We start from the raw sequence: 41,118 nt of genomic DNA, 5'->3' as shown, positions 1-41,118 counted from the left end.
TGGTTGGCGCGTCAACGGACAGTCAATTGGTCTCCGACCCCATCGCGCCGTTCCGAGGACGGACACCCCCCGGCGCGGCCCCGACCCACCACGAAACCGTTGGCACCCGCTCCGGTCCCGTACAACTCCCATACGACCAGGGCGCGACGCCCCTCCTTCCCCGGTCGGATCTTCCTCGCATTCGGCAGGTGATCCGGCAAATCCGCACGTACTGTCGAATGCATGACGCATCTCGACGCGGGTGCCCGGCTCGACGCCACGCGGCCGTCGACGGTCACCTCGCGCGTCACCGGCCTGACCGGTGCTCAGGTCGCCGAACGGGTGGAGCGCGGCCAGGTCAACGACGTGCCGGTGCGCAGCAGCCGGTCCACCGTCGACATCGTCCGCGCGAACGTCTTCACCCGCTTCAACGCGATCATCGGCGTGCTCTGGCTGATCATGCTGGTCGTCGCGCCGATCCAGGACAGCCTGTTCGGCTTCGTGATCCTCGCCAACACCGGCATCGGGATCGTCCAGGAGTGGCGGGCGAAGAAGACCCTCGACTCGCTCGCGCTGATCGGCGAGGTGCGGCCCACCGTCCGCCGGGACGGGGCCTCCGGCCAGGTCAGTACCTCCGAGATCGTCCTCGACGACCTGATCGAGATCGGGCCCGGCGACAAGGTCGTCGTCGACGGCGTCTGTGTCGAGGCCGACGGGCTGGAGATCGACGAGTCGCTGCTCACCGGCGAGGCCGACCCGGTCGTCAAGCACCCCGGCGACCAGGTGATGTCAGGCAGCTTCGTGGTCGCGGGGGCCGGGGCCTTCCAGGCCACCAAGGTCGGACGTGAGGCCTACGCCGCGCAGCTCGCCGAGGAGGCGTCCCGGTTCACTCTCGTCCAGTCCGAGCTGCGCTCGGGTATCTCCACGATCCTGAAGTACATCACCTGGATGATGATCCCGACCGCCATCGGCCTGATCATCAGCCAGCTGTTCGTGAAGGAGAACGCCCTCGACGACTCCGTCGCCCGCACGGTCGGGGGCATCATCCCGATGGTTCCGGAGGGGCTGGTCCTGCTCACCTCCGTCGCCTTCGCCATCGGCGTCATCCGGCTGGGCCGCAAGCAGTGCCTCGTCCAGGAACTGCCCGCGATCGAAGGGCTGGCCCGGGTCGACACAGTGTGCCTCGACAAGACCGGCACCCTCACCGAGGGCGGCATGGACGTCACCGAGCTGCGGCCCCTGCGGGGCACCGACGAGACGTACGTGCGCACCGTGCTCGGCGCGCTCGGCGAGTCGGACCCGCGGCCGAACGCCTCCCTCAAGGCGATCATCGACACCTACCCGGCCGTCGACGGCTGGCGCTGCCTCCAGGCGCTGCCCTTCTCCTCGGCCCGCAAGTACAGCGGCGCCGCGTTCAGCGACGGCGACGGGCAGCACAGCAGATGGCTGCTGGGCGCCCCGGACGTCCTGCTCCCCGACGGCGACCCGGCCCTCGCCGAGACCGAGCGGCTGAACGAGCAGGGCCTGCGCGTACTGCTGCTCGCCCGGGTCGCGCGGGACCTCGACGATCCCGAGGTGAGCAAGGGGGCACGGCCCACCGCCCTGGTGGTCCTGGAGCAGCGGCTGCGCCCGGACGCGGCCGACACGCTGCGCTACTTCGCCGACCAGGACGTCCAGGCGAAGGTCATCTCCGGCGACAACGCGGTGTCGGTCGGCGCGGTCGCCGCCAAGCTGGGGCTGTCCGGCACCACCGTGGACGCGCGCCGGCTGCCCGCCGAGCGGGACGGGATGGCCCTGGCGCTCGACGACGGCACGGTGTTCGGGCGGGTCACCCCGCAGCAGAAGCGGAACATGGTGGGCGCGATGCAGTCCCGCGGGCACACGGTCGCGATGACGGGCGACGGTGTGAACGACGTCCTCGCCCTGAAGGACGCCGACATCGGTGTGGCGATGGGCTCCGGCTCGGAGGCGACCCGGGCGGTGGCGCAGATCGTGCTGCTGAACAACAGTTTCGCGACGCTGCCGTCGGTGGTGGCGGAGGGCCGCCGCGTCATCGGCAACATCACGCGCGTGGCGACGCTGTTCCTGGTGAAGACGGTCTACTCGGTGCTGCTGGCGGTCCTGGTGGTCTGCTCACAGGTCGAGTACCCGTTCCTGCCGCGCCACCTGACCCTGCTGTCGACACTGACCATCGGCGTCCCGGCGTTCTTCCTCGCGCTCGCCCCCAACAAGGAGCGCGCGCAGCCGAACTTCGTCCGGCGGGTCATGCGGTACTCGATCCCGGGCGGGGCGGTGGCCGCGGCGGCGACCTTCGTGACGTATCTGATCGCCCGGGAGCACTACACGGGCGAGGGCGCCCTGGACGCGGAGACGAGCGCCGCGACCCTCACGCTGTTCCTCATCTCGATGTGGGTCCTGGCGATCATCGCCCGGCCCTACACCTGGTGGCGGATCGCGCTGGTCGCCGCCATGGCCGGGGCGTTCCTGCTGGTTCTCGTCGTGCCGGGGCTCCAGGACTTCTTCGCGCTGAAGCTGGTCGGGATGACGATGCCGTGGATCGCGGTCGGCGTCGCGGCGGTGGCGGCGGCCACCCTGGAACTCGTGTGGAGGTGGGTGGACCGCCGCGTTCCCGCTCAGCGCCGGCCGATGGCCGTGAGAACTCCCTGATGAGGCGCGGTTACAGCACGTCGACGAAGTCGCCCGTCGCGTTGACCGCCGGAGTGGTGGTCGTGCCCGCGAAGGAGTAGCGGAAGTAGCCGTCCGTGGAGGCCGTGACGGTGGTGCTCAGGTTGCCCGTCGAGTTCGACTTGATCGTCTTCAGCGTGGTGTAGGTGCTGCTGTCCTTCTTGCGGAACTGCAGCTTCACATACTGGTTGGTGTACCCGGCGTACTTGAGGGTCTCCCAGTTGGCCCGGGACAGCTTGCCGGTGACCGTGATGGTCTTGCCCTTCGTCACCGGCTCGGGCGAGGCGTTGACCGTGAGCTGGGAGGCGCGCTGGAACTTGAAGGAGCCGGCCTTGTCCTTCCAGATGTAGTCGTCGTCGTTGGCGTCGATCCAGGCGCTGACGTACCAGGTGCCGGCGTTGGCGTTGCTGAGGTAGTCCACCTTGGGGTCCACCAGCACGGAAGCGGTGCAGGTCGACGTGGTGGCGCTCACGGCCGTGCAGGTCGGCTTGCCGGTCGTGAAGAAGCCGTAGTCGGGGCCCTCCAGCGAGAACTCCTCGGCGCCCTGGATGCCCGAGTTGTCGGTGGCCGTCACGCTGACCTTGATGGTCTTCGGGCTGGAGATGCCCACGGACACCGCGTTGTCGCCGTCGACGACGACCTTGGTGATCTCGGTGTCGCCGTATCCGCCGTCGGCCTGTGCGGCGGGCACGGCGAGGGCGGACAGGGCCAGTGCGCCGGCGACGGCGGCCACGGTGGCTCGGATGCGCATGCGTTCTCCATGTGGAGCGGGGCCCCGGCGCTCGGTCTGCTCCTGGGGCCCAGGTGATCGTGGAGCCTGTTGACTCGTGTGATCAGATTCCCGAGCCGTGCGTTTGGTTGTACGGGAAGTGAATAATCCGTGCGGAGACTTTCACGAACGGAGGCACGCCGCCCCCGCCGCTCAGTCGAACCACCGGTCCCGCGCCAGCTCCTCCGTCCGCGACGGGTCCTCCAGCAGCGCCGCCACCTCGAACCGCCGCGGCCACTGTCCCGCCGCCCAGGCCAGACCCGCGGCCACGCCCTCCAGGGTGGCGGCGTGCAGGACTCCGTCGTCCGTCAGCCGCCAGTCGATCTCCACGCCGTCCACGACGAGTTCCTCGTGCTCGATGTAGGAGGACGGGGTCAGCCGGCCGAGCAGCACGCGCACCGGCTCGGGTACGTCGTGCTCGGTGCCCTCGGAGGTGACCTCGCCCGTGACGGACTCGCTCAGCCGCCGTACCTGGAACAGTTCGGCCAGCTCGGCGGCCAGGGAGGGGCGGACCGGGAGGAGGGGCACCCCTGAGGTGAAGGGCAGCAGGTCCGGGGAGTCGCATACGACGGCGTCCGCCGCGTCCACGACCTCCACCCGGCCGTCGATGACGGCGCGCAGCTCGTCCGGCAGGGTCACCTGCTCGGGGTCCAGCTCGGCCAAGGCACCGTACAGGGCGTGCAGTTGCGCGTCGGTCACCTCGCGTTCGGTATCGGCGAGGCGGTCGAGGAGTTCGGCGGCTCCGCCGGGCTCGTCGAGCAGCGCGGCCACGGACGTCCGTACGCCCAGCGCCCGCAGCACCTGCTCGTCCTCGAAGCCGGTGGCGTCGGCCTCGTCGTAGAGGCCGCGGAGGAGAGGGTCACCGCCCGCCGAGCGGAGGCCCGCCGGGCGGCGGCCGTCGAGGACCGGGTTCCCGCGCAGCCACCAGGCGGTGTACGGGCGTACCACCTCGTGGGTGCCGTCGTGCAGCAGGATCCGCACCGGCTGGACGATCGCGTCCCGGAGGGGCGGCCGCGACAGCATGGACAGGGCTTGGGGCCACTTGTCCTCGTCGACCAGGTCCAGATCACGGACGGCGACGATCTCGGTCGCCACCGGCGGCACCGGGCTGTCCGGGAAACGATCGAGGATGTCCTCCGACCACACGTCGACCGCGTCCAGCAGGCCCGGGTCGTCGGGTTCGGCGAAGTCGCCCTCGCGGGGCTCCAGTTCGTCGGGGTCGAGCACGACGTCGGTGGCCCGGACGAGCGCGAAGTTCACCAGCACGCCGCAGGCGGCCAGCGGCTGCTCGCCCCACTTGCCGGCCAGCTCGGCGTCCACCGCGGCGAGTTCGCCCTCGCGCATGACCTGGGCGAAAGGCCCGCCGGGGAAGACGAGTTCGCAGGCCGGGGCCGGTTCGCCGTCCTCGTCGGGGAGGGCGAGCGCACCGAGCCAGGGCTCGTCACCGGGCTCCAGGCCGGCGTCCCGCACCAGCGCGAGCACGGTGTCGGCGAGCTCGTCGGCGTCGAGGGAGTCCTCCTCCCAGCTCATGCCGCCCTCGTCGTCGAGGGACGCGGCCACGGCGGCCCGCACCTGCGGGGTGGTGAGGACGGCGCGCGGGGTCGCGGGCAGGGCGCCCAGCTTCTCCAGGATCGGGTGCGCGGCGTCCTGGTGGGCGACCTTCAGACCGAGGCGGGCCAGCACCTCCGGGTCGATCCGGGCGGCCTCAGGGCTGGGCAGCAGCACCTGCCGGGGACCGATCGTCGTACGGCCGTCCGCGAGCGGAACCGGCAGACCCGACAGCCGGTCCGGGTCCACCCCGGCGAGGCTGTCGTAGAGCCGCCGCCACCAGCCGGGCTGCTTCTCCAGGCCGGCCAGCCGGTCGATCGCGTCGGTCAGCGGGACCCGGGCGACGCCCAGGGTGCGCAGCTCCGTGCGCCGTTCCAGCCCGGCGGGCAGCAGGGTGGGAAGGACCTCCGCGAGCACCCGCACCGTGTCCGCGCCCGCCCCCTCGACGATCTCGGCGTCGCGGGGCCGCAGCGACCCGGGCAGGTCGTCGCCGTCCTGCTCGCGCGGCTCGGCGGCCGGCGGCAGGAACGAGACGCGGGGCAGCCGTTCCAGGATCGCCTGCCGCAGGGCGCCGTCCAGCTCGCCCTTGCCGAGCGGGCCGGGCACGAGGTCGATGAGCCCGGCGGTCACCGGACGCCAGTCGCCGAGGAGTGCGGCGTAGGTGTCGGCCGCGCGCTGCACGAGGAAGTCGGTCAGCGGGCCCGGGGCGGCGTGCCGGCGGGTGGAGTCCAGCGGGAACGAGGCGATGAGCAGGGCCGGGACGCCGAGGGGCTCGTCGCTGGGGGTCGGGGCGTGCACGACGGCGCTGGTGCGGGGCCGGGCCGGGCTGCCGTCGGCGTCGACGGGCACGGCCCAGGTGACCGACCAGTGGGGCCGCAGCCGCTCCTCGACGGGCCGGCCCTCGAGCAGGTCGGGGGTGAGAGGTCCGTGCGCGGCGGCGGTGCGCCAGTGGGTGACGCCGCCCTCGGAGTCGTCGATGACGGTGAAGGCGCCGTCGGTGCGGCGGGAGAGCGTCCTGGGGCTCTCGCCGTTGATCTCCACGACGACCTCTTCGAGGCCCGGGAGGGTGAGCAGCAGGGCGTCGTCGACGGCCCGCAGCAGGCGTTCGGCCAGGTCGGCGGCGGGGGTGTCGCGCAGGGGGAGGATGACCGCGGTGTCGTACGGGGCGGGGGCGGAGCCCTCGGCGGCGAACGGCAGCCGCAGCAGCGGCACGTGCCCGTCGCGCCGCCGGATCTCGTCCCCGAGCCCGGGGCTGTGCCGGGCGGTGTCGGCGGCCCATTCGCGGGCCTCGGCGAGGGACCAGCGGACCCCGCCGTGCCGGCCGACCACGGCGGGCTCGTCGGTGACGGCCAGGACGGCGGCGAACCCGACGCCGAAACGCCCGACGGCGCGCTCATGGGTCTCGCGCTTCGCGGAGGCCCGCAGGGTGGACAGCGACTCGACACCGGCCGCGTCCAGCGGCGCCCCGGTGTTCGCGGCGACGAGGACCCCGTCCCGCAGGGTCAGCCGCAACCGCCCCGGCACCCCGGCCCGGGCCGCCGCGTCGGCGGCGTTCTGCGCGAGCTCGACGACGAGCCGGTCCCGGTAACCACCGAGGACCAGATCCTCCTCGGCGTTGGCGTCCTCACGGAACCGGGCGGGGCTGGTGGCCCAGGCGTCGAGGACCCCGCGCCGCAGGCGGGCCGTACCGAACGGGTCGGCTCCCTCGGCGGCGGGCCGCACGAACTTGCTGCTCACGTTCCGGTCCTTTTCCTCGTCGACGTGAGGACGAAGGTACCGCTTGGGGGCCGTGGGACGTGCGCCCGCCCGTGGACGGCCCGGGGCGGGCCCTGGGCCGTGTCCGCAAAGTCCCGCCTGCCCCGCGACGCCTGGCACACTCCCCCAAGCTCTTCGAGCAGGGGGACCCCCACTCGCCGCACCGGACGAAGCCCCAAGCACATCCGGTACGAGGGACTACGCCCGGCACGTCGAGAGCACGCGCCAGACGCCGCTGGGCCCGCCCTCCGGGCGGACGACGGGACTTTGCGGACACGACCTAGGAGTGGCCCAGTTCCTCCGTGTCCTCGTCCGTCGTCGTCGGCACCGAACCCGAGTCCGGAGCCGGGCGCAGCGGGAACGGGTCCACGCGCGTCTCGTCGATCACCGGCGGGGCGGGCTGCGGGGGACGGGGCATGACCGCCGCCTCGGAGTGGCCGCCGCAGCCGTAGGCCAGGGAGACGAGGCGGCCGTCGGCCGGGGAGAACTCGTTGGCGCAGACGCCGAAGGCCTGGCCCAGGGAGCCGCCGACGGGGACGAGGAAGCCGCAGGAGACGCAGGCCGCGGGGGCCGACTGGGCCATGGGCGTCTTGGCGCCGAACGCCTCCTCCCAGCGGTCGGCCGCGGTGTGCAGGCCGTACCTGGAGAGCACCCGGGCCCGGCGCATGCCCAGTTCCTCGGCCACCGCCGCGATCGAGCCGCGCGACGGGGCGACCGGGAGACGGGCCGGCGGGCCGGCGGTGACGTCCGCGTCCTCCGCCTCCACCAGGTCGGCCATCTCGTGCGACACGGCCGAGTTGGGCGCCGGCTCGTCCTCACCGGAGAAGCCCGGCTCCAGCCGGAGATCCTCCGCGTCGGTGGGCAGCAGGTCGCCCGGCCCCATGTCGCCCGGCCGCAGCCGCTCGCTCCACGGCACCCACTCGGGCGCGAGCACCGCGTCCGGGCCGGGCAGCAGCACCGCCTCGTCCACCGTGACGATCTTCGCGCGGGACGCCCGGGCCACGGTCACGGCCCAGCGCCAGCCCCGGTACCCGAGCTCCCGGCACTCGAAGAAGTGCGTGACAACGCGGTCCCCCTCGGAGACCAGCCCCACGTGCTCGCCGACGACACCGGGCGCGGCGGCCTCCTCGGCGGCGCCGCGTGCGAGGTCCACTGCCTCGGCGCACAGACGGTCAGGGGTGCGGCTTCGCGTTGTCGCTGCGCTCACAGGTATCGCTTCTCTCCATACGCCGTCTCTAGCGAGTGCGCCACTCCCAGCGCCAGGGCGGACGGAGCGGACCAGGGGACCGCGTCGACGTCCTTCATCCATTCTGCGGGATGGCTGAGATACGCACGCTACCCTTCCGCCCCACTTCGCGTACACCGACGGTGCCATGACCCGACAACCCGGACAGTCACCCCACAGGCCCTATACAAGCGGTAATGGCACTACCCACCCCGTTCTCGGGGCACTATGACGAGGTGGCAGCGGCGAAGACACCCCCGGGCGCCACCGGGACCGGTGGGTCGAAAGGGGTCAGGGGAAGCGGCGGACTGAGCGGACCGGGCCGGGTGGGCGGCCCCCTCCGCGCGATCGGCCGTGCCCTGCACTTCCCGGTCACCAGAACCGCCCGCGGCATCCGCAAGGCCACCCACGCGCACGGCGCCGGCGAGTCCGGCCTCGGCAAGCTGATCGAACTCCACGGTGTGAACGGCGCCGGCGACGTCATGATCACCGTCGCCCTCGCCTCCACCGTCTTCTTCTCCGTGCCCACCGACGAGGCCCGCGGGCGCGTCGCGCTGTACCTCGCCATCACCATGGCGCCCTTCACCCTCCTCGCGCCGGTGATCGGCCCCCTCCTCGACCGCGTCCCGCACGGCCGCCGCGCCGCGATGGCCGGCGCGATGTTCGCCCGGGCGCTGCTCGCGATCGTCCTGTCCGGCGCGGTCGTCAGCGGCAGCATCGAGCTGTACCCGGCGGCACTCGGCGTCCTCGTCGCGTCGAAGGCGTACGGGGTGGTCAGAAGCGCCGTCGTGCCCCGGCTGCTGCCGCCCGGCTTCTCCCTGGTGAAGGCCAACTCGCGCGTCACCCTCGGCGGGCTCCTCGCCACCGGCATCGCCGCGCCGGTCGGGGCCGGGCTCCAGCAGATCGGGCCGCGCTGGCCGCTCTACGGCGCCTTCGTCCTCTTCGTGGCGGGCACGATCCTGTCGTTCACGCTGCCGCCGAAGGTCGACTCCGCCAAGGGCGAGGACACCGCCCTGCTGGCCGCGGACGAACAGCACCTGCACGGGCCGCACCGCCGGCCCGTCAAACGCCCCGGGCTGCGCACGGTCGGGCCGGCCGTCACCCACGCCCTGGCCGCCAACGCCTCCATCCGCTGCCTCACCGGCTTCCTGATCTTCTTCCTCGCGTTCCTGCTCCGCGAGCACCCGGTCTCCGGTCAGAGCGCGGCCGTTTCCCTGGCGATCGTCGGTGTCTCGGCGGGCGTCGGCAACGCGCTCGGCACGGCGGTCGGGGCGTGGCTCCGCTCCCGGGCGCCGGAGATCATCATCGTGACGGTGGTGGCGTGTGTGGTGGGCGCGGCGATCCTGGCGTCGGTGTTCTTCAGTGCGGTCCTGGTGGCCTGCCTGGCCGCGGTGGCCGGGTTCGCGCAGGCCCTGGCCAAGCTGTCGCTCGACGCGCTGATCCAGCGGGACGTACCCGAGCTGGTCCGCACGTCGGCCTTCGCCCGCTCCGAGACGCTGCTGCAGATGTCCTGGGTGCTGGGAGGGGCCGTCGGCATCGTGATGCCGCTCAACGGCACGGCCGGGCTGGCCGTGGGGGCAGCCATCGTGGGCACGGGCTGGCTGACGACCGTACGGGGGCTGATCGACTCGGCCCGTCGCGGTGGGGCGGCGCGGCCGCGGGTGGCGTAGTGCCCTCCAGTGGATCTCCCGGTGGATCTCCCGGTGGACCTCCCGGTGGATCTCTTGGGGGATCTCCGTGGGAGCCGTACCCCGCGTGGGCGGTCCGACCCGCGTGCCAGATAGCCTTCGCCCATGACCAGGTTGCCCCGCGGCGAAGCCGCTGATGGATTCCGTGCTGTGCGACGCCGCCGCGCCGTCGCCGCCGCCGGCGTCGTATCCGCCGGACTGCTCGTCCTGTCCGCCTGTGACAAGCCCACTCCGGTGGCCACGGTCACCGTGGGCCAGGACTCGGTGAACGCCGAGGCCACCTGTGGCGGCGAGGGCAAGACCCTGAAGTCGGCTGATCTCACGAAGTGCCTGAAGGACAAGGGCATCAACAGCATCTCCGTCGACCCGGACGAGACCGTGCGCTTCGGTGTCGACCCGGAGATCGCCGACGAGGGCTGGACGATCCTGATGAACGGCCAGCCGCTGACCGACTCCAGCACCAAGACGTACCGCACCATTCCGGGCAGCGTGTTCTTCAACGCGCAGTACGGGGCGCAGGGGAACTCGACGCTGGTGTCCATCAAGGAGGGCGAGAAGGACGCGTCCGGGCTCTGGAACTTCAAGCTCGAGAAGGACGCCTGATCGCTGCCGCTGGGCTTGGCCGGGTGCTTGTCGCCACCGCGGTTCCCGTGGAGAGGGGCGCGGTGGCCGGGGCCTTGGGGGCGTTGCCGCCGGGGTCTGATTGCTCGGTGCTCGGCGCTGTAGGCCGTGCCCACCCGTTCCGCCCCAGCGGAACGACTGCCCACGGCAGTGTCGGCATCAGCGGCATCGACGTGATCGTTGCCGGAGTCGGGTCGGCTCTCGCCGCTGCCTCCACCGCCTCGGCCCTCACCGCCGCCGCCCTTCAGGGCACCCCCTACGGCCTCGTCGTCTCCGCCGGGATCGGCGGGGGGTTCCAGCCGGACGCGCCGGTCGGGGCGCTCGTCGTCGCCGATGAGATCGTCGCGGCCGATCTCGGCGCCGAGACCCCGGACGGATTCCTGTCGGTCACCGAGCTCGGGTTCGGGACGGTCAGGCATCAGCCGCCCGAGGAGCTCGTGCGGCAGGTCGCCGCGGCGGCCGGGGCACTGACCGGTGCGGTCCTCACCGTGTCCACGGTCACCGGGACCGCCGAGCGTGCCGCCGTACTCCGCGCACGGCACCCCACCGCGCTCGCCGAGGCCATGGAGGGCTTCGGGGTCGCCGAGGCCGCCGTCGCGCACGGGGTCCCCGTGCTGGAGGTGCGGGCGATCTCCAACCCCGTCGGTCCCCGTGACCGTGCCGCCTGGCGCATCCCCGACGCCCTGGCGGCTCTGACCGAGGGTTTCGGGAAGCTCGTGCCCGTACTGGAGAGTTGGAACAGGCATGACAGTTGAGCAGCTGCAGATCGCGTACTCCCCCTGCCCGAACGACACCTTCGTCTTCGACGCCCTGGCCCACGGCCGCGTCCCCGGCGCTCCCGCGCTGGACGTGACCTTCGCCGACATCGACGTCACCAACGGCATGGCCGAGCGCGGTGAGTACGACGTGCTGAAGGTGTCGTACGCCGTGCTGCCGTACGTCCTGGAGCAGTACGCCCTGCTGCCCTGCGGGGGCGCGCTGGGGCGGGGGTGCGGGCCGCTGGTGCTGACGCGGGAGGCAGAGGGTGGGGGCACCTCCCTGCTCGAGCGCAGCCGAGAGCTTGGGGGACTGAGCGGGCGGACCGTCGCCGTGCCCAGTGAGAAGTCGACCGCCTATCTGCTGTTCCGGCTGTGGGCCGCGGACACCCTGAGCGACGGGGTCGGCGAGATCGTCGTCATGCCGTTCCACGAGATCATGCCGGCCGTGCGGGACGGGAAGGTCGACGCGGGGCTCGTGATCCACGAGGCGCGCTTCACCTACCGGAATTACGGCCTGCACAAGCTCGCCGACATGGGCGAGCACTGGGAGAACACCACCGGGCTGCCGATCCCGCTGGGCGCGATCATCGCCAAACGGTCGCTGGGAGAGCAGGGGCTGCGGCTGCTGGCCGACTCGGTGCGGACGTCCGTGCGTGCCGCCTGGGACGATCCCGAGGCGTCCCGGCCGTACGTCATGGAGCACGCCCAGGAGATGGATCCGGCCGTCGCCGACCAGCACATCGGGCTGTACGTCAACGAGTTCACCGCCGACCTCGGCGAGGACGGCTACGCCGCCGTACGCGGTCTGCTGACCCGCGCGGCGGCCGAGGGGCTGGTGCCGCCCCTCGGTCCGAACGCGCTCGCTTTCCCCTGAGCGGCGGTCACACGTCCAGCTGGTCGGCGACCGCGCGCAGCAGGCCGGCGATCTTCTTGCCGGCCGTCTTCTCGGGGTAGCGGCCCCGCTCCAGCATGGGCGTGATGTTCTCCAGGAGGGTCGTCAGGTCCTGGACGATGGAGGCCAGCTCGTCCGGCTTCTTGCGGGTCGCGGCGGCGACCGAGGGGGTCGGGTCCAGGACCGTCAGGGACAGCGCCTGGTCGCCGCGCTGTCCGGCGACGACACCGAACTCCACCCGCTGGCCCGGCTTGAGCGTCTCGACTCCGGCGGGGAGGACCGAGGAATGGACGAAGACGTCACCGCCGTCGTCGCGGGAGAGAAAGCCGAAGCCCTTCTCACTGTTGAACCACTTGACCTTGCCGGTGGGCACCGTCTGTCCTCGTCCTCGTACTCGTCGGAAAACTGCTTCTGGAAACGGCTCTTGATAGCACTCGGGCGGGCCGTACGGACCCGCCGGTACCAAGGCTAATGCTCTTGCAGCCGGTGACAAGACGTCACCCGGTTGTTCCTTCGCGCTGGGAACTACCCTGGTCGGGTGCGTGACAAAACCCAAACGAATTCCGCCGCTCCCGGTGACCGCCTGGTCCGTGCGGGTGCCATCGTCTTCTTCATCGGTGCCGTGGCCACACTGGTCACGGTCGCCCCGCTGTTCCTCGGGACGACGCCCTTTCCGACGTACATGTTCGGATTGAGCATGCTCATGGCAGTCGGATTCCTGATGGCCGGTGCCGGAGTACTGCGTTCCGTGGCAGCGGGCCGGCGTCAGGCACGTGCGGGCCGGTAGTCCGAAAACCACCCTGGGAATTCGGTCAGGTCCGTGAAAACGACGTCCGCGCCCGCCGCGCGCAGTTCCTCCGGGGGGCAGGGGCCGGTGGCGACCGCGACCGACAGGGCTCCGGCCGTCCGGGCGCCGCGTACGTCTCCGACGTGGTCGCCGACGTAGACGCCCGCGTCGTGCTCGCGCAGCGCCTCCGCCTTCTGCTCGGCCCACAGGTCGCCGATGACCGCGTCGGGCTCGATGCCGAGGTGGGCGAGGTGCAGTTTGGCGTTGGGCTCGTACTTGGCCGTGACGACTATCGCGCGTCCGCCGGCCTCCCGGACCGCCGCGATGGCCTCCCGGGCGCCGGGCAGTGCCGGGGTCGCCGCGATGGCGATGGCGGGGTACATCTCCCGGTACACGTCGGCGACGGTCTCGATCTCCTCGGCCGGGAACCAGTTGATCAGCTCTTCGGCCAGCGGCGGCCCGAGCCGCGTGACCGCGAGGTCGGCGTCGATGTACGTGCCGGTCCGCTCGGAGAGTGCCTGGTAGCAGGCGCGGATGCCGGGGCGGGAGTCGATGAGGGTCATGTCCAGGTCGAAGCCGACGGTGATCGCCATGTGGGTCATTGTGCCCGGGCTGTGCTGCCGGCAGACGTCCTGCCCGGGGGTGGGAGCTGCGCCCGGGGGGTGGGGGCTGAGGACGGGGCGTTGCGCAACCCGGCGGCGCGGGGTGCCTCCCCCAAGTTCTCGGCTTCGCTCGAACAGGGGCCCCCATCGCCCACCCGTGCCGCCCCAGCGGCACGACTGCCCGCAGCTGAGGCACGACTGCCCGCAGCTGCGTACTTACCGCTGACGCTGGGAGCGCCAGACCAGGAACAGGGCCGAGGCCACCGCCGCGCCCCGCACCACCCACGGCCAGGTCTCCGCCACCGCGTCGTTCATGTGGCCCTCGGCGATGGGAGCGCCCCAGCGGCCGTCCGTCCTGCCCCAGAGCCAGACCAGGCCCCCCGCCACGGCGAGGCTCGGCAGGATCACGACCGCCCACTTGGTCTCCGCCTGGGTGAGGCGGCGGGACGCGTACGCGATGAGCCAGCCGAGGATCAGCACGAACCAGTTGCCGAGGACGGCGCCCGCCACGAGGAGGCCCGCGGCGATCAGGAGGAGGGGGTTGCTCCAGCCCCCTGCCGGGAGGCGCGGGAGGCGGCGCCGGGCTTTGGTGGCAGCGGCCTCTTCCGTCACCTCGGCAGCCTCGACCGCCTCGACGACCGGGGCAGGCTCCTTCTCCTTCTCCGTCTTCCGCTGCTGCGGCGCCTTCAGCAGGTCCGGCAGCTCCACGCCGCCCACGAAGCCCGGCACCTCGTCGCCCACGCCGAACGGACTGCTGTCCACCCGCCACCAGTCCGGCTGGACCACACTGTCCCCGAGCTCGTGTCCGGCGGCCAGGTGCGGCGGAGCCGGGCCGTCGGTGGCGGTGGAGCGTGGTTCCCCGGCGGGCCGCTCCGGGCGGGGGCGCGGTACGACGCGCCGTAGCCCCCGGGGACGTTCGGGGTGCTCCTCCGGTTCGCGGGGCTCCCGGTCGCGCTGGACGGGGACGGCTGCCGGGGGGCCCTCCGCCGCACCGCCGGTCCCCGTGCCCGTGCTCGTGCCCGTGCCGTCGGCGGCTGCCGACACGACCTCGTCGGGGCTGCCGAGGCGGGACAGGATGCGGCGGACGGCGGCGGGCGAGTCGACGGTGGCCTTGGCGCGGCGCTTGTCGATCTCGTTGCGCAGGTCCGCGACCAGGCGCATGCGGGTGGCCGACGACAACTGCCGCTGCTGGGCCACGTCGCCGACGCGGCTCAGATACTCGTAAACGACCTGGTCGCTCTCAATCCCCACGAAGTCCCCTCCGGGGCAGGTGCCTTGGCTGACGCCGTCGGACGACGGTACCGCGAGGACGAGCGGGTGGCCCAAACGCCGGCCCCGCCCGGCCGCGGACAGTCGGGGTCGCCTGCTGAGGTGACCCGCTAACGTTGAGCGGATGAGCACCGAGGACAGGCCTCCGGCCCCCCGTTCCCTCGCGGAAGCGCTCCGCGGGCGGGACGACGTGTCGCTGGGCAGGCTCCTGCGCAGCCGGCCGGATCTCATCACGCCCGTGCCGACGGACCTCACGCAGCTCGCGACCCGCGCCGGCACCCGGGCCTCGGTCGTGCGGGCCCTGGAGCGGCTGGACCGGTTCTCGCTCCAGACGGCGGAGGCGCTGGCCGTGGCGGCGGACCCGGCGACGTACGACGAGCTGCTCGGGCTCATGGCCGGGGACGAGGCCGACCCGGCTGTCGTCGCGGCCCTGCCGCACGCCCTGGACACCCTGCGCGAGCAGGCCCTGGTCTGGGGCGGCGACGACCGGCTGCGGCTGGTCCGGACGGCCCGTGAGCTGCTGGCCCCCGCGCCGCAGCACCCCTCGCCGACGGGTCTGGGACCGACGGTCCAGGAGGCCACCGCCGGGATGTCCCCCGGGCGTATCCAGGAGATCGTCACGGCCGCCGGGCTGCCCTCCACCCACGACTCGGTGTCCGCGGTGACCGCCCTCACCGGCCTGTTCACGGACCGGAAGCGCATGGCCGCGCTGCTCTCCGGGGCTCCGGCCGACTCACTGGAGGTGCTGGAGCGGCTGGTGTGGGGGCCGCCGTACGGGCAGGTCACGCCCGACCCGGCGCCCCGGCTGCGGTGGCTGCTGGACCGGGGACTGCTGCTGCCGACGGCGCCCGGGACGGTCGTGCTGCCGCGCGAGGTCGCCCTGCACCTGCGGAAAGGGCTGGCGCACCGGGCGCCCGAGCCGGTGCCGCCGGTGGTCGGGGTGAAAGCCGCTCACAGTCCACAGGTTGTGGACAACACCGCGGCCGGGCAGGCGTACACCGCGCTCGCGACCGTCGAGGAGCTGCTGAAGGACTGGGACGAGGGCGGGCCCGCGGTGCTGCGGGCGGGTGGGCTGAGCGTGCGGGACCTGAAGCGGACCGCCGTCGCCCTGGACGTGTCCGAGCCGGTCGCCGCGTTCTGGGTGGAACTGGCGTACGCGGCGGGTCTGCTCGCCTCGGACGGGGAGGCCGACGAGCGGTACGCGGCGACCCCGGCGTACGACGAGTGGCTGGAGCTGCCGGCCGCCGAGCGCTGGTCGCGGCTGGCCACGGCGTGGCTCGCGGCGACCCGGACGGCCGGTCTGGTGGGCGGGCGGGACGCGAAGGACCGTACGTTGTCGGCGCTCGGGCCGGGCCTGGACCGTTCGGCGGCGCCCGAGGTACGGCACCGGGTGCTGGCGCTGCTGGCCGGGCTGCCTGAGGGCGCGTCGCCGGACGCCGAGTCGGTGCTGGCCCGGCTGCGCTGGGAGCGCCCCCCGCGCGGAGCACAGAGTGAGGACGACCTGCGCACCCGGCTCGCCCGGTGGGCCCTGTCCGAGGCGGAGCTGCTGGGCGTCACGGGCCGGGGCGCGCTGTCGGCGCACGGCCGGGCCCTGGTGGGGGCACCGGCGGCGCCTTCCGGCCCCGAGGAGGAGCCGTCCGGCCCCGGCGACAAACTTCCCGTCCACCACCGCCCCGCCCCGATCACCCCGATCCCCCCGCTCTCCGCCGCCGAGCAGGCCGTCGCCTCGGCCGCCGCGGCCCGGCTCCTCACGCCGCTGCTGCCGGAACCGCTGGACCACGTCCTGCTCCAGGCCGATCTGACGGCGGTCGCGCCCGGCCCGCTGCAGAAGCACCTCGCCGACATGCTCGGAATCCTCGCGGACGTCGAGTCCAAGGGCGGGGCCACCGTCTACCGGTTCACGCCCGGCTCGGTACGACGCGCCCTCGACGCCGGGCAGGCCGCCTCCGACCTGCACGCCTTCCTCGCCGCGCACTCCCGTACGCCGGTGCCGCAGCCGCTCGCCTACCTGATCGACGACGTGGCCCGCAGGCACGGCCAGCTGCGCGTGGGCGCGGCCTCCGCGTATGTGCGCTGCGACGACGACGCCGTGCTCAGCGAGATCCTCGCCGACAAGCGGGCCGCCGCCCTGGGGCTGCGCCGACTCGCCCCGACCGTGCTGGCCGCGCAGACCGACCCGGCGGGGCTGCTCGAAGGGCTGCGCGCGATGGGGTTCGCGCCGGCCGCCGAGTCCGCCGAGGGCGATGTGCTGATCACCCGCGCCCTCGCCCACCGCACCCCGCCCCGCACGGCGCCCGAGCCGGTACCGGACGGCCCGCCGGTCCCCGACGACACCCTCCTCGCCGCCGCGCTGCGCGCCGTCCGGGCCGGTGACCTCGCCTCCACCACTCCGCGCAAGCCCGGTTCGGCCCCGGTGGTCAACGGCGAGCTGCCCCGCACCGGTTCCGCCGAGACCCTCGCCACGATGCAGGCCGCCGTCCTGACCGGCGAGGCCCTGTGGATCGGCTACGTCAACGCCGAGGGCACCGCCAGCCAGCGGGTGATCGCCCCGGTCCGTGTCGAGGGCGGCTTCGTGACGGCGTACGACCACACCGCGGACGAGGTCCGTACGTATCCGCTGCACCGGATCACCGGGGTCGCGGAGCTGGCCGACGACGCGGACTGACGGCCGACCGTCACGACCCGCCACCGGCCGGGCGGGTCTCACCCGTTCGGGTGCACGTCGTCGTTCATGCACGCCACGCCGGGGATGTCCCACCGTTGGGCGACCTTGCCGGGCGAGTCGCATCCCGCCGCGCGGCCACGGGCAGCCACCGGGTGTCCTGTGAGCTTCGCCGAAAGGAAGTCCCCGCATGCGCGCTGTCCGTCGAGTCGCCGCTGTCCTGGCCACCGTCGCCCTGATGACGTTCGGTGGGCTCGCCGCCCCGGCCGCGGCGGTCGGCATCGATGCCGCCGGCCTCGTCATCGAGACACCGCAGATCTGATCCGTCTCCCGTGCGCCCGTCGGGCCGGCCGGACGCCCCAGGCCGGCCCGCGGTGCGGTGTTCCCACCACCCGTGTTTTCAGTACGCGAAAGGCCCGGTCGTCCCCTTGCGTGAAAAGTTGCCCGCCGCCGCTCTCCTCGCCGTCGCCCTCGTGGGCATACTCGCACCCTTCGCCGCCGCGGCCCCGCCCGCACTCCCGCTGCCGCTTCCGGCCGCCGGCGCCGAGCCCGTGGTCACGGAGGGCCTCTCCATCGAGGGCCCGCTGATCAACAACGTCAGTCTGCCCACGTCGAAGTAGCGCGGCCCGTCCGGTAGCTCTCCCCGTCCAGCCGGACGATGTCGGCGTGGTGGGCGAGCCGGTCCACCATCGCCGGGGCGGACGCGCCGCCGAAGACCTCGTCCCAGCGGCCGAGCGGGCGGTCGCTGGTCACGATCAGTGAGGCCCGCTCGTAGCGGTGCGCGACCAGCCGGAAGAACAAGCCGGCGGTCTCCGCGTCGAAGGGGGTGTAGCCGACCTCGTCGACGATCAGCAGGGGGTGCTCGTCGAGAGCGGCCAGCTCCTCGTCGAGCCGTCCCTCGGCCCGCGCCGCCGACAGCCGGACGGCCCACTCGCCCGCGGTCGCGAACAGCACCCGGTGTCCCGCCTGGCAGGCCCGCACGCCGAGGGCGATGGCCAGGTGGGTCTTGCCGGTGCCGGGCGGGCCGACGAACACCACGTTGCGCCGGGCGGCGACGAAGTCCGCCTTGCCGAGCCGGGCCAGGGTCTCGCGGTCGAGTTCGCGGGGGTGCCGCTGGTCGAAGTCCTCCAGCCGCTTGCGGGCGGGGAAGCCGGCCGCGCGGATCCGGGCCTCGGCGTCGGTGTCCCGCGCGAGGGGTGCGGCCCGGCGCGGGGCGGGCAGCGGGAGACCGGAGACCTCGGGCGTCGGCTCCTCAGGGGCGTGACCGGCCTGGTGGCGCTCACCGGGAGAGCCGCCGGCCGCCGGACGGTCGGCGTGACCGGCACCCCCGTGCGCGGCCATCGGCCCCGACATGTACGCGAGGATCGCCGCCGACACGATGAACGCCATGTGGATCACCGTCCCCCACAGCAGTGCGTGCCGGGAGGTGTGGTGGACGTCCACGAACATCTGGAGCAGGTGGACCGAGGAGATCCCCACGATCGCCGTCGCCAGTTTGACCTTCAGCACGTTGGAGTTGACGTGCGAGAGCCATTCCGGCTGGTCACGGTGGCCCTGCAGGCCGATGCGCGAGACGAAGGTCTCGTACCCGCCGACGATCACCATGATCAGCAGGTTGGCGATCATGACCACGTCGACCAGCTTGAGCACCGCGAGCATCACGTACGTCTCGGTGGCGTGTCCGCTCACGCACATCACGATTAACGTCCACAGCTCCTTGAAGAACTTGTAGACGTAGACGCCCTGGGCGGCGACCAGCCCGAAGTACAGCGGGGCCTGGAGCCAGCGGGTGGCGAACAGGGCGTATCCGAGCGTGGTGGTCGGCGTGTTCTGCACGGTTCGCCATTCTTCGCGGCAACGGTGGAAAAACTGAATTCACACCACACGTTGGGATGAAAAGGCATTCAGTAGGACTGGAACCGGATCCCAGGGCCGCGCAGATCACACCACCCGACACGGACGATCAGGCACACTGGACGTTTGGCCGAGTCGTTCGAACCGTCCGAGCCGTCCGGCCGTAGGGAAGGGTGCCGCGTGTGAATGGTCCGCTGATCGTCCAGTCCGACAAGACCCTGCTCCTGGAAGTCGACCACGAGCAGGCCGACGACTGCCGCCGGGCCATCGCACCGTTCGCGGAACTGGAGCGGGCGCCGGAGCACATCCACACCTACCGGGTGACCCCGCTGGGCCTGTGGAACGCCCGCGCGGCGGGCCACGACGCCGAGCAGGTCGTGGACGCGCTGGTGCAGTACAGCCGCTACCCGGTGCCGCACGCGCTGCTCGTCGACATCGCCGAGACGATGGACCGCTACGGCCGCCTCACCCTGTCCAAGCACCCGGCGCACGGACTGGTGCTGACGACCACGGACCGTCCGGTGCTGGAGGAGGTCCTGCGGTCGAAGCGGATCGCGCCCCTGGTCGGCGCCCGGATCGACCCGGACACGGTCGCCGTGCACCCCTCCGAGCGCGGGCAGATCAAGCAGACCCTGCTGAAGCTGGGCTGGCCGGCCGAGGACCTCGCCGGGTACGTCGACGGCGAGGCGCACCCGATCGAGCTGGCCGAGGACGGCTGGGCGCTCAGGCCGTACCAGAAGCAGGCGGTGGAGAACTTCTGGCACGGCGGGTCGGGCGTCGTCGTCCTGCCCTGCGGTGCGGGCAAGACGCTGGTCGGCGCCGGGTCGATGGCCCAGGCGAAGTCGACCACGCTGATCCTCGTCACGAACACCGTCTCGGCGCGTCAGTGGAAGCACGAGCTGGTGAAGCGCACGTCGCTCACCGAGGACGAGATCGGCGAGTACAGCGGGACGCGGAAGGAGATCCGGCCCGTCACGATCGCCACCTACCAGGTGCTGACGACGAAGCGGAAGGGTGTCTACCCGCACCTGGAGCTGTTCGACTCGCGGGACTGGGGCCTGGTCGTCTACGACGAGGTGCACCTGCTGCCGGCGCCGGTCTTCAAGTTCACGGCGGACCTCCAGGCGCGGCGCAGGCTCGGCCTGACAGCCACCCTGGTCCGCGAGGACGGCCGTGAGTCGGACGTGTTCTCCCTCATCGGGCCCAAGCGGTTCGACGCCCCCTGGAAGGAGATCGAGGCGCAGGGCTACATCGCGCCCGCCGACTGCGTGGAGGTCCGGGTCAACCTGACGGACTCGGAGCGGCTCGCCTACGCCACGGCCGAGGCGGAGGAGAAGTACCGCTTCTGCGCGACGACCGACACCAAGCGGAAGGTCACCGAGGCGATCGTCCGCCGCTTCGCCGGGCAGCAGATCCTCGTCATCGGCCAGTACATCGACCAACTCGACGAGCTGGGTGAGCATCTGGGCGCGCCCGTGATCAAGGGTGAGACGTCGAACGCGCAGCGGGAGAAGTTGTTCGACGCCTTCCGGGAGGGCGAGATCAGCGTGCTCGTGGTGTCCAAGGTCGCGAACTTCTCGATCGACCTGCCCGAGGCGACGGTCGCCATCCAGGTGTCCGGGACGTTCGGCTCCCGCCAGGAGGAGGCCCAGCGCCTCGGCCGCGTGCTCCGTCCCAAGTCCGACGGCCACCAGGCCCACTTCTACTCCGTGGTCGCCCGGGACACCATCGACCAGGACTTCGCCGCGCACCGGCAGCGCTTCCTGGCGGAGCAGGGGTACGCGTACCGGATCGTGGACGCGGACGAACTGCTGGCGGAGAGCTGATCACTTGCGGCGGACCACGCCCACTTCCTCTCCGTACTGGCCGAGGATGATCACGTCGAAGGCGGCGCCCGCGAAGACCTTGACGGCACGCAGGGCATCGCCGAGGCGGTGACGGTGGCTGCCGGTCACCGCGGTGGCGCCGGGCGGGCGGCCCGGGCTCGGGGCGGGGGAGAAGGTTGCTGCGCTCATGTCTCCATGGTGCGTTTTCGCCCGTAAGGTCCGCGTCGGTCTCGGGGCCGAACCCGCGCACTCCGCTCGTACGCCTGCGGACCGACTGCCGCCCCTCAGGGAGGACGCTCTCGTCCCCTAGGGGATGCGAAAACCGTTCGCGGCCGCAGCCCCCGCTCCTCTAGGATCTCCGCTCTTGCCCGCCTCCCTCGCCGGAGTGCCGCCGACCGGACGGAAACCGGCCGGCATCCCACCGCCGTCACTTCAGCAGGTACCCCGGAGGCGCCGCCTTGTCCACGCCCGTCGACGACCCGCTCTCGCGAGAGCGCTCCCACCTCTCCGCGTCCCGTTCGGCCCTGCGTGCCATGCGTGAGGACGTCGAGGCCCTCGACATCAGCGACGTCACCGCGAACTGGGTCAACGCCGAGGTGCTGGCTCACCAGATCGAGGAGCGCATCAAGGCCCTGGCCGACCTCAGCGACACCCCGCTGTTCTTCGGCCGGCTGGACTATCTGCACGCGCCGGGGAGCGAACAGGCCGAGGGCGCCGAGGGAGAGCGCCCGCAGCCGGAGGCTGCTTATCAAACACTGCACATCGGGCGGCGGCATGTGCACGACGCCGACGGCGACCCCATGGTGATCGACTGGCGCGCACCGGTCTCGCAGCCGTTCTACCGGGCGTCCAAGAAGGACCCGATGGACATCGCGCTGCGCCGCCGCTTCGGCTACACCGGCGGTGACCTCACGGCGTACGAGGACGAGCACCTGTCGGATCCGGCGGAGGCCGCGAAGACCAGCAGACTCCTCCAGCAGGAGATCGAACGTCCGCGCGTCGGCCCCATGCGGGACATCGTCGCGACGATCCAGCCCGAGCAGGACGAGATCGTGCGCTCCGGCCTCTCCGGCACGGTGTGCGTGCAGGGCGGCCCGGGCACCGGGAAGACCGCCGTCGGTCTGCACCGCGTCGCCTTCCTCCTCTACGCCCACCGCGAGCGCCTGGCCCGCACCGGCACCCTCGTCATCGGACCCAACCGTTCCTTCCTCCACTACATCGAGCAAGTCCTGCCAGCGCTCGGCGAGTTGGCCGTTCAGCAGGCCACTGTCGACGACCTCGTGGCACATGTCGAGATCAAGGCAACGGACGACTCGACAGCCGCTGTCGTCAAGGGCGACGCGCGTATGGCGCGGGTGCTGCGCAGGGCCCTCTACTCACACGTCACGATGCCCGCCGAACCGGTCGTGGTGGTGCGCGGTTCCCGCCGATGGCGCGTCCCGGCGTACGAACTGGAGGACATCGTCCGCGAGTTGCTCGACCGCGACATCCGCTACGGTGCCGCCCGCGAGGCCCTGCCGCAGCGCATCGCGCACGCCGTGCTGGTGCAGATGGAACGCTCGGGGGAGGCCCCGGACGACCGGGTGCAGGACGCGGTGGCCCGCAACAGCGCCGTCAAGGCGGCGGTGAAAGCGGTCTGGCCGGCCGTCGACCCGGCGAAACTGGTGCTGCGGCTGCTGTCGGACGCGGAGTTCCTCGCGGTGCACGCGGAGGGGATCCTCGACGAGGACGAGCAGAAGGCGATCCTCTGGGCGAAGCCGGCGCGCAGCGTCAAGTCGGCCAAGTGGTCGGCCGCCGACGCCGTCCTGGTCGACGAGGCCACCGACCTGATCCAGCGCACCCACTCCCTCGGGCACGTCGTCCTCGACGAGGCGCAGGACCTGTCCCCCATGCAGTACCGGGCGGTCGGCCGCCGCTGCACCACCGGCAGCGCGACCGTCCTCGGTGACCTGGCGCAGGGCACCACCCCGTGGGCGACGCGGAGCTGGGAGGAGGCGCTGGCCCACCTGGGCAAGCGGGACGCCGTGATAGAGGAACTGACAGCCGGTTTCCGCGTACCGACGGACGTCATCACCTACGCCTCACGCCTTCTCCCGCACATCGCCCCGGGCCTCGCCCCGGTGGTGTCGATCCGCGAGAACCCGGGCCGCTTCGAGGTCCGCCCGGTCTCCGGCACACCGGACGTGGTCGAGGCCTGCCGCGAGTCCCTGCGCCACGAGGGCTCGACGGGCCTGATCGCGGCGGACGCGCGGGTCCCGGAGCTGGCGCGGGCCCTGACGGAGGCCGGGATCCCGTACCTGGGCCCCGGTGAGGAGACCACCCAGCACACCCGCCTGACCCTGGTCCCCGCGTCGCTCGCGAAGGGTCTGGAGTACGACTACGTGGTCCTGGACGAGCCGCAGGCCGTGGTCGACGGCGAACCGGACGAACGGACGGGGCTGCGGCGCCTGTATGTGTCGCTGACGCGAGCGGTGTCGGGGCTGATCGTCACGCACGCGGCCGGGCTGCCGCCGCAGTTGGCGTCGCCTGCCCGAGGCTGAAGCGTCGGGCAGGCGACGCCCCGCGCACCGTGCCGGCTCAGGTCGCGACCAAGCCGCCGTCGGCGGTGAGCACCGCGCCGGTGATGTAGCTGGCCCGGTCGGAGGCCAGGAACACCACCGCCTCGGCGATCTCCTCGGGCTCGCCGGCACGGGTGAGCGGTGTGTTCCGGCTGAACTCCTCGAACATCTCGCCCACCGTGTCGACAGCCGTGTCGGTGCGGATCGGGCCGGGCGCCACGGAGTTGACGCGAACGCCCGCCGCGCCGAACTCGACGGCCCACGACCTGGTCAGCGCGTCCATCGCGGCCTTGGAGGCGTTGTAGACGGAGCCGACCGGAGTGCCGATCTGCCCGGCGATCGACGACACGTTGACGATCGCGCCCTTCTTCCTGGCCACCATGGCCGGTGCGAGCGCGGCCGTCAGGAAGTAGGCCGCACGGACGTTGACGCCGAACACCCGCTCGTAGCTGTCGAGCGACTGCTCGGGGGTCGGTGAGAACGGGAAGATGCCCGCGTTGTTGACGAGCACGTCCACCTCGCCGACCTCCTCGGCGAGCCCCCGGACGTCGTCGATGTTCGCGACGTCCGCGACGACGAAGTGGCCCGTACCGCCCGCCCGCTCGATCAGCTCGACGGTCTCCTTGCCGAGCTCGGCCCTGCGCCCGGTCACGTAGACGGTGGCACCCGCCTCCGCGAGCTTGACCGCGATCGCGCGGCCGATACCCGACGTGGCGCCGGTGACGAGTGCCTTCTTGCCCTGAAGTTCGTTGGTTGACATGTCTGCAAACCTGGCCGCGACAGATCGTCAGAGCATAATTTCCGGATATACCGCCTGGTCAGGCCGGAGAAGTCGCAATGAGTCGGCTGGTCAGGGCAGGCGTGCGCAGCCTGAAGTAGAGGCGCACGAACCGCGGCAGCCGGTAGCGGCCGAGTACGAGCGGCTCGATCAGGTGCGCACTCGCGAGCGACTCCAGCACCAGCTCGATCTCACCGGGGTCGGATCCGGACATCTCCGCCGCCTTGTGACTGTCGATCACCTCGGCGTCCTGGCGCGCGAAGCACGCGAGCATGTGCCGCTCCGGATCGCTCAGCCGCTCCTCGGCGGCGATCAACGGAGCCAGCATCGCGGCGCAGTCGGGCGGGATCACGTCGGCGAGCTTGCTCTCCCGCTCCATCTGCTGCAGCACCATCCCGATCGTCCAGTGCGGGCGCGAGCTGAGCCTGCCGCCGACCACCCTGATCGGGTGCGGCAGCCGCGAAAGGCGTTCCAGCAGCACCTCTGCCTGCTCGGGTTCCGCGTCCACCCGTACCGGGCCGAGGACCTTGCGGAGGAACTCCCGCGCCTCCCCCTCGGCCAGCCCGGCGATCTTCAGCCAGGTCACGCCGGGCAGCTCGTTCAACCGGCGGACGCTGGTGAGGATCATCGCCGAGCCGGGCGTGGCGAGATCGCGTACGGTCGCCGCCTCCCGCACGTCGTCGACCACGACCAGGAACCGCTTGCCGCGCGCCTTCTCCCGCCACAGTGCGGCTTTGTCGCCGACGGGGTTCTCCACGCCGACCGCGCGCAACAGCTCGCCGGCGACGTCCCTGCCCCTGACGAGGATCTGCCCGTCCGGGAAGCGGCCCTTGACGAGGTGGCCGATCCGGGTGGCCAGCACGGTCTTGCCGCTGCCCCGCATACCGGTGATGCCCACCGTGCCCGGCAACGTCCGCAGAGCCTGCGCGATCTCCTCGGCGCGGCCGGTGAAGTCGATCAGATCCGGCAGCAGCTGCTCCGGCCTGCGCGGCGCGCTGAGGTCTCCGTTGAGGATCCGCGCGTGGACCTCGCGCAGCTCCGGCCCCGGTTCGAGGCCGAGCTCCTCGTTGAGGAGGGCGCGTGCCCGGTGGAAGTGGTCAAGTGCTTCGCCCTGTCTGCCCTCCAGGTAGAGCGCCCGCATCAGCAGGGCGCGCGGTCGTTCCCTGAGCGGATAGGCGGCGACGTGCTTCTGCAACTCGAGCACGTCGAGCTCGCGTTCGAGGAAGTCCTCCCGCGCCTTGAGCCGGTAGTCGCCGAGCCGCACCCGTTGCGCGTCGAAGTAGGCACTCCGCAGGCCTTCCAAGGGCTCGCCGCGGCAGTCGTCGACGATCTCCGCGCGGACCGTGTATCCGCCGTCCCTGGACGTCAGGTTCAGCTCCGGAAGCCTCTTGCGGATCTTGTAGACGTGCGTCCGCAACGCCATCACCGCGCTCGGCGTCGGCTCGTCCCAGACCATGCCGATCAACTGGTCGTTGCTCAGCCGGATGCCGTTGTTCAGCAGCAACGCCGCCAGTACCGCCCGCTGCTGGCGCGGCCCCAGTTCGATCTCCTCTTCGTCGCGCCAGGCTCGTACCGGACCCATAAGTGAGAAGCGCAGACTCATGCAGCAGCACAACGCACGTGCCCACCCCTTGCTTCCCCGTCCGGTCCTGGGGCGTTCAGGTGGCGTCCAGGGCGGCCCGCCACCGCGCGACGGCCTCCGCGGACACCGGCGCCTCCCAGCCCTCCGGCCGGGCCGCCCCGCCGATGTGGCAACCGTCGACCCCGGCGTTCAGCAGTGCCGGCACATGGCCGAGCCGCAGACCGCCCCCCACCAGCAGGTGCTGCTCGTACCCCGGCTCTCCTCGGCGGGCCGTCTCCGCGAGCAGCACGGGAAGCCCGTGGTCGACCCCGTCCGCCGACCCGGCCGTCAGGTACGTGTCCAGCCCCGGCGTCCCGTCCAGCTGCTTGCGCAGGGTGTCCCGGTCCGCGGCCCGGTCGATCGCGCGGTGGAACGTCCAGGGGCAGCCCTCCAGCACATCGACGACCCGCTCCACGGCCGCCAGGTCCACCCCGCCGTCCGGGCCGAGGAACCCGAGCACGAACTCCTCGGCCCCGGCCTCCCGCAACCGCCCGGCCACGCGGACCAGCCGGTCGACGTCGCCGGCCGCGAAACCGTCGGTGAGCCGCAGCATCACCCGCAGCGGGATGTCGACGGCCCGTCGGATCTCCGCGACGGTGGCGGCCGACGGGGTGAGCCCGTCGGCCGCCATGTCGGTCACCAGCTCCAGCCGGTCCGCGCCTCCCGCCTGGGCGGCGACCGCGTCCTCGACGCCGAGGGCGATCACCTCCAGGACTGCACGCTTGCTCATGGGGCCCCTTCGTCGGCATGGCGTCGGCGTTCCGCGACAGGTCTAGTCCAATCAAAGACTACGTTGCCCCGTTCCGCCGCCTCCCACGCCCCGAGGAGGTGCCTCAGCCGAAGATGTTCAGCTCTTCCGCCTCCACCCCTGCCAGCTCGAACGCGGGCGCCCCGTCGACCGGCCGCCCCGTGTACAGCCGTACGAGCGTCGGCCCCTCCCCGATGAACCGGCCCGGGGGCCGCTCCCCGCCGCTCTCCCCCAGCCGCAGCGGTTCGTCCTGGTCGTCGAGGTCGGCGTGCAGCGGCACGTGCCCGCGCTCGTGGGTGATGCGGGCGAGCAGCGCCAGGGCGTCCGGCAGCCCGGCCCCGCCGTACGCGTCCGGCTCCCCCAGGGCCTCGCGCACGTCCCCGGCGTGCACCCACTCCCCCAGGGCGAGCACGTCCAGCTTCCCGCCGGCATCGGCGATCACCGGCCCGGCCTCGGTCATGCCCCGCCACAGCTCGTCGACGACCTCGGCGTTGCTCCAGCCGTCGCGCTCGGCGATGTCGCGGTCGTTCGACTCGGGTGAGAACACGCCCGGCTCGAACCGGCCCTCCACCGCCCGCGTGAGCGCGGCCGAGCAGTGCGCCAGCACGTCCCGGACCGTCCAGCCCGGGCATGCGGCGACAGGCCGCGCGAAGTCCTCGTCGGCCCTCGCCCGCAACAGCGGGATCAGCGCGTCACGCTCGATCGTGAGCAACCGGCCGGGCTGCTCGGGGTCCCGTACGTCGGGCACATCAGCAGGAGTCGTCATGCCTCCCACGCTAGTGCTGTGACCGGGAAGGGGTTCGCCGGGTTGGTGGCCGGGGCGCGCTGCCTTCACCGCGGGTGTGGGGATCAGCAGTTAGACGGTGAGTTCAGGGTGGCGTGCGGCGGGCCTACGCGTGACGGGAGTCTTGTTCGCCCGCCTCGTCCTGTTGCGCATGGACTGATTCCTTGATCTTGCCAGCAGTGGTGGAGTAGGGGGTGGACTGGGCGTACCAGCTGGCGAGGATGCGTAGCTTTTCGAGGTCGCCATCGGTCTTGCCGGCGTAGACGAAGAGAATCTGGTCTGGGTCGCCCGGAAGGGAGAGGGCTTCGTAGGTGATGTCGAGGCGGCCGACGACGGGATGGTTGAACCGTTTGCTGCCCCAGGTGCGTTCGACCACGGTCCGCTCGGCCCACCAGGTGCGGAACTCGGGTGATACGGAGCGCAGTTCGGCGACGAATTCGGCGATCTGCGGGTCGTGGGGGTTGCGGCCGGCCTCGGCGCGCAGCACGCCGACGACCTCGGAGGTGACCTGCGCCCAGTCGAGGTACAGGGTCCGGGCGGCGGGGTCGAGGAGCATCCAGCGCAGCAGGTTGCGTTCGTTGGCCGGGCGGTGGTTGAACGGGGTGAGCAGTGCGTCGAGGAGGTCGTTGGAGGCCAGGACCTCGTTGCGGCGGCCGAGGACGAAGGCGGGCTGGTCGTGCAGGCCGTTCAGCATGCGCAGCAGGTCGGGCCGCACCTGCTGGGGCGGTGCCGGCTTGGCACTGCGGCGGGGCTGGGGGCGCAGCAGGTCGCGCAGGTACTGGGTCTCGGCCTGGGTCAGTCGCAGGGCCTCGGCGATGGAGAGGATGACGCCTTCGGAGGCGCTGGTGAGCCGTCCCTGTTCCAGGCGGGTGTAGTAGTCCACGCTGACCCCGGCGAGCTGCGCGACCTCTTCGCGGCGCAGGCCGGGTACCCGCCGACCGGGGTAGTTCGCCAGACCGGCCTGAGAGGGGCGGACCGCGTCACGCCGAGCGCGCAGGAACTTCTTGATCTCCTCGGCATTGTTCGCCATGCCTGCCAGTGTTCCCCTGCTCGTGGCGGGGATCCACTGGCGTGGGGGGGAAGGTCTTTCCCCGGCAGCAATGGCCCCCGTCCTCGGCTTGGTTTGCCGCGTTACGGCGTGCATCAATGGCTGGGCGGCCATCGCAGCGACCTTCAAAGGGTCCGCAGCCCGCCTGCCGTGTGCGTGGCACCGGCCGGGGCGGGCGCCGCTTTCCCCCGTACACAGCGCCCCCTTCGCCGTCACCCGTGGTGATCGCCGTGGGAGGGGTGCGCCCGTTCCGAGGAATATCCGCATCGTGACTGTTCAGCAGAAGGTCTGGTTCATCACCGGCTGCTCGACCGGCTTCGGTCGTGCCCTGGCCGAGGAGGTCCTCGCCGCCGGCCACAGGGCGGTCGTCACCGCCCGCGACGTCGCCCAGGTCCAGGACCTCGTCGTGGGCAACGACCGGGCGCTGGCTCTGCCCCTCGACGTCACCGACGCAACGCAGGTCAGGGAGGCCGTCGAGGCTGCGGAGAAGCACTTCGACGGCATCGATGTGCTGGTCAACAACGCCGGCATCGGCTACTTCGCCGCCGTGGAGGAGAGCACCGACGACGAGATCCGCCGGATCTTCGACATCAACGTCTTCGGCCTGTCCGACGTCATCCGCGCCGTCCTGCCGGGCATGCGCACACGCCGCTCGGGGACGATCGTGAACTTCTCCTCCATCGGAGGGCTCCGCGCCTTCCCGGCCGTCGGCTACTACGCCGCCACCAAGTTCGCCGTCGAGGGCCTGACCGACGCCCTGCGCCAGGAGGTCGCCCCGCTGGGCATCACCACGCTGCTCGTGGAGCCCGGTCCCTTCCGCACCGACTGGGCCGGCCGTTCCGCCAATGAGACGCTGCCCGAGCGGGAGATCGCGGACTACGCCGACACGGTCGGCGCGGCGCGTGCGGCGTTCCGCGCGGACACCGGCAAGGAGCCCGGCGACCCCCACGCCGCCGCCCGGGCGATCATCACCGCCCTCTCCGCCGACACCCACCCGCAGCGTCTGCTGCTGGGCGCTCCGGCGTACGGCATGGCGATCGAGCAGCTGGAGTCCATGCTCGTCGAGATCCGCGCGAACGAGGCACTGACGAAGTCGGCCGACTTCGACGCCTCCGCCGCCTGACCTGGCGACAGAATCCGCCGGCCGGTGACATCGCCGTACCCCTGGCCTGTCACCGGTCGCGGTCCCGGGCAGATGCGCTGCCTGCCCCGGCCCCGCACATAGCCGAACCGATGAGCACGCACATCACCCTCACCCGGGAGAGCCTGCAGGCCACCACCCCTGCACGGGGATCACCAGCCTGGCCGGAGCGACGGGCCCCAGCACCTTCTCCAGCACTTCATGGGCCCCCGCACACGGCAGTGATGGAGATGGAAGCGATGTGCTCACCGGCCCCCACGCCGACGCGGTACGACCGGCAATGATCGCCCGCAGGTCCGGCCACATCCTCAACCTCAGCTCGGTCGCCGGCATCCGCGTCGGGGACGCCGGTGGCGTCTACAGCGCCACCAAGTTCTTCATCCGCGGCATCACCGACAGCTTCCGCCGGGAAGTCGGCATCGCCCACGGCATCCAGGTCTCCATGATCAGCCCCGGTGTCATCGACACCGGCTGGGCCGACAAGGTCTCCAACGCCGAGGGCAAGCGGATCGCCCAGGACCTGAACGAGGATGCCATCCACCCGGACCACGTGGCCGACGCCGTCGTCCACGCCCTCGACCAGCCCACCGACGTCACCGGCAACGACATCGTCATCCACCCCACCCGCCAGGACTGGTGAGCCCACCCCCAGCCCACAGGAAACGGAGCACCGCACATGAGCAGCACCACCTCCCACCGCCCGCTCGCCCTGGTGACCGGGGCCTCCGCGGGCATCGGCTACGAACTCGCGAAGCTGTTCGCCGTCAACGGCTTCGACCTGATCGCCACCGGCCGCAGCGAGCACACCGACCGGGCGGCGGCCGACCTCGCGCGGCACGGCGTCCACGTCACACCCGTGCGCGCCGACCTCTCCCAGAGCGAGGGCGTCGAGACGGTATGGCGGGCGGTGCGGGAGACCGGACGGCCGCTCGACGCCGCGGTCCTCAACGCCGGCCGCAGCATCGGCGGCGCCTTCCTCGACACCGACCTCGACGACGAACTCTCCCTGATCCGGCTGAACGTGGCATCGGTCGTCCACCTGGCGAAGCACGTCGCCCGCCACATGGCCGGCAACGGCCGCGGCCGCATCCTGATCACCTCGTCGCTGTCGGCGACCCTGCCTACCCCCTACGAGACCGTGTACGGACCCTCCCGTGCCTTCACCCGCATGTTCGCCCTCGGTTTGCGTGAGGAACTCAAGGAACACGGCGTCACCGTCACCTGCCTCATGCCCGGCGCCACCGACAGCGACTTCCACGCCCGGGCCGGCATGAACAACACCGCCTTCGGCCCCGGCATGAAGAAGAACAGCCGCAAGGAAGTCGCCCGCCAGGGCTTCCTCGCCCTGATGAACGGACGCGCCGAGGTCGTCGGCGGCGACGCAGCCACCAAGCGCACCGCCATCGAACACCGCTTCCTGCCCGAGACCTACAAGGCCGCCCGTCACGCCATCAAGGCCAAGCCGCGTTCTCAGCACTCGTAGGTGAACTGTCCGGGAAGCTGATGACCAGGGCCCCGTCAAAGCTGACCTCGAGCCCTTCCATCCCGGCCAGCCAGCCGCCCCCGCGTTCGCCCTCGAGGATGCGGGCCAGCAGGTTGTCGTCCAGTACCACCTGGAGGACATGGACCGTGTCCGCGTGCGGAGATACTGCGAGATCGAGGAGCGCGAGGTCCGCACCGACGAGGTCGGCAGGGGCTACCAGCTCACCACGGCCGGCGGGAGAATGACCCCATGGCCGATCTCGACGCCCTCCGCACCCGCTTCACCCGCACCCTGGAGGCGGCCAGGGGCCCGGCCGCCGGCCCGGACCCGGTGCCGTACGCCGACAACCTGCTGACCCGCTGGCAGGAGCCGCAGCGCCGCTACCACACGGTCGAGCACCTCACCGCGGTCCTCGACCACATCGACGTACTGGAGGAGCACGCGCGGGACCCGGACGTGGTCCGGCTGGCCGCCTGGTTCCACGACGCCGTGTACCTGCCCGACCGCTCGGAGAACGAGGAACGCTCGGCCCGCCTCGCCGAACGCGCCCTCCCGGAGGCCGGCGTCCCAACCGCCAAGACGGCCGAGGTGGCCAGGCTGGTCCGCCTCACCGTCACCCACGACCCCGCCGACGACGACCCCGACGGCCAGGTCCTGTGCGACGCCGACCTGGCCGTCCTCGCCTCGCCCCCGTCGGCGTACGCCGCCTACACCGCCGCCGTCCGCGAGGAGTACCACTTCGTCCCCAGCGACGCCTTCCGCACGGGCCGCGCCGCCATCCTGCGCCAACTCCTCTACCTGCCAAGGCTGTTCAGGACCCCCCACGGAGCGGCGAAGTGGGAGGCCACGGCACGCTACAACCTCTCCGCCGAGCTGGAAATGCTGTCGCTCTGACCGGACCTCGCCGCATAACCTGCTCCGTATGGGAGACATGGGCGGGGAACGCGTTCAGGAAGCCGTGGCCGGTTCCGTGGAGGCGCTGAGGGCGGCTGTGGACCGGGACTGGGAGGCGGTGCCCGCCCAGGGACTGGAGTGGAGCTGCCGTGAGACGGCGGTGCACGTGGCCGTGGCTCTGCTCAGGTACGCCGGCCAGCTGGCCGGACGCGCGGCCGAGGGTCGCATCCCCTTCGCGTTCGGCCTGGAGGAGGGCACCGGCAACGACAGTGTCCTGCGGGTGATCGAGACGACCGGTGCCCTGCTCACCGCCGCCATTCGCACCACCCCCCGCGAGGTCCGGGCCTTCCACCCGTTCCCCTTCCGCAGCGCGAACCCCGAGGGCTTCGCCGCGATGGGCGTGGCCGAGGTGCTGCTGCACACCCACGACATCGCCGAGGGACTGGGGGTCGCGTACGAACCGGACCCGGCGCTGTGCGACTTCGTCCTCACCCGGATCTTCCCGCACGTGCAGCCCGGCCCGACCCCGTGGCGGACCCTGCTGTGGGCCACCGGCCGCGGAGACCTGCCCGGACGCGCCCCGGTCACGGAATGGATGTGGAGCAACAACCTGGTGATCCCCACCGAGCGGCTCACGCTGGAGGGCGTCACCCCGGCGGCGGCGAACGACCTGGCCACGGTCGGCGACGGCGGCTTCGAGTGGCTCGATGGCGGCCCCCTCGAAGGCACCCGGATCGGCGCCGGCATGGTGTTCAAGCAGTACGAGGACGGCGTCCACCGCCCCGAGTGGGGCACGTACGTGCTGGTCCGCCGCGAGGACGGGCGCGCACTCGGCGCCATGGGGTTCCACTCCGTCCCCGACGAGGCGGGGCGGGTCGAGATCGGCTACGACCTCGTCGAAGCGGCCCGTGGCCACGGGTACGCCACCGAGGCGCTGCGCGCGCTGTCGGCGTGGGCACTGGGCCGGGACGAGGTACGGACCGTGGTCGCGAACGTCGAGCGGGACAACGCGCCCTCGCACAGCGTCCTCGCCCGCGCCGGGTTCGAGGCCGTCGCGGAAGACGTCGAGCAGATCACCTACGAACTGCGCGAACCCGGCGCCTGAGCCCGCCCCTTCGGCCGCCGCAGCCCCGCCCCGTACAGCAGCCGCACCACCTCGCGGCTGCTGACCTCCACGGCCCCGGCGTCCACCGCGTCCGCGTACCGCTGGGCGGGGATGTCGTAGTGGTCGCGTTCGAAGGCCCGCCGGGGCACGCCGAGGCGTGCGGCGAAGGTGTGCAGTTCGTCGTAGGAGACGTCGCTGATCAGGTGCGACCACATGCGGCCGTGTCCGGGCCAGGCCGGTGGGTCGATATAGACGGTCACGAGGGCTCCGCCCCGCCGATCGCCTCGCCCAGCGACCCCACCGCCGCCACCTTCACGCCCGCCTCGCCGCACACCCAGTGCGGGTCGGGCCCCAACTCCGGCTGCACGTCCAGGGCGTGCGGGTCACCGGTGCCGCACACCGGGCACAGCGGCCAGCGGCCGTAGCGCTCCAGCAGGGCGTCCTGCACGTCCTGCGCGACCAGACCGGCCACGAACGGAGCGCCCTCCGGCCACTGCTCCACCCACCATCGCCGCTCCACGATGGACTGCTCGACCAGCGACACGACGTCCGCCTCGGCGACACGTCCCGCCATGAGGTCGGCCAGCACGAGGGCGCGCGCGGCGTGCAGGGCCTGCTCCAGGGGGCTGATGGGGTCCATGCCCCCATTGTGCGCACTCTTGACCGCGACGCCGAGCCGAAAATATCTTTCAAGAGTGACCTACGAAGTGAAGGAAACTTTCTCAAGCGGCCCGGGGGCCATGGTCGGCACGCTCGGCACCCCGCCCGCTCCCGCCGCCCTCGCGGCCAAGGTCCGCACGCTGGGCCCGTCGATGACGCGTTCCATGCAGCGTGTCGCCGAGGCCGTGGCGGCCGACCCGGCGGGCTGCGCCGCCCTCACGGTCACCGGCCTGGCCCAGCTCACCGGCACCAGCGAGGCGACCGTCGTACGCACCGCCCGGCTGCTGGGCTATCCGGGTTACCGGGACCTGCGTCTGGCCCTCGCCGGCCTCGCCGCGCAGCAGCAGTCCGGCCGCGCCCCGGCCATCACGACGGACATCGCGGTGGACGACCCGATCGCCGACGTGGTCACGAAGCTCGCCTACGACGAACAGCAGACCCTCGCCGACACGGCCGCCGGCCTGGACACCGTCCAACTCGGCGCCGCCGTCACCGCGCTGACCGGCGCCCGCCGCACCGACGTGTACGGCGTCGGGGCGTCCGGACTGGTCGCCCAGGACCTGACGCAGAAGCTCCTGCGCATAGGGCTGATAGCGCACGCCCACAGCGACCCGCACCTCGCCGTCACCAACGCCGTGCAACTGCGCGCGGGCGACGTCGCGATCGCCATCACACACTCCGGTTCGACCGGGGACGTCATCGAGCCGCTGCGGGTCGCCTTCGAGCACGGGGCGACGACGGTGGCCATCACCGGCCGCCCCGACGGCCCGGTCACCCAGTACGCCGACCACGTCCTCACCACGTCCACCGCGCGGGAGAGCGAACTGCGTCCGGCGGCGATGTCGTCACGGACCGGTCAGCTCCTTGTGGTGGACTGCCTCTTCGTGGGGGTGGCGCAACGGACGTACGAGACGGCCGCGCCGGCGCTCTCGGCGTCGTACGAGGCGCTGGCCCACCGGCACCGTTCCTGAGGCCGCCGCCACGCCCAGCCCCGGAAAGACACGAAAGAGCCGTCCATGACCTCCACCTCCGACCCCCGTGACCTCAGAACCGAGTTGGAGTCCCTGACCACCGAGGCGTTCCGGCCGGAACTCGCCGACATCGACCGGCTGCCCACGCTCGACATCGCGCGGCTGATGAACGGCGAGGACGCCACCGTGGCCGGGGCGGTCGCGGCGCGGCTGCCGCAGATCGCCGCCGCGATCGACGCCGTGGCGGACCGGATGGCCCGGGGCGGCCGCCTGGTCTACGCGGGCGCCGGCACGGCGGGCCGGCTGGGCGTCCTGGACGCCTCCGAGTGCCCGCCCACCTTCAACACCGCCCCGTCCAGGGTCGTCGGCCTGATCGCGGGCGGCCCGGACGCCATGGTCACCTCGGTCGAGGGCGCGGAGGACTCCCGGGAACTGGCCCGGGCCGACCTGGAGCCCCTCGGCCTGACCCCCGACGACACGGTGGTCGGCATCTCGGCGTCCGGCCGCACGCCCTACGCCGTCGGCGCCGTCGAGTACGCCCGCACCCGCGGCTCCCTCACCCTCGGCCTCGCCTGCAACGCCGGCAGCCCGCTCGCGGCCGCCGCCGAGCACGGCCTCGAGATCATCGTCGGCCCCGAACTGCTCACCGGCTCCACCCGCCTGAAGGCCGGCACGGCGCAGAAGCTCGTCCTCAACATGCTCTCGACGATCACGATGATCCGCCTGGGCAAGACCTACGGAAACCTGATGGTCGACGTCCGCGCCTCCAACGACAAGCTCCGCGCCCGCTCCCACCGGATCGTCGCCCTCGCCACCGGCGCCGACGACAAGGAGATCGAAGACGCCCTCACGACCACCGGCGGTGAGGTGAAGAACGCGATCCTGGTCCTCCTGGCCGACGTGGACGGGCCGACGGCGGCGCGGCTGCTGGAGGAATCCGACGGGCATCTGCGGGCGGCCCTGACGGCGGCGAAGGGCTGACCCGTCAAGACCATTTCGCGACGTACTCGGCGAACGGCTCGATGCCGACGCCCGCACGCAACTCGTCGACGCGCTCGGGCTCGGCGCAGGGCCAGGGGATCGGCGAGCCGTCCTCCCGGACCCCGGCGATCTGAGTGCCGTAGACCTGCTCCCGCCCCTCATTCACGAGCGTGCGATCCCGCAGGAACGCCAGCTCCCGAGCCCCGGCCGCGCCCGACTCCACGGCCTCCTCCAGCAACCGCAGCGCCCGCCGCTGCACGTCCAGTTGCCGGTCGGCGTGCTGGGCGACGAGCCAGGCGGCCCGCGCGGCGTCCTCACCGACCAGGGCGGCGGTGGGCCAGCCGACCTCGTCCATGATCTCGTTCAGCCGGTCGCCGTGCCGGGCGGTGAGTCGCCGCCATGCCAGCTGTTCGACCGGGTCCTCGCCGTTGGCGGCTCCCGTGACGGCCATCTCGTGATCGGCGGCGGCCATGGCGGTCAGTTCGCCCGAGAGGGCCTTCAGGTCACGGGTCATGGTCAACTCCCTTGCAGGTCAGGATGGTTGCCACAACCGTAAAGCCGCATTCACCTCGAAAAGATCATTCCGGAGGACGGTGACGAGGGGGTGCCGGAGCCGGGATAATGGATCTACCCGGTCAGCCGGAAAGCTCGTTCTCACCTCGGCCTCGCCTCCCGGTTGACCTGCCGCACCCGCGCCCGCAGAGCCTCCCCCGCGGGCAGCGAGCGCAGCACGTCGGTCAGATGCTCGGCCGTCCGCACGTTGCACCGCCCCAGGTCGACCAGGGCGAACGGCTCGTCACTCGCGGCCGTCACCGGGTCGACGCACAGGGACGGCAGCACGACACCGACTCCCTTGAGGGCTTCCCGCAGCGACTCCACGATCTCCTCGGTCGAGCGCACCTTTCCCTACCTCCACGCTGTGTTTGTGATTCGCCACACAGCGTGGCCGCTCGGTGCCTAACCTGGCCATACACGGCGTTCCAACAACCCCATGTGTGCGACAGGGAGTTACCCATGCCCGGACCCAGGGACCTCGACCCGTCCTCCTCCCCTCGGGCCCTCCTGGGCGCCGAACTCCGGCACGCCCGCGAGAAGGCCGGCCTCAGCCAGGAAGAAGTGGGCCAGCGGCTGTTCGTGAGCGGGTCGTTCATCGGGCAGCTGGAGGCAGGGACGCGGCGGATGCAGCGGGAGTACGCGCGGCTGCTGGACGAGGTGTTGGGGACGGGGGACTTCTTTCAGCGGAACTGCGGGGTGACGGCCAAGTCGAGATACCCGGAGCACTTCGCTGAGGCGGCGGAGGCGGAAACCCTGTCGTCGGAGATTCGGGAGTACGCACCGCTGCTGATTCCCGGCCTGCTTCAGACACCCGCCTACACGCGGGCCGTCTGCCGCGCCTACAGGCCGACAGCGCCGGAGGAACAGATCGAGGAACTGGTGGCCGCGCGCATGGAGCGGGCCCAGCTCCTCGACGATCCAACACAGCCCTTGTTGTGGGCAGTCGTTGACGAAGCCGCGCTGCGGCGTGTGACCGGCGGACGCAAGGTGATGGCCGAAGCTCTGCGACACCTCGCCGATCTGGCCAAGCGGGGCCGGGTCATCGTGCAGGTGCTGCCCTTCGACGCGGGCGCGCACGCGGCCATGCAGGGCGCCATCAAGCTGATGGACTTCGAGAACGCCCCTCCGCTTGTCTACTTCGAAGGCGTCGGCACCGGACGCCTTGAGGACGACCCGGCCACGGTCAAGGACCAGCGGTTCAGGTACGAACTCCTCACCGCCTGCGCGCTTTCGCCCGGGGACTCCCTGGCCTTGATCGAGGGCATGGCGCAGGATTACGCCCATGAGGCGCATACCTGAGCACCACCTGGACGCAGCCACCTGGCACAAGTCCAGTCACAGCGGCGGCGACGGCGGCAACTGCCTGGAAGTCACCCGCGACTTCCCCACCGCCGTCCCCGTACGCGACTCCAAGAACCCACACGGCCCGAAGCTCGTGTTCCGGGCCGCCGCCTGGACCGCGTTCGTCGCGAACCTCAAGGTCGAGATGGCCTGAGCTTCGGGATCCGGGCTTCGAGCCCTCTTTTCAAGGAATGGGTGGTGGGCCTCAACCCGCCCTCCCACCCCGCGTGTTGACTTGACGCGTTCGGCTTGCCACAGACGGTGACAAACCTCTAGCGTTCCCGCATACGCAACAGCCCCCGCCAGGTGCTACCAACACCTGCGGGGGCTTAACCAAGTGATCGACGGCTGAAAGACCGATCCCATGGCTGAGTCCCAGCTTAGTGCTGCCTCCCCGTCCGCGCACCCAATGGCGAACCCGGGCTACGGCAAGCGCTCCGCACCCGACCAACTACCCCGCACCAACGACGACTTCGCGCAGCTTCCACGCCGCGAAGCCGCCATCGCCGCCTACCTCGACCGGCTCCCCGACGGCGCCGACATCTCCGTGAAGACGCTGGCCAAGCACCTCCCGTACGGGCAGTGCGCCCTCGGCACGGCCCTCAACCACCTCCAGGAGGCAGGCCACCTGCGACGAGGCCGGGAGTGCCTGGCGGCGGACGACGGCAGCTCCCGCTGGATCACCCGTTCGTGGTGGTCCCGTACCGCGCGCGACGACGACTGGTGGGCCGCCTTCACCCGCGGCGATGTACCGAAGCAGCAGCAGCGTCCCACCCGCTCCCGCGCCCACATCCTCCTGGCCGCCCTCGGCCGCACGGCCCCCGTCCTGTCCCTCTCCCAGACCGACTGCGCCACGCTCGCCCCGCTGGTGTCGGACTGGTTCGAGCGGGGCGCCTCGGAGGACGACGTCCTGCGTGCGCTCACGGCCGGCCTGCCGACGCCCGTCCATCACCCCGCCGCCCTGGTCCGCAACCGCCTGACCAGCAAACTCCCTCCCTCACCCGCCCCACGTCCGCCCCTGCGCGTACTGGAGTGCGCGAACTGCGGTGCGCCGGGGCGCCCGGAGTCCCTGCCAGGGGGGCGTTGCAGCGCCTGCCGGGGCGAACGCGCTCCCGCGCAACCCCCCGCACCTCTGTCCGCCCCCACGGTGCACGACCGCGCGGCCCAGATCCGCGCCGCGATGTCCCAACGACGCCGAGAGAAGGCACACGCATGACGGCTCCTACGGTCCGACGCCACCAACCGGGGGCACGATGGAGGAAAGGAGGCGACGCCATGACCCCAGAAACCGCTGACCGCCCGCAGATGGACATCGAGGACTTCGACGAGCTCGTTCGCAGGGCCCCAAGGGAGATCCGGAACAGGCTGGAGTTCCTGGGCGGGCGGCTGTGCATTCGGCACGGCCCGCTCGACGTGGACGAGTTCGAGGAGCTTGCCGCGGCAGCCCCCGAGACCGTGCGGCTGGAGTACATCAATGGAAAGGTAGAGGTCAAAGCCATGCCGGACGGCAACCACACGTCGATTTTCATGTGGCTGTTGCGCCAGTGCATGCAGCACCGACCCGACCTGGATCTCGCTCCAGAGCGGGGCGTCAAGGCAGAGGCTTACCGCAAGGGCCGGGCACGAACGGATGGCTTCCTGGCACCAGTGGACCACTTCAAGGGCGACCGCGAGTGGTCCGACCCCGACGGTGCCCTGATGGCCGTCGAGATCACCTCCCACGACCGCGACACCGATCAACGCGATCGCATCGACAAGCCCATCGGCTACGCGGAGGCCGAGATCCCCGTGTATCTCCTCATCGACCGTGACAACAACACCATCACCGTCTACAGCGAGCCGAAGGACGGCCGCTACCAGCAGATCTCCCCCCACCCCTGGGGCGCCACCGTCGACCTCCCCTCCCCCGTGAACATCACCCTGGACACCGAGAAGCTCAAGGACTACGCCGACTGACGACAATGAGCACCATGAACCACGCCCAGCTCACCGCCCTAGGCCGCGCCCTCCGTCTCCTCGGCGAGCACGGGGAAGCCCTCGGTGCCGACACCCCGGACGCCAAACTGCACGAGGTCAAGGCGGACGTGCGGCGGGCCCTGGAGCTGCTGGAGGAGAGCGTCACGGCCGCCAAGCCCACGACCCGCTGCCCCGAGCATCCGAACGGCCCCGTCGACAAGGGGGCGCCCGACCTCTGCCTGCTCTGCGAGACGCGGCGCCGGGCCGCCCGCCGGGACGAGTTCAACGGGCCCGCCCCGAATCCGCAGCAGCCCACCGAACACCCCGTGCAGTCCCGTTACGGCGTGCGCGGCGACCGCCCCCAGCCCCAGCAGCGCTGGCTGCCGGAGCTGTGGAACGGCCAGGAGTGGCAACTGTGCGGCACCCCGCGCCGAGACCGCCGTGAGGCGGAGCTGTTCATCGCCGCCCAGCGGCGTGCGCCCCGGGCCGCCATGGCGTACCGGCTGGTGCACGAGTTCACCGACTACGAGGTGCTGCGGGTGTGGGGGACGCCGGTGCGCGTCGACATCGAGCCGATGGGCAACCTCTAGCCCGTCACAGCAGGGGCAGCGGGCGGAAGTCGTACCCCTCCCACAGCCGCCGCGACGCCTCCTCCGGGTAGGCCGTGACCACCGGCTCCGCGTCCATCAGCTGCACCAGCCGCTCCGCGGTGTCATACGCCGGCCAGCCCGGGTCCCCGGTCCGCGCGAACGCCGTCCAGGACGAGCGGAAACGGGACGACAGCGCCTGGGCCTCGGCGGACGGCTCGACGCCCGCGAACAGCAGCGCCCCGAGGTCCGCCCCGAACGTGCCGAAGAGCAGGGGGATGTCCAGGCCGTGACAGGCGCCCAGCGCACCGCCGTTCCCGGGGGCCGGCCAGGTCAGTTCGTAGAGGTGGGCGCGTCCGCCGCCCGCGCGCTGCGCCTCCGCCAGGTGCAGGGAGGGCATGCTGAACAGCCAGTCCGTCTGGACGCGCTCGTACAGCTCGGACGGGGAGGCCTCGGGGAAGGCCGTGCGGTAGGCCTGTTCGCCGCCGGGGCCGGGAGCGAAGAGGCGCAGGGCCGAGGCCGCCTTCTCCTCGGGGATCTGGCCCAGTTGACCGGCCATGGCGATGAAGAGGCGGTACTCGTCCCGGTTGTGGCCCACCAGCAGGTCGACGTCCCGTGCCGAACCGGCCGCGAGCGCCCGCCACGGCGTGGTCGGCAGCACCTCGCCGTCGACCACCGGCGAGAACGGGGTGGAGGTCGGTGCCACTTGGCCCCAGCGGTCGAGGTACTGGAGCATCTTCGTGCTCAGCGTCTCGCCCGCCGTGGGAAGCCTGCGCGGCTCGATCGTCGACAGGTCGGCGACCGTGGGCCGCAGCCCCACCTCGGCGGCGAGGGCCGTGCCGATGTCCCGGGCCAGTGCGTCGGAGAAGAACGTCCCCGGCACGCTCTGTGCGATCGCCCGCCGGAAGAGTCCGGCCGTGCGCGGCATGGCGAGCAGTGAGGCGATGGAGCCCGCGCCCGCCGACTCGCCGAAGACCGTGACCTGCC

41 protein-coding genes (1 of these 41 only partly in view) are annotated in these 41,118 nt (G+C 71.9%); 23 read left to right on the top strand and 18 right to left on the bottom strand.

What is annotated here, in order from left to right:
• The first annotated feature begins 222 nt into the window (after positions 1 to 222).
• Entirely contained in the window at positions 223 to 2,646 is a 2,424-nt protein-coding gene (locus tag IE97_RS0122085; RefSeq protein ID WP_030243308.1) for an HAD-IC family P-type ATPase, read from the top strand.
• A 10-nt stretch (positions 2,647 to 2,656) separates the two neighbouring features.
• Here the strand turns inward: IE97_RS0122085 and IE97_RS0122080 are convergent, their stop codons facing one another.
• From IE97_RS0122080 to IE97_RS0122070, 3 genes are all read right to left on the bottom strand, one after another.
• Positions 2,657 to 3,415 (bottom strand): hypothetical protein, encoded by a 759-nt coding sequence (locus IE97_RS0122080; RefSeq protein ID WP_030243306.1) that lies wholly within the window; start codon positions 3,413 to 3,415, stop codon positions 2,657 to 2,659.
• Positions 3,416 to 3,586: 171 nt separating this feature from the next.
• Positions 3,587 to 6,718, bottom strand: a complete 3,132-nt coding sequence (locus IE97_RS0122075; RefSeq protein ID WP_030243303.1) for a sacsin N-terminal ATP-binding-like domain-containing protein — start codon at positions 6,716 to 6,718, stop codon at positions 3,587 to 3,589.
• Positions 6,719 to 7,016: 298 nt separating this feature from the next.
• The gene (locus IE97_RS0122070; RefSeq protein WP_030243301.1) at positions 7,017 to 7,943 is read right to left on the bottom strand and encodes a DUF3027 domain-containing protein; all 927 of its coding nucleotides are present in this window, start codon (positions 7,941 to 7,943) and stop codon (positions 7,017 to 7,019) included.
• Positions 7,944 to 8,197: 254 nt separating this feature from the next.
• On the opposite strand from IE97_RS0122070, the gene IE97_RS0122065 reads away from it, so the two are divergent.
• The 4 genes from IE97_RS0122065 (at position 8,198) to IE97_RS0122050 (ending at position 11,902) form a co-directional block, all read left to right on the top strand.
• Entirely contained in the window at positions 8,198 to 9,631 is a 1,434-nt protein-coding gene (locus tag IE97_RS0122065) for an MFS transporter (protein WP_030243299.1), read from the top strand.
• A 123-nt stretch (positions 9,632 to 9,754) separates the two neighbouring features.
• Positions 9,755 to 10,252 carry a DUF2771 domain-containing protein gene (locus IE97_RS0122060; protein ID WP_199807040.1) on the top strand — a complete coding sequence of 166 codons (498 nt, stop codon included), beginning with the start codon at positions 9,755 to 9,757 and terminating at the stop codon, positions 10,250 to 10,252.
• Positions 10,222 to 11,025 (top strand): futalosine hydrolase, encoded by an 804-nt coding sequence (locus IE97_RS0122055; RefSeq protein WP_199809835.1) that lies wholly within the window; start codon positions 10,222 to 10,224, stop codon positions 11,023 to 11,025. The genes IE97_RS0122060 and IE97_RS0122055 overlap by 31 nt, the downstream gene beginning before the upstream one ends.
• The gene (locus IE97_RS0122050) at positions 11,015 to 11,902 is read left to right on the top strand and encodes a 1,4-dihydroxy-6-naphthoate synthase (protein ID WP_030243292.1); all 888 of its coding nucleotides are present in this window, start codon (positions 11,015 to 11,017) and stop codon (positions 11,900 to 11,902) included. Before IE97_RS0122055 ends, IE97_RS0122050 begins: the two co-directional genes overlap by 11 nt.
• A gap of 7 nt (positions 11,903 to 11,909) precedes the next feature.
• Here the strand turns inward: IE97_RS0122050 and IE97_RS43625 are convergent, their stop codons facing one another.
• A complete protein-coding gene (locus IE97_RS43625; protein WP_030243289.1) occupies positions 11,910 to 12,293 on the bottom strand; it encodes a cold-shock protein in 384 nt (127 codons plus the stop codon).
• Between the two features lie 165 nt (positions 12,294 to 12,458).
• On the opposite strand from IE97_RS43625, the gene IE97_RS0122040 reads away from it, so the two are divergent.
• On the top strand, positions 12,459 to 12,707 hold the full coding sequence (locus tag IE97_RS0122040; protein ID WP_010035898.1) for a hypothetical protein: 249 nt from the start codon (positions 12,459 to 12,461) through the stop codon (positions 12,705 to 12,707).
• On the opposite strand, the gene IE97_RS0122035 is transcribed toward IE97_RS0122040, so the two are convergent.
• Together IE97_RS0122035 and IE97_RS0122030 are read right to left on the bottom strand one after the other, a co-directional pair.
• A complete protein-coding gene (locus tag IE97_RS0122035; RefSeq protein WP_030243285.1) occupies positions 12,686 to 13,309 on the bottom strand; it encodes an HAD family hydrolase in 624 nt (207 codons plus the stop codon). The two genes, IE97_RS0122040 and IE97_RS0122035, sit on opposite strands and share 22 nt — an antisense overlap.
• A 216-nt stretch (positions 13,310 to 13,525) precedes the next feature.
• Positions 13,526 to 14,560 (bottom strand): membrane protein, encoded by a 1,035-nt coding sequence (locus tag IE97_RS0122030; protein WP_030243283.1) that lies wholly within the window; start codon positions 14,558 to 14,560, stop codon positions 13,526 to 13,528.
• A 142-nt stretch (positions 14,561 to 14,702) separates the two neighbouring features.
• On the opposite strand from IE97_RS0122030, the gene IE97_RS0122025 reads away from it, so the two are divergent.
• From IE97_RS0122025 to IE97_RS0122015, 3 genes are all read left to right on the top strand, one after another.
• On the top strand, positions 14,703 to 17,243 hold the full coding sequence (locus IE97_RS0122025; protein WP_030243281.1) for a helicase C-terminal domain-containing protein: 2,541 nt from the start codon (positions 14,703 to 14,705) through the stop codon (positions 17,241 to 17,243).
• A 187-nt stretch (positions 17,244 to 17,430) separates the two neighbouring features.
• A complete protein-coding gene (locus IE97_RS43480; protein ID WP_267881797.1) occupies positions 17,431 to 17,562 on the top strand; it encodes a hypothetical protein in 132 nt (43 codons plus the stop codon).
• A gap of 106 nt (positions 17,563 to 17,668) precedes the next feature.
• Positions 17,669 to 17,860 (top strand): hypothetical protein, encoded by a 192-nt coding sequence (locus tag IE97_RS0122015; protein WP_030243279.1) that lies wholly within the window; start codon positions 17,669 to 17,671, stop codon positions 17,858 to 17,860.
• Here the strand turns inward: IE97_RS0122015 and istB are convergent.
• On the bottom strand, positions 17,838 to 19,076 hold the full coding sequence (gene istB / locus IE97_RS0122010; RefSeq protein WP_030243276.1) for an IS21-like element helper ATPase IstB: 1,239 nt from the start codon (positions 19,074 to 19,076) through the stop codon (positions 17,838 to 17,840). The two genes, IE97_RS0122015 and istB, sit on opposite strands and share 23 nt — an antisense overlap.
• Before the next feature lie 200 nt (positions 19,077 to 19,276).
• Between istB and IE97_RS0122005 the strand changes: the two genes are divergently transcribed.
• Positions 19,277 to 20,920 (top strand): DNA repair helicase XPB, encoded by a 1,644-nt coding sequence (locus IE97_RS0122005; RefSeq protein WP_030243274.1) that lies wholly within the window; start codon positions 19,277 to 19,279, stop codon positions 20,918 to 20,920.
• Here IE97_RS0122005 and IE97_RS0122000 read toward each other — a convergent pair whose 3' ends face one another.
• Positions 20,921 to 21,109, bottom strand: a complete 189-nt coding sequence (locus tag IE97_RS0122000) for a hypothetical protein (protein ID WP_030243272.1) — start codon at positions 21,107 to 21,109, stop codon at positions 20,921 to 20,923. It abuts the gene before it with no gap.
• Between the two features lie 269 nt (positions 21,110 to 21,378).
• On the opposite strand from IE97_RS0122000, the gene IE97_RS0121995 reads away from it, so the two are divergent.
• On the top strand, positions 21,379 to 23,460 hold the full coding sequence (locus IE97_RS0121995) for a HelD family protein (RefSeq protein ID WP_030243270.1): 2,082 nt from the start codon (positions 21,379 to 21,381) through the stop codon (positions 23,458 to 23,460).
• Positions 23,461 to 23,497: 37 nt separating this feature from the next.
• On the opposite strand, the gene IE97_RS0121990 is transcribed toward IE97_RS0121995, so the two are convergent.
• The 5 genes from IE97_RS0121990 to IE97_RS0121970 form a co-directional block, all read right to left on the bottom strand.
• Positions 23,498 to 24,238 (bottom strand): SDR family NAD(P)-dependent oxidoreductase, encoded by a 741-nt coding sequence (locus IE97_RS0121990; RefSeq protein WP_030243269.1) that lies wholly within the window; start codon positions 24,236 to 24,238, stop codon positions 23,498 to 23,500.
• 58 nt (positions 24,239 to 24,296) lie between these two features.
• Positions 24,297 to 25,838 (bottom strand): AfsR/SARP family transcriptional regulator, encoded by a 1,542-nt coding sequence (locus IE97_RS0121985; RefSeq protein ID WP_030243268.1) that lies wholly within the window; start codon positions 25,836 to 25,838, stop codon positions 24,297 to 24,299.
• A gap of 76 nt (positions 25,839 to 25,914) precedes the next feature.
• Positions 25,915 to 26,607, bottom strand: coding sequence for a copper homeostasis protein CutC (locus tag IE97_RS0121980; protein ID WP_030243265.1), 693 nt, complete (start codon positions 26,605 to 26,607; stop codon positions 25,915 to 25,917).
• A gap of 103 nt (positions 26,608 to 26,710) precedes the next feature.
• Positions 26,711 to 27,391 (bottom strand): maleylpyruvate isomerase family mycothiol-dependent enzyme, encoded by a 681-nt coding sequence (locus tag IE97_RS0121975; RefSeq protein ID WP_030243263.1) that lies wholly within the window; start codon positions 27,389 to 27,391, stop codon positions 26,711 to 26,713.
• 124 nt (positions 27,392 to 27,515) lie between these two features.
• The gene (locus tag IE97_RS0121970; protein WP_063752210.1) at positions 27,516 to 28,439 is read right to left on the bottom strand and encodes a helix-turn-helix transcriptional regulator; all 924 of its coding nucleotides are present in this window, start codon (positions 28,437 to 28,439) and stop codon (positions 27,516 to 27,518) included.
• A gap of 286 nt (positions 28,440 to 28,725) precedes the next feature.
• On the opposite strand from IE97_RS0121970, the gene IE97_RS0121965 reads away from it, so the two are divergent.
• From IE97_RS0121965 to IE97_RS0121945, 5 genes are all read left to right on the top strand, one after another.
• Positions 28,726 to 29,580, top strand: a complete 855-nt coding sequence (locus tag IE97_RS0121965) for an oxidoreductase (protein WP_030243258.1) — start codon at positions 28,726 to 28,728, stop codon at positions 29,578 to 29,580.
• Positions 29,581 to 29,839: 259 nt separating this feature from the next.
• Positions 29,840 to 30,238, top strand: coding sequence for an SDR family oxidoreductase (locus IE97_RS0121960; protein WP_051705068.1), 399 nt, complete (start codon positions 29,840 to 29,842; stop codon positions 30,236 to 30,238).
• 36 nt (positions 30,239 to 30,274) lie between these two features.
• Entirely contained in the window at positions 30,275 to 31,081 is an 807-nt protein-coding gene (locus IE97_RS0121955) for an SDR family NAD(P)-dependent oxidoreductase (RefSeq protein WP_030243252.1), read from the top strand.
• Positions 31,082 to 31,330: 249 nt separating this feature from the next.
• Positions 31,331 to 31,975 carry a hypothetical protein gene (locus IE97_RS0121950; RefSeq protein ID WP_030243249.1) on the top strand — a complete coding sequence of 215 codons (645 nt, stop codon included), beginning with the start codon at positions 31,331 to 31,333 and terminating at the stop codon, positions 31,973 to 31,975.
• A 28-nt stretch (positions 31,976 to 32,003) separates the two neighbouring features.
• Positions 32,004 to 33,080 carry a GNAT family N-acetyltransferase gene (locus IE97_RS0121945; protein WP_030243246.1) on the top strand — a complete coding sequence of 359 codons (1,077 nt, stop codon included), beginning with the start codon at positions 32,004 to 32,006 and terminating at the stop codon, positions 33,078 to 33,080.
• Here IE97_RS0121945 and IE97_RS0121940 read toward each other — a convergent pair.
• Both IE97_RS0121940 and IE97_RS0121935 read right to left on the bottom strand, forming a co-directional pair.
• Entirely contained in the window at positions 33,053 to 33,340 is a 288-nt protein-coding gene (locus IE97_RS0121940) for a DUF4031 domain-containing protein (protein WP_030243244.1), read from the bottom strand. The two genes, IE97_RS0121945 and IE97_RS0121940, sit on opposite strands and share 28 nt — an antisense overlap.
• Positions 33,337 to 33,720 carry a hypothetical protein gene (locus IE97_RS0121935; RefSeq protein ID WP_030243241.1) on the bottom strand — a complete coding sequence of 128 codons (384 nt, stop codon included), beginning with the start codon at positions 33,718 to 33,720 and terminating at the stop codon, positions 33,337 to 33,339. Before IE97_RS0121935 ends, IE97_RS0121940 begins: the two co-directional genes overlap by 4 nt.
• Positions 33,721 to 33,775: 55 nt before the next feature.
• Here IE97_RS0121935 and IE97_RS0121930 point away from each other — a divergent pair, with 55 nt between their 5' ends.
• Together IE97_RS0121930 and murQ are read left to right on the top strand one after the other, a co-directional pair.
• On the top strand, positions 33,776 to 34,711 hold the full coding sequence (locus IE97_RS0121930) for a MurR/RpiR family transcriptional regulator (protein ID WP_030243238.1): 936 nt from the start codon (positions 33,776 to 33,778) through the stop codon (positions 34,709 to 34,711).
• Between the two features lie 45 nt (positions 34,712 to 34,756).
• A complete protein-coding gene (gene murQ, locus IE97_RS0121925; RefSeq protein ID WP_030243235.1) occupies positions 34,757 to 35,692 on the top strand; it encodes an N-acetylmuramic acid 6-phosphate etherase in 936 nt (311 codons plus the stop codon).
• A gap of 4 nt (positions 35,693 to 35,696) precedes the next feature.
• Here murQ and IE97_RS0121920 read toward each other — a convergent pair whose 3' ends face one another.
• Together IE97_RS0121920 and IE97_RS38610 are read right to left on the bottom strand one after the other, a co-directional pair.
• The gene (locus IE97_RS0121920; protein WP_030243233.1) at positions 35,697 to 36,206 is read right to left on the bottom strand and encodes a DUF6624 domain-containing protein; all 510 of its coding nucleotides are present in this window, start codon (positions 36,204 to 36,206) and stop codon (positions 35,697 to 35,699) included.
• 140 nt (positions 36,207 to 36,346) lie between these two features.
• The gene (locus IE97_RS38610; protein ID WP_037844575.1) at positions 36,347 to 36,592 is read right to left on the bottom strand and encodes a hypothetical protein; all 246 of its coding nucleotides are present in this window, start codon (positions 36,590 to 36,592) and stop codon (positions 36,347 to 36,349) included.
• Between the two features lie 114 nt (positions 36,593 to 36,706).
• Between IE97_RS38610 and IE97_RS0121910 the strand changes: the two genes are divergently transcribed.
• The 5 genes from IE97_RS0121910 to IE97_RS0121890 all read left to right on the top strand — a co-directional run bounded on the left by IE97_RS0121910 (position 36,707) and on the right by IE97_RS0121890 (position 40,134).
• Entirely contained in the window at positions 36,707 to 37,546 is an 840-nt protein-coding gene (locus IE97_RS0121910; protein ID WP_030243228.1) for a helix-turn-helix domain-containing protein, read from the top strand.
• Positions 37,530 to 37,742, top strand: a complete 213-nt coding sequence (locus IE97_RS0121905) for a DUF397 domain-containing protein (RefSeq protein WP_030243226.1) — start codon at positions 37,530 to 37,532, stop codon at positions 37,740 to 37,742. The genes IE97_RS0121910 and IE97_RS0121905 overlap by 17 nt, the downstream gene beginning before the upstream one ends.
• Before the next feature lie 255 nt (positions 37,743 to 37,997).
• Positions 37,998 to 38,804 (top strand): hypothetical protein, encoded by an 807-nt coding sequence (locus IE97_RS0121900; protein WP_030243224.1) that lies wholly within the window; start codon positions 37,998 to 38,000, stop codon positions 38,802 to 38,804.
• A gap of 59 nt (positions 38,805 to 38,863) precedes the next feature.
• Entirely contained in the window at positions 38,864 to 39,544 is a 681-nt protein-coding gene (locus tag IE97_RS0121895; protein ID WP_234310624.1) for a Uma2 family endonuclease, read from the top strand.
• A 14-nt stretch (positions 39,545 to 39,558) separates the two neighbouring features.
• A complete protein-coding gene (locus IE97_RS0121890; protein ID WP_030243219.1) occupies positions 39,559 to 40,134 on the top strand; it encodes a hypothetical protein in 576 nt (191 codons plus the stop codon).
• Positions 40,135 to 40,138: 4 nt separating this feature from the next.
• Here the strand turns inward: IE97_RS0121890 and IE97_RS0121885 are convergent, their stop codons facing one another.
• On the bottom strand, positions 40,139 to 41,118 hold the 3' portion of the coding sequence (locus IE97_RS0121885; RefSeq protein WP_030243216.1) for a carboxylesterase/lipase family protein. 577 nt of this gene lie beyond the right edge of the window; only the last 980 of its 1,557 coding nucleotides appear in the window; its start codon lies off the right edge, out of view — the gene reads right to left on this strand; its stop codon occupies positions 40,139 to 40,141.

It is taken from the genome of Streptomyces sp. NRRL S-455 (genome assembly GCF_000717875.1).
In the GTDB taxonomy this organism is placed as follows: Bacteria; Actinomycetota; Actinomycetes; order Streptomycetales; family Streptomycetaceae; genus Streptomyces.
Note: the sequence above shows the minus strand (reverse complement) of the source record. Positions and strands in the feature narration are given on the sequence as shown.

Bases quoted from the DNA above. Each gene is read 5' to 3' on its own strand.
- IE97_RS0122085 (WP_030243308.1), top strand. From the start codon at position 223: ATGACGCATCTCGACGCGGGTGCCCGGCTCGACGCCACGCGGCCGTCG.
- IE97_RS0122080 (WP_030243306.1), bottom strand. From the start codon at position 3,415: ATGCGCATCCGAGCCACCGTGGCCGCCGTCGCCGGCGCACTGGCCCTG.
- IE97_RS0122060 (WP_199807040.1), top strand. From the start codon at position 9,755: ATGACCAGGTTGCCCCGCGGCGAAGCCGCTGATGGATTCCGTGCTGTG.
- IE97_RS0122050 (WP_030243292.1), top strand. From the start codon at position 11,015: ATGACAGTTGAGCAGCTGCAGATCGCGTACTCCCCCTGCCCGAACGAC.
- IE97_RS0122035 (WP_030243285.1), bottom strand. From the start codon at position 13,309: ATGACCCACATGGCGATCACCGTCGGCTTCGACCTGGACATGACCCTC.
- IE97_RS0122025 (WP_030243281.1), top strand. From the start codon at position 14,703: ATGAGCACCGAGGACAGGCCTCCGGCCCCCCGTTCCCTCGCGGAAGCG.
- IE97_RS43480 (WP_267881797.1), top strand. From the start codon at position 17,431: ATGCGCGCTGTCCGTCGAGTCGCCGCTGTCCTGGCCACCGTCGCCCTG.
- IE97_RS0122000 (WP_030243272.1), bottom strand. From the start codon at position 21,109: ATGAGCGCAGCAACCTTCTCCCCCGCCCCGAGCCCGGGCCGCCCGCCC.
- IE97_RS0121990 (WP_030243269.1), bottom strand. From the start codon at position 24,238: ATGTCAACCAACGAACTTCAGGGCAAGAAGGCACTCGTCACCGGCGCC.
- IE97_RS0121985 (WP_030243268.1), bottom strand. From the start codon at position 25,838: ATGGGTCCGGTACGAGCCTGGCGCGACGAAGAGGAGATCGAACTGGGG.
- IE97_RS0121980 (WP_030243265.1), bottom strand. From the start codon at position 26,607: ATGAGCAAGCGTGCAGTCCTGGAGGTGATCGCCCTCGGCGTCGAGGAC.
- IE97_RS0121975 (WP_030243263.1), bottom strand. From the start codon at position 27,391: ATGACGACTCCTGCTGATGTGCCCGACGTACGGGACCCCGAGCAGCCC.
- IE97_RS0121970 (WP_063752210.1), bottom strand. From the start codon at position 28,439: ATGGCGAACAATGCCGAGGAGATCAAGAAGTTCCTGCGCGCTCGGCGT.
- IE97_RS0121955 (WP_030243252.1), top strand. From the start codon at position 30,275: ATGAGCAGCACCACCTCCCACCGCCCGCTCGCCCTGGTGACCGGGGCC.
- IE97_RS0121950 (WP_030243249.1), top strand. From the start codon at position 31,331: ATGGCCGATCTCGACGCCCTCCGCACCCGCTTCACCCGCACCCTGGAG.
- IE97_RS0121945 (WP_030243246.1), top strand. From the start codon at position 32,004: ATGGGAGACATGGGCGGGGAACGCGTTCAGGAAGCCGTGGCCGGTTCC.
- IE97_RS0121935 (WP_030243241.1), bottom strand. From the start codon at position 33,720: ATGGACCCCATCAGCCCCCTGGAGCAGGCCCTGCACGCCGCGCGCGCC.
- murQ (WP_030243235.1), top strand. From the start codon at position 34,757: ATGACCTCCACCTCCGACCCCCGTGACCTCAGAACCGAGTTGGAGTCC.
- IE97_RS0121920 (WP_030243233.1), bottom strand. From the start codon at position 36,206: ATGACCCGTGACCTGAAGGCCCTCTCGGGCGAACTGACCGCCATGGCC.
- IE97_RS0121910 (WP_030243228.1), top strand. From the start codon at position 36,707: ATGCCCGGACCCAGGGACCTCGACCCGTCCTCCTCCCCTCGGGCCCTC.
- IE97_RS0121905 (WP_030243226.1), top strand. From the start codon at position 37,530: ATGAGGCGCATACCTGAGCACCACCTGGACGCAGCCACCTGGCACAAG.
- IE97_RS0121900 (WP_030243224.1), top strand. From the start codon at position 37,998: ATGGCGAACCCGGGCTACGGCAAGCGCTCCGCACCCGACCAACTACCC.
- IE97_RS0121895 (WP_234310624.1), top strand. From the start codon at position 38,864: ATGACCCCAGAAACCGCTGACCGCCCGCAGATGGACATCGAGGACTTC.
- IE97_RS0121890 (WP_030243219.1), top strand. From the start codon at position 39,559: ATGAACCACGCCCAGCTCACCGCCCTAGGCCGCGCCCTCCGTCTCCTC.